General features: G+C 38.1%; 59 protein-coding genes, 1 other RNA gene and 1 riboswitch (1 of these 61 running past the window's edge). Of the genes, 58 read left to right on the top strand and 2 right to left on the bottom strand.

Translation table 11 applies throughout. The features are described from left to right. Window positions 1–18: 18 nt before the first annotated feature. From EO121_RS08825 to EO121_RS00025, 5 genes are all read left to right on the top strand, one after another. Complete coding sequence (locus tag EO121_RS08825; protein ID WP_370447186.1) at window positions 19–162, top strand: DUF739 family protein; 144 nt, start codon at window positions 19–21, stop codon at window positions 160–162. A 59-nt stretch (window positions 163–221) separates the two neighbouring features. After that, window positions 222–422, top strand: coding sequence for a hypothetical protein (locus EO121_RS00010; RefSeq protein ID WP_127165172.1), 201 nt, complete (start codon window positions 222–224; stop codon window positions 420–422). A 95-nt stretch (window positions 423–517) separates the two neighbouring features. Continuing rightward, complete coding sequence (locus EO121_RS00015; RefSeq protein ID WP_127165173.1) at window positions 518–736, top strand: hypothetical protein; 219 nt, start codon at window positions 518–520, stop codon at window positions 734–736. Window positions 737–1,200: 464 nt separating this feature from the next. Beyond that, the gene (locus tag EO121_RS00020) at window positions 1,201–1,401 is read left to right on the top strand and encodes a helix-turn-helix domain-containing protein (RefSeq protein ID WP_127165174.1); all 201 of its coding nucleotides are present in this window, start codon (window positions 1,201–1,203) and stop codon (window positions 1,399–1,401) included. Continuing rightward, window positions 1,394–1,726 (top strand): hypothetical protein, encoded by a 333-nt coding sequence (locus EO121_RS00025; RefSeq protein ID WP_127148179.1) that lies wholly within the window; start codon window positions 1,394–1,396, stop codon window positions 1,724–1,726. The genes EO121_RS00020 and EO121_RS00025 overlap by 8 nt, the downstream gene beginning before the upstream one ends. Window positions 1,727–2,039: 313 nt before the next feature. Here the strand turns inward: EO121_RS00025 and EO121_RS00030 are convergent, their stop codons facing one another. Beyond that, entirely contained in the window at window positions 2,040–2,744 is a 705-nt protein-coding gene (locus tag EO121_RS00030; protein ID WP_127165175.1) for a DUF4145 domain-containing protein, read from the bottom strand. Between the two features lie 48 nt (window positions 2,745–2,792). Here EO121_RS00030 and EO121_RS00035 point away from each other — a divergent pair, with 48 nt between their 5' ends. From EO121_RS00035 to EO121_RS00260, 47 genes are all read left to right on the top strand, one after another. Further along, window positions 2,793–3,170 (top strand): hypothetical protein, encoded by a 378-nt coding sequence (locus EO121_RS00035; protein WP_127060961.1) that lies wholly within the window; start codon window positions 2,793–2,795, stop codon window positions 3,168–3,170. 107 nt (window positions 3,171–3,277) lie between these two features. Then, the gene (locus EO121_RS00040; protein ID WP_127165176.1) at window positions 3,278–3,604 is read left to right on the top strand and encodes a hypothetical protein; all 327 of its coding nucleotides are present in this window, start codon (window positions 3,278–3,280) and stop codon (window positions 3,602–3,604) included. 133 nt (window positions 3,605–3,737) lie between these two features. Then, a complete protein-coding gene (locus tag EO121_RS08595) occupies window positions 3,738–3,959 on the top strand; it encodes an HNH endonuclease (protein ID WP_164725806.1) in 222 nt (73 codons plus the stop codon). A 209-nt stretch (window positions 3,960–4,168) separates the two neighbouring features. Further along, window positions 4,169–4,912, top strand: coding sequence for a hypothetical protein (locus EO121_RS00050; protein ID WP_127165177.1), 744 nt, complete (start codon window positions 4,169–4,171; stop codon window positions 4,910–4,912). Window positions 4,913–4,971: 59 nt separating this feature from the next. Further along, the gene (locus EO121_RS00055) at window positions 4,972–5,340 is read left to right on the top strand and encodes a single-stranded DNA-binding protein (RefSeq protein ID WP_164723731.1); all 369 of its coding nucleotides are present in this window, start codon (window positions 4,972–4,974) and stop codon (window positions 5,338–5,340) included. A gap of 286 nt (window positions 5,341–5,626) precedes the next feature. Further along, the gene (locus EO121_RS00060) at window positions 5,627–6,010 is read left to right on the top strand and encodes a DUF5651 domain-containing protein (protein ID WP_127060951.1); all 384 of its coding nucleotides are present in this window, start codon (window positions 5,627–5,629) and stop codon (window positions 6,008–6,010) included. 80 nt (window positions 6,011–6,090) lie between these two features. Then, window positions 6,091–6,786, top strand: a complete 696-nt coding sequence (gene dut / locus EO121_RS08705) for a dUTP diphosphatase (protein WP_206168533.1) — start codon at window positions 6,091–6,093, stop codon at window positions 6,784–6,786. 74 nt (window positions 6,787–6,860) lie between these two features. After that, a complete protein-coding gene (locus EO121_RS00070) occupies window positions 6,861–7,310 on the top strand; it encodes a hypothetical protein (protein ID WP_127165178.1) in 450 nt (149 codons plus the stop codon). Window positions 7,311–7,610: 300 nt separating this feature from the next. Next, window positions 7,611–7,805 carry a Lar family restriction alleviation protein gene (locus EO121_RS00075; protein ID WP_127060945.1) on the top strand — a complete coding sequence of 65 codons (195 nt, stop codon included), beginning with the start codon at window positions 7,611–7,613 and terminating at the stop codon, window positions 7,803–7,805. 18 nt (window positions 7,806–7,823) lie between these two features. Continuing rightward, the gene (locus EO121_RS00080; protein WP_127165179.1) at window positions 7,824–8,258 is read left to right on the top strand and encodes a hypothetical protein; all 435 of its coding nucleotides are present in this window, start codon (window positions 7,824–7,826) and stop codon (window positions 8,256–8,258) included. A gap of 174 nt (window positions 8,259–8,432) precedes the next feature. After that, window positions 8,433–8,837 (top strand): terminase small subunit, encoded by a 405-nt coding sequence (locus EO121_RS00085; RefSeq protein ID WP_127165180.1) that lies wholly within the window; start codon window positions 8,433–8,435, stop codon window positions 8,835–8,837. Then, window positions 8,824–10,167 (top strand): hypothetical protein, encoded by a 1,344-nt coding sequence (locus EO121_RS00090; protein ID WP_127165181.1) that lies wholly within the window; start codon window positions 8,824–8,826, stop codon window positions 10,165–10,167. The genes EO121_RS00085 and EO121_RS00090 overlap by 14 nt, the downstream gene beginning before the upstream one ends. Window positions 10,168–10,190: 23 nt before the next feature. Then, window positions 10,191–10,400, top strand: coding sequence for a hypothetical protein (locus tag EO121_RS00095; protein WP_127165182.1), 210 nt, complete (start codon window positions 10,191–10,193; stop codon window positions 10,398–10,400). A gap of 9 nt (window positions 10,401–10,409) precedes the next feature. Next, window positions 10,410–12,137 carry a portal protein gene (locus tag EO121_RS00100; protein WP_127165183.1) on the top strand — a complete coding sequence of 576 codons (1,728 nt, stop codon included), beginning with the start codon at window positions 10,410–10,412 and terminating at the stop codon, window positions 12,135–12,137. Next, complete coding sequence (locus EO121_RS00105) at window positions 12,134–12,493, top strand: hypothetical protein (RefSeq protein WP_127165184.1); 360 nt, start codon at window positions 12,134–12,136, stop codon at window positions 12,491–12,493. The genes EO121_RS00100 and EO121_RS00105 overlap by 4 nt, the downstream gene beginning before the upstream one ends. Continuing rightward, complete coding sequence (locus tag EO121_RS00110; protein ID WP_127165185.1) at window positions 12,483–13,106, top strand: hypothetical protein; 624 nt, start codon at window positions 12,483–12,485, stop codon at window positions 13,104–13,106. Before EO121_RS00105 ends, EO121_RS00110 begins: the two co-directional genes overlap by 11 nt. Before the next feature lie 14 nt (window positions 13,107–13,120). Beyond that, the gene (locus EO121_RS00115) at window positions 13,121–14,143 is read left to right on the top strand and encodes a major capsid protein (protein WP_127165186.1); all 1,023 of its coding nucleotides are present in this window, start codon (window positions 13,121–13,123) and stop codon (window positions 14,141–14,143) included. Between the two features lie 17 nt (window positions 14,144–14,160). Continuing rightward, on the top strand, window positions 14,161–14,583 hold the full coding sequence (locus tag EO121_RS00120) for a hypothetical protein (RefSeq protein WP_127165187.1): 423 nt from the start codon (window positions 14,161–14,163) through the stop codon (window positions 14,581–14,583). A gap of 57 nt (window positions 14,584–14,640) precedes the next feature. Further along, window positions 14,641–15,264 (top strand): hypothetical protein, encoded by a 624-nt coding sequence (locus EO121_RS00125; RefSeq protein ID WP_127165188.1) that lies wholly within the window; start codon window positions 14,641–14,643, stop codon window positions 15,262–15,264. Next, on the top strand, window positions 15,261–17,615 hold the full coding sequence (locus tag EO121_RS00130) for a hypothetical protein (protein ID WP_127165189.1): 2,355 nt from the start codon (window positions 15,261–15,263) through the stop codon (window positions 17,613–17,615). The genes EO121_RS00125 and EO121_RS00130 overlap by 4 nt, the downstream gene beginning before the upstream one ends. After that, window positions 17,584–18,087 (top strand): phage protein Gp13 family protein, encoded by a 504-nt coding sequence (locus tag EO121_RS00135; RefSeq protein ID WP_164725807.1) that lies wholly within the window; start codon window positions 17,584–17,586, stop codon window positions 18,085–18,087. Before EO121_RS00130 ends, EO121_RS00135 begins: the two co-directional genes overlap by 32 nt. A 7-nt stretch (window positions 18,088–18,094) precedes the next feature. Beyond that, window positions 18,095–18,808 (top strand): hypothetical protein, encoded by a 714-nt coding sequence (locus EO121_RS00140; RefSeq protein WP_127165191.1) that lies wholly within the window; start codon window positions 18,095–18,097, stop codon window positions 18,806–18,808. Window positions 18,809–18,810: 2 nt separating this feature from the next. Then, window positions 18,811–20,943, top strand: coding sequence for a lytic transglycosylase domain-containing protein (locus EO121_RS00145; RefSeq protein WP_127165192.1), 2,133 nt, complete (start codon window positions 18,811–18,813; stop codon window positions 20,941–20,943). A 29-nt stretch (window positions 20,944–20,972) separates the two neighbouring features. Beyond that, window positions 20,973–28,913, top strand: a complete 7,941-nt coding sequence (locus EO121_RS00150; RefSeq protein ID WP_127165193.1) for a hypothetical protein — start codon at window positions 20,973–20,975, stop codon at window positions 28,911–28,913. 67 nt (window positions 28,914–28,980) lie between these two features. Beyond that, window positions 28,981–30,753 (top strand): hypothetical protein, encoded by a 1,773-nt coding sequence (locus EO121_RS00155; protein ID WP_127165194.1) that lies wholly within the window; start codon window positions 28,981–28,983, stop codon window positions 30,751–30,753. A 135-nt stretch (window positions 30,754–30,888) separates the two neighbouring features. After that, window positions 30,889–31,290 carry a hypothetical protein gene (locus EO121_RS00160; protein WP_127165195.1) on the top strand — a complete coding sequence of 134 codons (402 nt, stop codon included), beginning with the start codon at window positions 30,889–30,891 and terminating at the stop codon, window positions 31,288–31,290. Then, window positions 31,291–31,437, top strand: coding sequence for a hypothetical protein (locus EO121_RS08600; protein WP_164725808.1), 147 nt, complete (start codon window positions 31,291–31,293; stop codon window positions 31,435–31,437). 107 nt (window positions 31,438–31,544) lie between these two features. Beyond that, window positions 31,545–32,069 (top strand): phage holin family protein, encoded by a 525-nt coding sequence (locus tag EO121_RS00165; protein ID WP_240629368.1) that lies wholly within the window; start codon window positions 31,545–31,547, stop codon window positions 32,067–32,069. 12 nt (window positions 32,070–32,081) lie between these two features. Then, complete coding sequence (locus EO121_RS00170; RefSeq protein ID WP_127148208.1) at window positions 32,082–32,465, top strand: D-Ala-D-Ala carboxypeptidase family metallohydrolase; 384 nt, start codon at window positions 32,082–32,084, stop codon at window positions 32,463–32,465. Window positions 32,466–32,474: 9 nt separating this feature from the next. Beyond that, complete coding sequence (locus EO121_RS00175; RefSeq protein ID WP_127165197.1) at window positions 32,475–32,894, top strand: hypothetical protein; 420 nt, start codon at window positions 32,475–32,477, stop codon at window positions 32,892–32,894. Window positions 32,895–33,306: 412 nt separating this feature from the next. Continuing rightward, window positions 33,307–34,224: an Abi family protein gene (locus tag EO121_RS00180; RefSeq protein WP_127165198.1), complete on the top strand. Its 918-nt coding sequence runs from the start codon at window positions 33,307–33,309 to the stop codon at window positions 34,222–34,224. 134 nt (window positions 34,225–34,358) lie between these two features. Beyond that, window positions 34,359–34,467, top strand: a riboswitch (TPP riboswitch). Window positions 34,468–34,544: 77 nt separating this feature from the next. Further along, window positions 34,545–35,849 (top strand): phosphomethylpyrimidine synthase ThiC, encoded by a 1,305-nt coding sequence (gene thiC / locus EO121_RS00185; protein WP_127135238.1) that lies wholly within the window; start codon window positions 34,545–34,547, stop codon window positions 35,847–35,849. A 249-nt stretch (window positions 35,850–36,098) separates the two neighbouring features. Further along, on the top strand, window positions 36,099–36,680 hold the full coding sequence (locus tag EO121_RS00190; RefSeq protein ID WP_127165199.1) for a hypothetical protein: 582 nt from the start codon (window positions 36,099–36,101) through the stop codon (window positions 36,678–36,680). Window positions 36,681–36,724: 44 nt separating this feature from the next. Further along, a complete protein-coding gene (locus tag EO121_RS00195) occupies window positions 36,725–37,447 on the top strand; it encodes a hypothetical protein (protein WP_127165200.1) in 723 nt (240 codons plus the stop codon). Window position 37,448: 1 nt separating this feature from the next. Then, complete coding sequence (locus tag EO121_RS00200; protein WP_127165201.1) at window positions 37,449–38,114, top strand: hypothetical protein; 666 nt, start codon at window positions 37,449–37,451, stop codon at window positions 38,112–38,114. A gap of 155 nt (window positions 38,115–38,269) precedes the next feature. Next, complete coding sequence (gene rpsB, locus EO121_RS00205; RefSeq protein WP_062402636.1) at window positions 38,270–38,995, top strand: 30S ribosomal protein S2; 726 nt, start codon at window positions 38,270–38,272, stop codon at window positions 38,993–38,995. Window positions 38,996–39,116: 121 nt separating this feature from the next. Then, window positions 39,117–39,800, top strand: coding sequence for a translation elongation factor Ts (gene tsf / locus EO121_RS00210; RefSeq protein ID WP_127165202.1), 684 nt, complete (start codon window positions 39,117–39,119; stop codon window positions 39,798–39,800). Window positions 39,801–39,876: 76 nt separating this feature from the next. After that, the gene (gene pyrH, locus EO121_RS00215) at window positions 39,877–40,596 is read left to right on the top strand and encodes a UMP kinase (RefSeq protein WP_009352746.1); all 720 of its coding nucleotides are present in this window, start codon (window positions 39,877–39,879) and stop codon (window positions 40,594–40,596) included. 12 nt (window positions 40,597–40,608) lie between these two features. After that, complete coding sequence (gene frr / locus EO121_RS00220; RefSeq protein ID WP_127165203.1) at window positions 40,609–41,169, top strand: ribosome recycling factor; 561 nt, start codon at window positions 40,609–40,611, stop codon at window positions 41,167–41,169. Next, the gene (locus EO121_RS00225) at window positions 41,169–41,426 is read left to right on the top strand and encodes a hypothetical protein (RefSeq protein WP_009352768.1); all 258 of its coding nucleotides are present in this window, start codon (window positions 41,169–41,171) and stop codon (window positions 41,424–41,426) included. Before frr ends, EO121_RS00225 begins: the two co-directional genes overlap by 1 nt. Beyond that, complete coding sequence (locus EO121_RS00230; protein ID WP_127165204.1) at window positions 41,398–42,165, top strand: isoprenyl transferase; 768 nt, start codon at window positions 41,398–41,400, stop codon at window positions 42,163–42,165. The genes EO121_RS00225 and EO121_RS00230 overlap by 29 nt, the downstream gene beginning before the upstream one ends. A gap of 1 nt (window position 42,166) precedes the next feature. Then, window positions 42,167–42,985, top strand: a complete 819-nt coding sequence (locus tag EO121_RS00235; RefSeq protein WP_127165205.1) for a phosphatidate cytidylyltransferase — start codon at window positions 42,167–42,169, stop codon at window positions 42,983–42,985. A 24-nt stretch (window positions 42,986–43,009) separates the two neighbouring features. Beyond that, window positions 43,010–44,170, top strand: a complete 1,161-nt coding sequence (locus tag EO121_RS00240) for a 1-deoxy-D-xylulose-5-phosphate reductoisomerase (RefSeq protein ID WP_127165206.1) — start codon at window positions 43,010–43,012, stop codon at window positions 44,168–44,170. Beyond that, on the top strand, window positions 44,164–45,183 hold the full coding sequence (rseP, locus tag EO121_RS00245) for an RIP metalloprotease RseP (RefSeq protein ID WP_009352762.1): 1,020 nt from the start codon (window positions 44,164–44,166) through the stop codon (window positions 45,181–45,183). The genes EO121_RS00240 and rseP overlap by 7 nt, the downstream gene beginning before the upstream one ends. 9 nt (window positions 45,184–45,192) lie before the next feature. Further along, window positions 45,193–46,269 carry a flavodoxin-dependent (E)-4-hydroxy-3-methylbut-2-enyl-diphosphate synthase gene (ispG, locus tag EO121_RS00250; RefSeq protein ID WP_127165207.1) on the top strand — a complete coding sequence of 359 codons (1,077 nt, stop codon included), beginning with the start codon at window positions 45,193–45,195 and terminating at the stop codon, window positions 46,267–46,269. Between the two features lie 133 nt (window positions 46,270–46,402). Then, on the top strand, window positions 46,403–48,139 hold the full coding sequence (locus EO121_RS00255) for a proline--tRNA ligase (RefSeq protein ID WP_127165208.1): 1,737 nt from the start codon (window positions 46,403–46,405) through the stop codon (window positions 48,137–48,139). 494 nt (window positions 48,140–48,633) lie between these two features. Next, complete coding sequence (locus tag EO121_RS00260) at window positions 48,634–52,197, top strand: autotransporter outer membrane beta-barrel domain-containing protein (protein ID WP_127165209.1); 3,564 nt, start codon at window positions 48,634–48,636, stop codon at window positions 52,195–52,197. 187 nt (window positions 52,198–52,384) lie between these two features. Here EO121_RS00260 and ssrA read toward each other — a convergent pair. Then, window positions 52,385–52,726: a transfer-messenger RNA gene (gene ssrA / locus EO121_RS00265) on the bottom strand. A 129-nt stretch (window positions 52,727–52,855) separates the two neighbouring features. Between ssrA and sigH the strand changes: the two genes are divergently transcribed. The 6 genes in view from sigH to EO121_RS00295 are tightly spaced (at most 55 nt apart) and all read left to right on the top strand, a layout consistent with a single transcriptional unit that may run on beyond the window. Next, entirely contained in the window at window positions 52,856–53,500 is a 645-nt protein-coding gene (gene sigH, locus EO121_RS00270) for an RNA polymerase sporulation sigma factor SigH (RefSeq protein ID WP_127165210.1), read from the top strand. A gap of 19 nt (window positions 53,501–53,519) precedes the next feature. After that, window positions 53,520–53,756 carry a preprotein translocase subunit SecG gene (gene secG / locus EO121_RS00275; protein WP_126939070.1) on the top strand — a complete coding sequence of 79 codons (237 nt, stop codon included), beginning with the start codon at window positions 53,520–53,522 and terminating at the stop codon, window positions 53,754–53,756. Between the two features lie 55 nt (window positions 53,757–53,811). Next, window positions 53,812–56,184, top strand: coding sequence for a ribonuclease R (gene rnr, locus EO121_RS00280; RefSeq protein WP_127165211.1), 2,373 nt, complete (start codon window positions 53,812–53,814; stop codon window positions 56,182–56,184). Then, a complete protein-coding gene (gene smpB, locus EO121_RS00285) occupies window positions 56,184–56,648 on the top strand; it encodes an SsrA-binding protein SmpB (RefSeq protein ID WP_126939072.1) in 465 nt (154 codons plus the stop codon). The genes rnr and smpB overlap by 1 nt, the downstream gene beginning before the upstream one ends. A gap of 13 nt (window positions 56,649–56,661) precedes the next feature. After that, window positions 56,662–57,489: a PHP domain-containing protein gene (locus tag EO121_RS00290; protein WP_127165212.1), complete on the top strand. Its 828-nt coding sequence runs from the start codon at window positions 56,662–56,664 to the stop codon at window positions 57,487–57,489. A gap of 9 nt (window positions 57,490–57,498) precedes the next feature. Further along, window positions 57,499–57,671, top strand: partial view of a hypothetical protein gene (locus EO121_RS00295; RefSeq protein ID WP_127068553.1) — the 5' end (the start) only. 685 nt of this gene lie beyond the right edge of the window; only the first 173 of its 858 coding nucleotides appear in the window; the start codon lies at window positions 57,499–57,501; its stop codon lies off the right edge, out of view.

Here is a 57,671-nt window from a genome sequence, read left to right on the forward strand (position 1 = left end):
AGAGAGAAGTTTGCTGATATTATAGGCATCAAAAGAACATCTTTATATAAAAGACTAAATTCTGAGTTACAATTCAAACAAGAAGAAATTAACAAAGCTATGTTAGCTTTAGACATTCCACATATTGATGTTTGGGAATATTTTTTTAATAAAAATGTTTAGATAACAAAACAAATTATAGATAGATTAGATGTTTGAAGCGGACTTTCACAGGAGGAACTATGTTACCAGGATTAACAGAAGAACAAAATGAGTGGCTACGAAGCATGCACGTGGCTGCAATGGACGAGTTGCAAATAATAAAAAAGATAGAAAAAACGGATAAATTATTGGCATATAAGTTAGGATTGGCTACTTTTACTCAAGCAAAAATATATTTAGAGTTAGGGAATTTTGAAAGTGATCCAAGATTTCCAAAGTAAGGAGCAGAAATCACAATGTTTCAGTCCCCGTAATGGGGTTGTAGCAGAAAAACATATGTACTATAGATGAGTTGCTGTAGGGAGGTGGAGACTATATGGCAAGAAAAATAATAAGATACCAGACAGATGGAAACTGGATAGGAAGTATTAAATTTAAAAGTCAAACAGAAGAAAAAGAATTTGAATCAACAAGTTTATGCCCTAAAAATATATTGCATAAGGAGAAACTAAAAAAGAACACTCCTCTTCGGTATGAATTGGAGTGTTCAGAAATAGTAAAAGGTCCTATAAAAATCACATTAGAGATTTTCTAGGTTTTGTCTAAGTAAAGCAGTTATTTAGTTAGCAATTTTTGTATTATTTTGGGTTAACAAATGAAAAACAGCCAAGAGCATTAGATACTCTTAGCTGCTTAACCAATATAGTTTTGGTTTTTCGAGTCAAAGCTATATTGCCTTAGGGGTTTGCCTACCTCTTGCATTGCGGTCACCGCATGAAATAGACGATATATACTAGGCGCTGCGATCTATTAAAGCTGTGACAAACAAACGGTTGAAAAGACCGTTGCTATGGGAGTTAATCTTCCTTAGGCCGCTAGGACGACCGCTTTTAAGCCAAAGCGAGCTCGGACATTAAAAGGCACAGGCAATCATCAAAAATTGGCTCATGAGAACCACTTCCTTTCGTATTAGAAAAAAAGTTTTGTGATTAATTTGATTATAGAAGATATGGTTTTGAAAGTCAATGAATATATTCAGCATGAAGAGGTAGGAAAACCATGAAATTATATGAAACTATTAAGGAACTATGTAAGGAAAAAGGAATTAGTATAGCTAAGCTAGAACGAGAGGTGAAGTTATCGGTAGGTAGCATATCACACTGGAGAACCTCAGACCCAAAAGTTAGTAGCGTGAAAGCTGTAGCAGAGTACTTTCAATGTTCAATAGATGATTTGATGAAAGGAGAATACCATGGATGATTTAATGACCAGGTTAAAAGCATTAGACAATGTAATGGATCGTGTAGAGTTATTGCCAGATATTGCCCCATTAGATGTAGCAGCGGTTGCCTTGGGATATACGAAAGCTAGGTTAATGGCTGGTGGCAAATCAGGAGACTTACCCTATGTAGAGGTGATTCATAACCGTGAAACGAACACGCATACATACTCTGTTATTAAGCCACGGTTGTTAGCATACTTACGTGGAGATGACATTGGTCGTGAACGTACGATTGTCCTAGTTACGCCAGATGGAATTATGCCATCACAATCGTATCTAAAACGGTTACTTGGTAATGACTAAGAAACGAAGAAAGGCTATATGTACCATATGCGATGAAAGGAACAAACAAACTAGAGCCTATGTGCATTGTAGCCAGGTGAACAACATTATATGTATGGAACATTGTGAAAGGTGTCAGTATCTCAAGACATCCATGGGGCAATGGAGGTGCACATATGAGAAATCATGAGATATATGCTGATGAAAGTGCTGATTCAAAAACATTTATCAGTGCTGAAAGAGTGACTATAACAAAATTAACCTATGTAGAAAATAATAATCCCCTCTTCCCGAACAGAACTATCGTTGAGTATTGGGAAGAAGGGAGAATGGTTTACAAGGTTGAGCCGTTAGATGACTTACGAGATATCATTTCCTTGGCAGAAAGTATGGAAAGCTCCATTAGCAATAAATAGGTAAGTGCCTCTATAAAAGCTTTTAGGTCTGAAATATCTTTATCAGGCCACTTTATAGAAGTATGAACATGATCATTACCGAGCCAAGTAGAAGCAGTAGCAAGGGATTTAAGGTTTTCATTTGGTATTAAATTAATGTTTTGAGATAAAGTAGAGTTTTTAATTTTTTCAATCTCATTTGGATTAATAATCGATAGGTAATCTTGTAAAAGATATTCCAATGCTTTACGTAATCCCATACCGACTAAATGATGAAGTCCATAATGCTCAGCCATTAGAGACTGCTTATACACCTCTAAAAATCTCTCTGATATATCTGTTAAGCTACTTTCATTAGAAATAGATATTTTAAAAGGTGGTGTATAAGGTCTAGCTACAAATTCGGGTAAATCAACATCATGGATAAAAATAGGGTCTTGTATGTACTCAGTGATGAAGTATTTAGAACAGTTTGGACATTGATGTACAACGATAAACGAATAGATATCTTTAATATACTCTACATCAGAAATAAACAAGTTTTGAGCTTTAATACCATAGTTACAACAAGGACAAATATTGGGATCAGGGGTTATTACATCTAGGGACGAAGAGTCAGGAAACATAACAGTAATTTTAGACATATAATCACACTCCTTTTAATTTAGTATATCACAGAAAGGAAAAGAAAAATGGAAACTATAAAGGCAGTATTGAAATGGATTGGCAAACAGTATCTTTGGTTAGTCGATATACGGGATAACACCTTATTAAAAATCGCATTGTTAATAGCAGGTAGTTGTCCTGTCATCTGTTGGGTGGTTGATCCTCGTAATGAACAGTATATCTATATGTCCTTATTAATGTGGATTGTCATAGCTGTAGCATTGACATACATGCGTATAGCAGAACACTACGAGGAACGAGAAGCTGTACTATTGCAAGGGATTAAGGTTGTTCATGTTGTGGCGGAAGAGATTCGTATCGAAAAACGGTATCCTGTTAAAAATCAATATTACGAAGCTATTACAAAAGAGGTGGCAGAACATGAAGAAAATGAAATGCATTAAGTGCGGTTTAGATATCACCAACAAAGGTGGGTTATATATTCGTGAGGATGGAAAAGTTATTAAAGTATGTAAAGATTGTCATCAAAAACATCTTAAGGAGCGAGCACATGCAAGATTTAATGCAAGAGTTACAGCAATTACGAAGTGAATTGAATACGGCATTAGCCTTATTGAAAGAACGAGGTATCAAGTTAGCAGAAACAGAACGTGCCTATAAGTTGGCCAAGGCGAGAAAAATCGAAGAAGAGCGAGATAAAAAAACAGCCGTTTCATTGATTCGAGAATTAGTCGTTGGGGATGTGTCTGTTAGTCAGTTACGAATGGAACGAGATAAGGCAAGAGTCATGTATCGTTCCGTAGATGAAGCTATCAATATTAAAAAGTTAGAGTTACGCATCGTAGAATCACAGATAGGACGGGAATGGCATGCTTAAACGAACACCACTACAGAGGAAAACACCATTACGAGCAAAGACTGCTTTATCTAGGGGAACATCACAATTAAAAAGAACTCCGTTAAAGGCACGAAGTAAAAAGAGAAATCAATATGAGTATGAATTAAATAAGATGAGAGATTTAGTAAAAGCAAGGGATCATCATAGCTGTATTATCTGTGGAGCACCAGCACAAGAGATTCATCATATAGAACCTCGTTCAAATGGTGGAACGAATGATCTAGATAATTTATGTTGTGTATGTTGGTATTGTCATCATGCAGTAGTGCATGGTCCAGAGTCCAAAGCTATCAAGAAAGTATTAAAGGAAAAAGTAGCGGAGCGAAGTGCATAAAAAAGACCACTTAGCGGGAACTAAGTGGTCTCATATATCCATATGTAGATACAACCTTATTTATAGTATACCACATATGGTAGAAGAAATACAGAGAAATAGTAGATTTTCAAAGAAAAATGATATAGATATTAGGACTAAAATAAAAGGCTGAAAGGCCTTGTATTGACTAGATATGTATATTATTTTTTCGACCATATGAGGTACTGATGAGATATCGAAAAAAAGTATACGGAAAAACAATGTGTGAAGTTACAGATTACCATACAGGAAGAACGTATAAAAAACAAAGTGTACGACAAAAGAAAGAAAAGATTACACCACTGCAAATGGCATTGCAGAATCAAAAGAATGCAGAAGCACAGTTGCGTATGTTAATAGATATCAATTTTCATGAAGAAGATTTTTATATTACTCTCACCTATGAAATAGAACCCACTTTGGAACAAGCAAAAAAAGATATTACATTGTTCATCAAAAAGCTGCGTAGAAGGTATGCAAAGCTAGGACAACCGTTGAAGTATATCTACACTTGCGAAGGAGAACGTAGGATACACTTTCATATTCTGGTGAATCGAATACAAGATATGACGGTGAAAGAATTAAAGGGGTTATGGCCTCACGGATATTCTAAAAAAGAAGCTTATCAAGGTGAGTGGCGTGATGCGGTTCGGATTGCAAGCTATTTTGTTAAGGAAAGTGATCGTAAGTTAGAGGCTACTGGTTTTAAACGTAAATGGGTATCTAGCCAAAACTTGGAGAAACCAAAAGTAAAAAAAGAGCGATTACAAGCAAATACCTGGGCAGAAGTCATCATTCCACCGAAAGGATACTATGTAGAGACAGATAGCATTGTAGAGGGAGTAAGTTTAGCTGGATATCCCTATCGATTTTATCGTCTCATAAAGATTGAGGAACCGAAGAGTAATCAAAAGTGGTGGAAAACAAAATAGTTGAATACACCTAGAAATAAAGTTTATATGGAACGATGTTGTACATAAAGGAGGTTAGTATGGAAAACAATCAAATCGTACTTGTAGGCTATGCAGTGAAAGATGCAGAACTACGGTACACGAAAACAGGTAAGGCAGTGTGTTTATTTTCGATAGCTACGAATAAACGTATTTCAGAGGATAAGGAAATTAGTTCCTTTCATAATGTCGTGGCATGGACCTATGCGGAAGAAGTAGGGATTATACAAAAAGGGCAGCCTGTGATTGTGGTAGGTAGTGTACAAACTAGATCCTATGAAAAAAATGGAGAGAAACGATACATCACAGAAGTAATCGCAGAACGGGTGGGAATACAATTGGTAAAGCAAAAAGATGTAGGCAGCCACTATGATGCTTTTACCAAAAATGATGAGGAAATTCCGTTTTAGAAAGGAGTCAGCATGGGAAGACCCAAGGAGTATAAGAAAGCAAGAACATGTAAGCATGCCAATATCGTTACTAAAACTGGTGGAGTATTTACTACACGTGAATGTCCAGAACGAAATATAAATTTATATATAGAGGGAAAGGGGTACATTGTGAATGCTAATCGGTGCACAAAATGTAAAGCCTATAAAGCAAGAACCTAAGATAAATCCTAATGCAGGCACACTAAGATATTTTAATGCTAAAAACAAGCAGAACTTTACCACCGTAGCATTTATAAGTAGGGTTATGAGAGATATTATAGAGCCACTGCATTTAGAAAAAGAAAACAAAAAAATGGCGAATATGTGTGCCACCCTAGCGCATAAGTTGATGATCAATTTAGTTGATGGATTAGATGAAGATGCAAAACGAGAAATCGTAAGGGCTATAGGGCGGTACGACATAGAAATTGTTCAGAAAGGGACTATTGATGATGCGGAAATCCGAGAGCAAGAGGGATACCTAAGTACCTTAGCAGAACATGCCCTACAAGGTAGTTGCCTATCCTGCACAAAGGAAGGGAACGATATAGAGAATTGTGAACTACGGGTAGCCATGCTTTATGTGGAGGTACCTGTGTTCGATGAGACGTGTCCTAGTGGGCGATGTCCTTATAAAGTAGAGTGCTAAGAGGAGGGGACGCTATGGATACAAGTTAAAGTTACCGTGGTACTTTTAAATTACTATTGTTATGGACAAGGAGATTAATCATGGAATTAGAAAATACAGTGCAACCAGGTGTAGAAGAAAATAAAGTGGAAGAAACCCATACAGAAGAGACACATACAGAAGAACATAAAGCGGAGGAAGTAGGCAATGTACAACCACCGACAGAAGAACCGCCAACAGTAGAACCACCAAAAGCAGAAGAAACCACAACGGTAGAACCGCATACTGCGGAAGCGGATACTCCGTCACAACCTGTGGTAAATACAGAAAATAAAGAAACAGCACCTACAGCTAATGGGATGTTTATGAAGGTAAAACGTGTACATAAGGATGCCATCTTACCTACTTATGGAACTGAAGGAAGCGGCGCATTAGATTTCTATGCAGCAGAAGATGTCACTGTGTGGGAAGAGCGCACGTATAAAATTGGTTTAGGTGTAGCTTTAGAAGTACCAGTAGGATATGTATTACAATTGGTACCACGTAGTTCTATGGGTGTAGATACACCATTGCGTATGCCAAACTCGATGGGGGTTATTGATTCAGATTATCGTGGAGAAGTAGCAGCTATTTATGTTAATGATGAAACAAAAGGCATGATTCCTTACCAAATTAATAAGGGGGATAGAATTGCACAAGGTTATCTGGTACCAACACCAAAAATTAATCTTGTGGAAGTAGAAGAATTATCTGACACAGCTCGAGGAGATAACGGGTTTGGTTCCACTGGGAAATAAATGTAGATAACTACTAGCGCATGAGATTAGGAACAATATCCTGAAATGAACTAAGGTTATGAGGAGGTGATGCAATGCTCATTCGTAAAATAGCTGTAGTTGGTAGCACAAAAACATTTGATTATGTAAAAGAAAATGATGTAGGCGGAAAATCTGTATACTCTATGACGGCACGAGAAGATGGACGAGAGTCATTTTACACCGCCTGGAAAGAATTGGTAAGCATTGTAAATAGTCATATGCGAACAGAACGAGGTGACTATATATTTCTTGGAGTTATGTTGATCATAAAACGGTTAGAAATCAAATATATGGAAGCGGTTGTTGGTGAAAAAATAACTCAAATACCAAGTGAAGTTAGATTTAGTGGAACTGCCATTACAAAAGATGGTAGCTTTAAATACGTTACAGACTGGATAGAACTTGATGAAAAGGAGCTTACACTAGTGAACAAAATGCTCAATGAAACCAAAGCATATATACAGGGAAGAAGAGCACAAGAGCAACTGTTTGAAAGTAAATAATCATTGAATAGCGAAAGGGATATGCTAGGATGATAAAAAGATGTAAGCGATGTGAAAAACTCTTTGATGGCTCTGCAAGACAAATCTATTGCCCAAACTGTGCTAAGACGAATCGTGCAGTGAATGAAAGAGCAAGCAGAGTATCGCAACAAAGGGCGATTGCCTATAACTTGCTAAGTGAGGAGCCTTGTGAGAACGTCTATCATGGGCGTATGTCAGAGGAAGAAAGACTTTGCATGATAGAAAAACAAAAGAAATTTCGTGAAGCAAGGCTTAAGAGTGAATCACCTAGGAGAACCTATGAAGAAAAAGGCAAACTATAAAAATGGGTTGGCACCATGTCCATTTTGTCGGAACCCAGAGGTGCGCACAGTGATTGGCGTAGGCACGGGAGTACGACATAATATGGTGGTATGTGATGTTTGTGGTGCTACTGTATCCTTTGAAGATAAGCCACAGTATTTAGCCGCGGCAAAGGCTTGGAATAGTAGATAACGATAAGGTGGTGATTCAATGCATATAAAACTAAAAAAGCAAGTAGAGTGGTATTTGTATCACTACCAAGATATAAAACGTGCTGTTTTACAAGCTAGGTTAGATCCAGTAAAAAAGAAAGCTGGAGGTGGATGGATACAAGACCCTACTGGACAAGAAGCGGTGTCTAATATAACGCCCCTACGAGAGGTGTATATTGTTGACGGTAAGGCAAGAATACATATTGACTATCCAGAACGATTAGTGGAAGCGGTTGAGTCTTGTGAATGTGAATTAAATGTGGTGCTAAGAGAACTATGTGAACGCAAGTATTATGGGAAACAACGCTCTATTAATTGTATGGTTGCAATGGGTTTAACAAGAGATGTATACTATGCAGCCATTAATGAACTGTTGCAAATTATGTCATTGTACATGGTAGAACATCGAGTTTTAAAAATATCAAAAAAGTAGGCGACAAAATCGAAAAAAAGTGTGATATATTAATAGTATGTGATGGGCATAACCTACATAAGGCGGTCATTACATAATTATAGATACACATCAAATCAGGACTTTTAGCACATAGTCTGTAAAGAATGTGCTTTTTTCATGCCAAAATATTTCAAATCTAGGAGGTGAGGAATTATGTTAACTGAGCAACGGAAACGATTTGTCAAAGAATATATGGCATTAAAATGCAAAAATATGAGACAGGCAGCAATTAATGCTGGTTATAGCGAAAAGTCTGCTCAGCAACAAGCCTCTAATCTTATGAAGGATAATGAAGTGTTGGCATACTTACAAGCCTGTAAGGATGATATGGATAGAGAGTTGCGGGAAGCCTTTGTATTTGAAGCAAAGGAAGCGTTTCGGGTGATGTGTAAAATCCTAAAAGATCCTAAGACGAAACCACGAGAAAGAATTACAGTGGCAAAAGACTTTTTAGACAGAGCTGGGTATAAACCTGTGGATAAAACAGAACTGACAGGAAAAGATGGAGGCGCTTTACAATTAGCCATTGGATGGGAGGAACAAGGTGAAGAGGATTAACATAACGATTCCGTACACACCAAGGCCCTTGTGGAGAGATTTCATACACCCAGCTATAGAAACCCATCGTTTTAATGTGATTGTCGCACACCGTAGGTTTGGAAAAACGGTAGCAACCATTAATCATGTAATAAAAATGGCGATACAAAATAATCTACCATCACCACAATATGCGTATGTGGCGCCATTACGAACGCAAGCTAAGCTAATTGCTTGGTCGTATTTGAAGTTTTATACCAGTGTCATACCAGGTATACGGGTGAATGAAAGTGAGTTATATGTAGAGCTGCCAACCAAACACAGGAGTCGTGCAGGACCGAGAATTTATATCCGAGGGGCAGATAATCCAGATAGTTTACGTGGGTTGTATTTAGATGGTGTAGTACTAGATGAATACGCTCAAATGAAACCTGAAGTGTTCGATGAAATTATTCGTCCAGCCTTATCTGATAGAACAGGGTGGGCTATATTCATAGGAACGCCCAAGGGGCAAAATAGGTTCTATGAACTCTTTTTAAAAGCACAGAAATTACAAGAAGATTCTAATTCAGGTTGGTACACATGTATGTATACAGTTGATGATAGCCAGATCATACCGAAAGAAGAATTACAGGCAATGATGGTCGAGATGACAGAAAATGCCATTCGACAGGAGCTATATTGTGATTTCACAGCCAGTGCAGAAAATGTATTGGTTAGTATTGATGATATTAATATGGCCATGAAGCGGACAGTAGCACCACGAGATATTCAATATAGTCCGCTTGTGTTAGGTGTAGATATTGCACGTTTTGGTGACGATGCAACCACAATTGCAATACGCAAGGGATTAGTTGCCTATAAGCCACTGCGGTATAAGGGACTAGATAACATGCAAATTGCTAATGTTGTGGCTGGGCTTATCCAAGAGAATAAGCCTAGAGCAGTCTTTATAGATGCTGGTCGAGGTGAAGGGGTAATAGACCGTCTACGGCAGATGGGTTACCGTCACATTATCGAAGTACCATTTGGAAGCCAAGCATCGAAATCGGAACGATTTGTTAATAAACGTGCTGAAATGTGGTATGAAATGGCTCAATGGATTAAACAAGGAGGAAGTTTACCAGATGATGGCTCACTGCGAGCCGACCTAGCAACTCCAACCTATAGCTTTGACACCAGGGGACGCATCGTACTAGAGAGTAAGGACAAAATTAAAGAGCGATTAGGGCACTCACCAGATAAAGGGGATGCCTTGGCTCTAACATTTGCATATACAGTTCCCCAAGAAGATATGTATACGCAAGCAGTACCACCAATGGCCAATACAAAATATAATCCATTTGGTTAACAACAAAGAAAGGAGTGGATACTATGTGTGGTGGATTCGTAGGAAAATTATTAGGGGTTAAACAGCCAGAGGTGCCAGAGATTAAACCTCCAGCACCATCACCTACGGTAGAGAATAATGAGGTAGATGATGATACGATGTCGAAAGAAGCGCAACGTAAAAAACGTGGATTCTCCTCAACTCGTACAACAGATACATTATTGTCTAGTGCAGGGCGTAATAAATTAGGATAAGGTGATTCTATGAGCTTATTGGCTAGAGCTCCAACAGGAGCAAGGTTTAAAGACCTAGGCAATACAAAAGAAGTAAGTCAAAAGGTAGAGCATCTATTTGAGGCACAGCAATCACATGTAAAAGTATGGCGTGAAATTAAGAAATATCAGTTACCTTTCATAGGTAAACTGAATGACACAAATGGAAAAGTCATTGATTATGATACGAGTCATCTATTGGATAGCTATGCATCGCATTGTAATGATATTTTTGCTAGTGGTGTCATGAGTGGGTTAACACCACCAAGCAGACAATGGTTCAAACTTACCTTGGCCAATAGTGGATTACAGGCAAATCATGAAATGTCAGCAGTCTTAGATCAACGGCATGAGATTATGCAAGCTATTTTTGGAAAGAGTAACTTTTATATAGGTTGTTACCAAGCGTACCAAGAATTAGCCTATGGGCAAGCTGCTATGGGTATATTTAGAGATACTCGTACAGGTATTCGTGTAGAACAGTTCACAATTGGCACCTATGCCATGAGTGTAGGCGGTAATGGTATCGTAGATACATTTACTGTGAAGCGGGCTATGACCTTAATGCAGATTGCTGAACAGTTTAGCGTGGAATCTATGCCACCTGGAATGCAAGACTTACTTCGTAATCATACATATAGTGCAGATACATACACTGTATATTGGTTAGTAGAACCTAATCGGGACTATGTTAACGGTAAAATCGGTAAACGGCATATGAAATACCGAAGTTACTATTGGCTAGAAGGAGAAGAAACCTTTTTAGAAGTAGGTGGATTCAATACCTTTCCTGTATGTGTAGCAAGGTATCAAGTAGTAGGAAATGAAACCTATGCTGTTGGTGCTGGGTGGTATGCCAATGATGATGTAAAGATGTTACAAACGTTAATGAGTGATAGATTGCGAGCGGTAGAGTTAATGGTAAAACCGCCAATGCAAGTATCCTCTTCACTAGCGTATAATGTGAATCTGATTCCAGGGGGAATTACAACCACAGATAACCCTAATGATGTGGTAAAACCATTGTTCGATGTGAATATGCAATTGGGGCCATTAGGTGAAATTGTCATGGAAACACGTGAGAATATTAAGCGCTGTTATAATGCAGACCTATTCTTGATGTTAGAACAGCTAGATAGTGGTCAAATGACGGCACGAGAGGTCATGGAGCGTACACAGGAAAAGTTACAACAACTAGGACCTGTAGTGGAACGATTGCAATACGAGTTTTTAAATAACGTAATTGAACGTACCTACGCTATTCTATCGGATGCGAAAATATTCCCACCAATACCAGAAGAACTAAAGGAAACGTTATCAGATAAAGAAATTAAAGTAGACTTTACTTCTCCATTAGCACAAGCACAAAAATTGGCAGGTTTAACCACTATCGAACAAGCATTTGGTTTTGCTATGAATATGATGCAAGTATATCCAGAGGTTAAAGCAAAGATTAACCCAATTGGACTTGTCAATGAATACTTCAAGTATTTAGGTGCACCTGCTGCGATGTCCTTTAGCGATGAAGAGACACAAGCTAAGCTAGAGCAAGAACAGCAAGCCATGATGGCACAACAAGAACAAATGCAACAACAACAGATGTTAGAACAAGCCCCTAATCTAGCGAAAGCGACAAAGGATATGGCGGAAGCGGCGAATACTAATCAATCAGCAGTAGGAAATTGGCTAGGTATGCCAGGATTAGGCGGTGAAGAATGATAGAGTATGGTGTAAAGAAGAAAGACGAACTCATTCGAGAGATTCGGCAGATGGAAATTCAGAATCGGGATCGTAAGGGGCTAGAAGCCGTATTAAGCACCGAAGATGGGCGTTGGTTCCTCATGCGTTTACTAGATACATGCTGTATCATGCAGACCACTTTTACAGGCAACTCTCAATCATTCTTTAATGAAGGGAGACGGTCTGTAGGTATAGATGTGGTAAAGAATATTGCTACATTACTTGGTGTGAAAGGTATAGAGCAAAAGCAATTAGCAGAACTGGAATATATTCAACATCAAGAACGTATTAATGAGTTGATTACAAGAAAGGTGGGAGAGTCACATGGAAAATGAAGTAGAAAATACAGTGACACCAGAACCAAATACTGGGGTGGAAGGTACTCATGATAACACAAATAGTACAACGGATACCTCAACACAATCCACAGATACATCAAATCCTGTAGAACCTCAAGGAGGTGTGCCAGAAACGTATGATTTCACTAGTTTATTAAGCGATGGTGAAAGTATTGATGAACAGAGTGCGGAAGCCTTTAGTGAAGTCTTACGAAATAGTGGTGTATCCCAAGAAGGGGCAGAACAAATTGCTAAGTTTGGTATGGGATATCTGCAAACTATGGGAGATGCCTTGCTAAATCATATTGATGGATTACAAGAGGCACAAGCAGAAACTTGGAAAGAAGAAACTGTAAAAGAATTAGGTTCCAACTTTGATGCCACCATTGCTAAAGCAGGGGCGGGTATTGAATACCTAGAAAAGGATATCCCTAATCTACGAGAAGTTCTTATGATGAATGGCATCGGGAATAATGTGGCACTTGTAAAAGCGTTTGCTACAATTGGTGATCTAGTAGCAGAAGATACGGGCCGTTTAAGTGGACAAGGAAGCGGTTCTGGAGTTAATTTTTACGATAATACAAACTTTGATGTATATCGAATGAAGTAAAGGAGTGATGAAATATGCCAACATTTGGTACAGAAGCATTGACGTTAATGGATTTACATAAGCGTTATAAAGGTTCTAAAGATGGAATTGATAGCATTATTGAGGTGTTAAATCAAGCTAATCCTATCATGCAAGATTTACGTTTTAAAGAGGGAAATTTGCCTACAGGTAACTTGACAACGCAACGCACAGCATTGCCAAATCCTCATGTACGTGCGATTAACCGTGGTGTACCGAATACCAAGTCTAGCACTAGACAAGTAACGGATACGGCTGCCATGCTTGAAGACCGTTCTAGTGTAGATGTGAAGTTGCTTATGTTATCTAATGACCCAATGCGTTTTCGACAAACAGAAGATGCAGCACATATTGAAGGTTTTGGTCAAACCGTGGCAAGTATGTTGTTCTATGGTGATACAGATGTTAATGTAGGCGAGTTTAATGGCTTAGCTAAACGATATAATGTGTTATCTACAGATAAAACGCACTATGGATACCAAAATGTTAATATGGGTGGCACTGTGGCTGGTAAGTGTGGATCCATTTGGATTGTATGTCATGGTGATGATGGTGTCATGGGGATTTATCCTAGAGGATCTAAAGCAGGATTAACTAAAAAAGACTTAGGTGAGACTGATGCGGTTGACTTTGAAGGAAATAAATTCCGAGTAGTAGAAACGTTATTTAGTTGGGATGTAGGGCTTACGGTAGCAGACCCACGCCGTGTAGCGGCTATCCGTAATATTGATGTTAGTCAATTGGCTAGTGCTACAGCATCTCAACGTCAAAAATTTATTGAATCCTTTATTTATGCGAAGGGTCGTCTTCGTAATTTAGACAGTGGACGTATTAAACCAGTGGCATATGTACCACAGGAGATTAAAACAGCATTAGAAATAGCATTAACGGATAAAAACAATATTCATGTAACACGTCAAGAGGTTATGGGTGAAATGCCAAAACTTTATGTAGCAGGTATTGAAGTAAAATCTTGTGATGTACTTCGTACAGATGAAGATCCAATCGCCAATGTATAGGTCAAGGAGGTATTACAATGATTACAGATTTTGAAAACACATTTTTCCCTGGTGAAGAAAACTATAACTCAACGGGAACTACCATTTATTCTGATGTAGTAGATACTGTGAAAACAGGTGATGCCTACAATCAGTTATATTTGGCAATGAATAATTTAAAGGGTACCTCTGGGCAATTGACGGTTGAATTACAAACGAGTGATTCTGCATCATCTACGTTGTTAAAGAAACGTGTGGCAGGTCAACAACCGCCGAATGTAACGATTACAAGCCCAACAGTATTAGGAACGTATAAATTAGATGCCAAAAAGGGTTCTAAGTTGACGGTCTTATTACCATACGGATTGAAGCGGTATGTACAATTAAAGGTAACAGCTAGTGCAAGTATCAATTCCAATGTATTATTTGCTGCTTTAACACCAGATATTGATTTACGATAAGATGAACTACAGGGCTACCTTCGGGTAGTCCTTTTCATATATAGAAAGAGGTACAATATGACGGAAACAGACCTCTGTAATATGGCTCTTTCACATATAGGAGAGGGCCTCATTACGAGTTTAGATGATGACAATGAAACAGCACGTATCTGCAATCAATACTATCATCATGCTAGAAGATTAGTGTTATCTCAATATATGTGGGGATTTGCAAGACGTGTGGAGCCATTAGCAAATATACAGGTAGAAACTTATACAGGTGGATATAGACACACATATTTATATCCAGAGCACGCTTTACGAATTTATCGAATTATACAAGATACTGAAATACGGAATGGACTGTATACGAGTTACAGTGTAAAAGATATACCTAACTACGAAGTGTTTAACCTAGATACTAGTACAAAGGTGATTGGAACTAATATGACAAGAGCCTATGTAGATTATGTGGTTGATGTGAGTGATCCTGATATATTCCCACCTATTTTCGTTGAAGCTCTTACAAGATTCTTGGCAGCAAGTTTAGCACAATCTCTTGTTGGTAATATGGAAATGTATAGATCGCAGTTCCAAATTTATCAAGGAGCCTTGCTAGAAGCTAAGAACATAGTTGCATCTGAACGTCAATTTGATTTAGAACTGCCAGTAGGATATATCGAGTCAAGGAGAGCAACATGAGTACAGGCAATATGTATGTAGTACAGCACTCTTTTACAACAGGAGAAATATCACCAGAGATAGAAAATCGAAGTGATTTAGATAAATATAGAAGTGCTGTACTGATGGCAAAAAACTGCATCATACGTCCTTACGGGAGCATTTGCAAGCGGAATGGAACAAGGTTTATTGGAGAAACAAAGTATCCGAATCGCAAAGTAAGACTCATACGGTTTGTATATCCTGAGCCTATCTTTTTAGAAGTGGGCCACTTGTATATTCGAATATGGAAACATGATAGATATACGGGCATAGAATTAACAACACCTTATGAAGAATCGATATTGAATGAGTTAGATTTTAATCAGTCAGCAGATACATTCTTTATTTGCAGTGGTTTGCATCCTATTCATATGTTGCAAAAAAATGGTAGTCAATGGGAATTTAAGCTATTTGATTTGGTGGCACCACCATTTGATGATATGAATACGGATAGAACTCATAAAATAAAATATATACGTTCTAGTAATAAGGTCATATCTGCTAAGTCTATGTTTAAAGAAGGCATGGTAGGACAAGTTATTAAGCTTAAGCATAGAATGCCAGCTGAAATTCAAAAAATGACGGGAAGAACTGAGTATGTTAGTGAACGTGGTGTCTTTGGAAGACGTGTTTATGAAGAACCTGGATATGAATCTATGGACATCGGCAGTTATGCAGACGATACAGATAAAGAGTGGAAAATAGTAACTCATGGCACCTGGTACGGAACTATTAAGATACAGAAGAAGGATAGCACGGAGACAACAGAATGGGAAAACTATCGTCAATATAGTTCCAACGGTGATTACAATGTTACTGAAACGAGTAGCTTTAATAGAGGCACACAATTACGCATAAAAAGTGAAATTACTAGTGGCGATGTTTCTATTGATTTCACAATAAAACCTTACGACCAATATGGTATGATAGTTATTAGTCGATTCATTTCACCTACAGAAGTTGAGGCGAAAGTATTAAAACCTGTAGGGAAAGAAACGGAAACATCAGAATGGCAGCTTTCATCTTGGGGAAAAGAAGTAGGCTATCCTAGAATGAGCACTTTTTTCCAAGATAGACTAGTATTGGGCGGTTCGAAATCAAATCCCTATAAACTATGGTTTAGTCGTACAGGTGATTACCCTAATTTTGAAGTGGAAAAAGCAGATGGAAATGTAACAGATGATAGTGCTATTACATTAGGACTTATAAGTCGTGCTGCTTTCAATATTGTACATATGATATCAGCACAAGATTTAATCGTACTAACCGATGGTAACGAATGGATTATCAGTGGTTCAGAAGCCATTAAACCATCCAAGGTAGTACCACGTTCACAGACTCAACATGGGGCATCAAACTGTGACCCACAATATATAGGGAATCGTCTAATTTATGTGCAAAAGAGGTCTTCTTCTGTACGTGATATGGGATATTCCTATGAATCGGATAACTATAATGGAATTGATTTAATATTATTAGCCAAACATTTGGTAAATCAACATAGTTTAATAGATAGTACGTTTGCACAACAACCAGATAGCATTTTGTATTATGTACGTGACGATGGCAAGCTAATTGCGTTGACCATTATTCGTGAACAAGATGTCACTGGATGGGCTCACCATGAAACGAAAGATGGAGTATTTGAAACGATTTGTTCTGTAGCAAATGGTAATGAAGATAGTGTGTATGCAGTAGTAAAACGAACCGTATTAGGGCAAGAAAGACGATATATTGAACGATTAGATAGTCCAGTAGATAGTAAGGATGTATCTAGTTATACTACGTTAGATTGCTCTATTGCTATTACGAACAACACTCAAACCAGTATACGAATAGAACACCTCAAAGGAATGGATGTAGTGCTATTACTCAATCATTCTGATGTACACCAGGTGCAAGTAGGTCAAGATGGAACAGTAACACTGCCTTACGTAGCCAAAGATATTGTTATCGGTATTCCGATCGAATGTAAAATTGTATTACCACAGGTGTATATGGACATGAAAGACGGAACACTCCAATCTCGGACAGTACGAAATAATAGTATGATATTACGACTTCGAAATAGCCGAGGTGGGAAAGTAGGCGTTACTTTTAATAGAGGAATGGATTTAATCGGTGATGCCAGTCTTATACAAAATGGTAGCACTATGTATACGGGAGATGTAAATATTAATATCCCAACACAGGGGAAAGGATATGCTACAGATGCGAGCGTATGTATATTACACGATGATCCATTTCCATTTAACCTATTATCTGTAGTACGAGATGTTTCTATCGGAGGAGGTACGATTGCAAGGTACAATAATAAAACGCAGTGGTAAGGCGAATGATAAGCGACTCTTAGGAGACTTGGTAGAGTTAGCGAAACGTCTACGAACAATTGATGTTATAGAATGCATGGCTATGGGAGCAGATGATGCTACCCATGGCCTTTTATTATCCACAGCATGCAGTGCACAATGGTGGATAGAATATGAATGTATAGATGGAGTAGAGTCGCCTATATGGGCCTATGGGATAGGAGACGAATACCATACAGGGTTAGGATACTGCATATGGTTTTTAGGGAGCCATCGATTACAGGAAAGTAAATATTGCCAACGCTATTTCTTAGAGGAAAGTAAACGAATTATTAATGAATGGCAACAGCAAGGATCCTTATGGAATTGTATATCCAAAGATAATAAAGAGTCTATACGTTGGTTACAGTGGCTAGGTGCTACCTTCAAAGAGGGAGTCAATTTGCCAGAAGGGTTTTTATTGTTTACATTGCCAAAGAAAGGAAGTGAATGATATGTGCATGCATCCATTAGCAATGCTGGGGATACAAGCGATTAGTGGTATGATGGGGGCTAAGGCAGAAACAAAAGCACAAGTAGCTATGTATAATAACCAGGCAAATTTAGCAGATTATAATGCTAGGATGAGTGAACGAAAAGCAGAACAAATAGCAGATAATGCGGGACGTGAACAAAAGAAATTAAGCGATAAAATGCGCTTAGCATTGGGACAAAATAGAAATGAAGCGGGTGCATCTAGTCTTATGGCTACGGGATCTGTACAGGATGTGATGGATAGTAGCCATGATTCGTATGTAGCGGATAGTTTACAACTTTTACAGAACCAAAGAAACGATGTAGATTCACAAGCATTACAAACATGGAATTATAGAAATCAAGCTGCTAATGCGTACGCTGGAATACAAAGTGCAAAGCAAGCAGGAAGAATGAAAATGCTAGGCACCTTATTGAGTACAGCTGCCTCAGTACAATCGTATTTAGGCGATTATGGAAAGGTTGCAAACCCAATAAGTACGTCCTATTTGAGCCCTACAAGAACATTTAGCCCAGGGGCAAGTGGTAATGCAAATCCTTATGGTTTTACATCGGCTGATAGTATGTTTAGTAACTTTACTACACCAAAAGGAATTATAAGCAATAAGGCGGTAGGTATGGGAGCAGTTAAGCCTAATTACTTAGAACATATCTCAAGTGTTAAGAATTGGTGGAAATAGCTATGAGATTAGAATCATATAATGAACAAGTTAAACCGAATACAGGTCCTAGTGGTGGACTGCAAGGAAGTGGAAGTATAGAGGCTTATGGTGGGCAAATTGCTAGTGGGCTACAAGCCTTTCAAAAAGGAGTGAACGACCTTTATAATGTGCAGTTAAAAAAGATAGATACTGAAATGAAACTGCAACAAATGAATGCGGAAACCGACTATAACAACCGCATTGCTGACCTTATGTACAACGACAAAACAGGACTTACTTATACGACATTACAAGATGCGTCTAATTCCGCTGAGAGATTTCGCCAAGAAGAAGCGAAGATACGTGAGGATATATCTTCGAAGTTACAGTATAAACGTTCACAGCAAGGGTTTTTACAACATGCAGACCAATCGTGGTTACAGAATAATACAAAAATGGAGAGTCATGAGCGTGAACAAGGTGATAAGTATAGAGATGTATCTGTAGCAAACTTTATTACAAGTTCAGCAAAAGTGGCACAGTTAGGATATACCAAGATGGATATTGTTAAAAGCCAATTAGATAACGTTTATAAAAAGATTGATGAGATATATGGTTATGAAGGTGAAGAAGCTGTTCGTGCTAGAAAAGACAAAGCTACGGAAGAGTTGTTACAAGGCGTATTACATGTAGCAGGCACTGAAAAGAATAATAAAGCGATCGATGACATTATTGATGTAGCAAAAGATGCGGGAATGATGCCAGAAAAGTATAAAAAGTTTGAAGAAGCAGCGAAAGAGTTTAAGGTCAATGCTGTATTAGAAGATGAAGTTAAGCTAAGAGATGTTCTTGCAAAAAATGGCAATGATCCCAAAAAAGCAGCTTTGTATATGCTTGAAAAAGAAAATCCATTAAGAACAGGTAATATGAGTTTAGAGTCATTTTTAAATGCGGTACAAGGTCAAGAAAGTGGAGGAGACCCCACAGCAGTTAATAAGAAATCAGGTGCATATGGATTATTCCAAATTATGCCAGAGAATTGGCCTGAATGGTCAAAACAAGCAGGAGTTGGAGATAAACCAATTACAGACCAAGATGCCTATATGAAAGTGGTACGTCATGTACTAGGTGGATATTTTAATAAATATGGTGCTGAAGGTGCATTGGTGGCGTGGTTCGCAGGAGAGCAGAATGCCATACGATGGGTAAATGGAGAACCAGATGCCATCGATGGCAATGGAAATCATTACTCTTGGGATAAAGAGGATAATGGCGGCGGTACATCAATTCGAAATTACGTAAAATCTACGATATCTAGAATTACAAATAGTCACACCATGACAGACGGTGAAAAAGCGGAGTTTCTTGCAAAAGCAGAGCAAAGATTTACACAAATACAAGCTAAAATAAAACGAGAACATGATGAAGCGGTACGAAAACAAGTAAGAGATATTACATTAATGGCAGATCATATGGAAAAAAATGGAGCATCTCCAGGGGAGATTGCAGAGGCAGTTAGTAGTGCTGCATCTGATGATCCAGATGTAAAAGCAGCTGTAATAGGAATGGAAAAAAGTTATAGACGACAACAAGAAACATTAAATGCAAGAGCGATGCAGGCAGGGCCAGCTAATGAGGCTATGATAATGGAGGCAATATATAGAGGTGAAAGTTCTGAATATGTTATGAATTTAATGGCAAACTCAGGGATATCTTTTAGCAATGCTTTTTATAATAAAGTGTATTCTTTATTAGAAGATCGTTCGAAAGGTACTGGAAGATTTAGTGCAGCCGTAGGACAATATAAGTCCGTAGTTCAAGATAAGCTAAGGTATTCAAATAAAGATATGAATGCTCTATGGGTGGGAGCTGATGAAGAAGCAGCCGCATATAGAACTCAATATTATTCTGAACACGGAGAATATCCATCAGACTCGGATATGGTCAACTTTTTAGTAGAGGCTGTACGAAAAAAAGAATATACATATGTAAGAAACTGGGCACCAGATGTTCATGCCAATGTTAGTAGAACTCAAGTAAGAGCCTATGGTGGTGATGATCATGAAGTAGTGCCAGGTGATGATGGTGGATATTATGTAAACATATATAAAGATGGAGAAATTATTCGATCTATTGATGTTGATACATGGAATCGAGAACATGATGTCAGTTAAGAATCTAATAGCTATGAGGGAGACGAATAATGGCAGATAACAAACGTATAACAGCAGAAGATGTCAGAAGAGGTGGGTTCAAAATATATGATAACCCTAAATATGTAAAAGACTTTGGTCATGTAGATGATGCAAAAGAAAGGAATATGTCTTTTGGGGACCGTTTAGATAGTTTATTTGAAAACTCTAATAGCACATTATCTAAGGCATATAGAAAGATAGCCTATAATGATGCGGACTGGTCACAAGATGCCATAGAGATAGGTAAGACGTTAGATATTTCCCCTAACGTTCTTATCAATGGTGGACATGATGTCATTGAAAGAGCTCGGGAGATGAGTATTAGAAAAAACACGTTACAAGATATGGAAGCGTTTAAAGCTGAGTATCCAGAGTTTTCTAATATTCAATACAGCAGTGAAGCGGAAGCCATAGAACTATTAAAGAATACAGAAAATGTTCGCCAAACACGAGGCATATGGGATTCTATCCAACAAGGCATATGGAGTGGTAATGACCAATTATTACTAGCCAAACAAGGTAGAGATTTGGCTTACGAAACGGACCCTAATAAGATTGTAGAAATTAATCATGAGATCGAGCGTTTGCAAAATAACCTTAGTCAATATAGAACAGAAGGAAGTAATTGGATAGAATCCATTGCAGGTGCTACATCGCAACAAGGCGTAATTATGGGACGACAAATTGCCTCTGCTGCTATGATAGAAGGGGCTGCAGGTGCTACATTAGGAGCTACTGCGGGTGCTATGGCTGGTGGAGTCGGTGCCATACCAGGTGCTATTGGTGGATTTGGCACTGGGATTAAGCTGGGTATGGCAAATGAAGTGCAAAAGATGTCATTTGGTCAAAAATATTTAGATTTAATAGATAAAAAAGATGCCAATGGTAATCGAATCTATAGCAATGAGGAAGCTAAGAATCGTGCCTTGGCATTTTCTATTCCTGATGCAGCGATTGAAATGGTAGGACTAGGATTGGCTGTAAAAGCAATCAAAGCAGTTAAGCCTGGTGTATCTGTATTGACTAAGATGATAGAAAATCAAAGTAAAACTGCCATTATGAAAGAGGGTGCCATCTCTACGGCTAAAGAATCTTTCAAAGCTGGTTTAAAATCTAGTGGTAGTGAGTTACTAGAAGAAGGCTTACAGGATATCAATGATAAGGTACAGACCAATCTGTGGGGCAAACAAGGGGATGTACATTATAGTTTAGCAGATATCGGTATAGGGTCTATTAATGCCATGATAGATGCAGTGCCAGCCGTTGTTGGGCTTGGTGTATTAGGTGGCCTAGGTGGTACAGCACACACCATACATCAGTTTAGAGCCTTTCATAGGTTGAGTCCTGAGCAACAAGACATGGTCGTACAGTCTGATATTAATCAGAGAGGCAATCAAGTAGTTAGTGCGCTAATTAAAGAAAGTCAAGTGAACCCATTGGCACAAAAGAACCCTGAGTTATTTGCTAAAACTATTCAAGCCACAGCAGATAGGCAAGGCATTGGTACTGTATATATTAATGCTCATGAATTAGTAGACACCCAACAGGGGCAAGAAGCGATTCAAAGTTTAATTAACTCTGGCATTGTGACACGAGAGGAAGCTACAAAAGCTATTGAACATGAAGCAGCTTTACCCGTGCCTATTAGTCAATTTGCACAGCTTAACACAGAAATAACAGAGGATACTGTTAAAGCGTTGGAAAAGGCTACTTTTTATACGGAAGGTGGCATGTCTGTAGCAAGTATAGAGCAAGCGGTCAAAGGGGCGAAAGCCTATCAAGAACATTTTGCAGGAGAGCATGCTAAAAAGATGGACGCCGTAAAGGAAGATATCATGAAGGAGTTCTCAAACCATAGTGATAGAGAAAGAACCCTAGCTGAAATGGTTGTATCGAGTGATCCGTATCATATTAAACAGGCCTTTAATGATATGTATAACCAAATGGAAGAAACCTATCGAGAGACCTATCACGATGAGCACAAGGCATTGGAGTATGATAAGGAAGGTCCTAAACCTCAGTGGTATGATGACCATGTAGCTATGCACCATCGAGCACCCAGCTATAAGGACCGTAGACGGATTGCCTTTGAGCATGGTAAGAAACAACTATCCCAAGAGTATGCTGAAGTTATGAGTGATAGCGCTATGGAAACTGCAATGAATCGCTATAACGAAATGGAAGAAGCATTACAAGACCTAGAAGCTATGGATAGTATTAAGAATACTTTGTTCCAAATTGCAGATAGTGATGTCCATGTACGTTCGAACTTATCTGACGAAGGATACCAAATCTATAAAGGTTTAGTAGGAGAATTAAAAAAAGGCAACCCTGCTGTTGCTAGTCAAGCAAAAGAGGGTGCCTTAGTGATGGCAATGCATGCAGATGTCATGGCCAATATTATGAAGAAAGCTGGATATGGTCATTTCACAGCAAAAGATTATATGGAACATGTTCAAATAGAAGCTAATGCTAAAGAAGTGGCAGGACGTGGATACGCACAACCTATGAATAAGGATGTGGATGTAGACACTCCAATTAGAATTATCGATGTTACTCCACTCTTTAATAAGAATAATTTGAACCTCGATAAAAAGAGTATCATAGAGCAACTAAAGAATACGTTTAAAGAGGGAAAATTAAGTGCAGATAATAAAGCTGTATTAGGGATCCCTAATAGTCTCAAACGTCGCCATTTAGTGTGGAATCAAATAAAAGGAAATCAAATGAAAAAAGCATTTGATATAAGTCTACTCACACTAGATGAACTCGTAAAGAGCAGTATTCTGATAGAATCTGTTAAGAATCAGAAAAAGGATAAAAATATAGAAAAAGGTAAGGTAGAAAATTATCATTATTTTTATGTGCCTATGAGGGTTGGTAATTATGTATATACCATGAAAATTGTTGGGGAAGAACAACAAAATGAAATTACACTTAATCCTACTAAGATAGATTTATATTCGATTATACCAACAAAAAAAGAGAGCACCCCTCACTTGCACGATGGCAAGATAAATGGAGCGAGCTCTCTTTTTAATACATTTACTATACGAGATATGCTAAAAGATGTCAAGGATTATGAAGGGAATAACTATATTGATGAGGAAGGTAATCCTAACTACTATGCACAAAAGGCAGATGATACTATGGGTGCTCTTAAGGATAGCCGACCTGAATGGGAAGTAAAACTAGAGCAAGATAGTATTGCCTGGAACTCCGTAATGGATCGCTATAAGGATGGGAATATACCAAACAGAGACGTTAGGCTCATGAGTACACCGATTGTGTTACAAATGTTAGGCTTTTCAGCGCATGATATAGAAATAACACCTTCTGTATTAGCGAAGGTGTTAAAAGGGAAGCATGCAGATTCTATTGATACGGAAGTGTTAAAAGATTTACCTAGAGCCATTGCTAATCCTGTGGCAATTTTTAGAAACTATGATGGAGAAAAACGAGAATACATTGATAATCAAGTTGTTATTGTAGTTACATTAGAAGATAAAAAAGGGAATAGTATTCAAATTCCATTAATCTTTGACACCTATAAAAATAAGAATAAAGTTCATAGAATCAAATCTATTTTTGGTAGAGAATCTATTGATTGGTACGTAACAAATCTAAGAAAGAATGCTCTATTATATTATGATAAAAAAAGACCAACTTATCGGGCAACGGGGCAATATGGGGCCCCAACCAGGACAAGTTGGTCTATTTATGACTCAAGTGTACAACAGGATACAGAAAATAGCAAGGGAAATTTTGAAGATTATGAACAAAAAAAGACCAATCTATCGGACAACGGGGCAAGATACGCCCCAATCTCGTTAGATTGGTCTAATATAGTCCTTATTATAGAACAACATTTACAAAAAAGCAATGAAAAAGTGTTGACTAGTGAAGATTTAGATAAGGCACGTGCAGCGCAACAAGATAGATATTATCAAGCTGAGGAAAGTTCGAAATACAGAGGATTAACCACAGTGTATCCAGAAGAACTTGGTAGTAAAAGGCTCATACAATTATTCGATGCCGCTAATTTTTCTACCTTTATTCATGAAAGTGGTCATCTCTTTTTAGAAGACTTGCGTATGCTTGCCACAATGGATGGTGCTCCTAAACAAGTGGTAGAGGATTGGAATACCATTAAAGAGTGGAGTGGATGGTCAGATACAGAAGGCGCTAATAATACAGAAGCACATGAGAAATTCGCTACAGGTTTTGAGGCCTATGTTCGTGAAGGAAAAGCACCAACAAAAGTATTGGAACGTATATTCCGTCGTTTTAAAGAATGGCTCAGTGCTTTATATAAAAGTGTAACACTCCTGGGCGGATTACCACCTAAAGAGGTGCAAGATGTCATGGCACGAATGCTTGCGACGGAAGAGGATATCAATTCCTATGTCACACAACAGGGATTAGATAGCTTTGAAAGAACAGGGCTATATCAATCTTTCACAGAAGAAAAGCAAGTAGAATGGCAAGAAAAACTCGATCGCATTCGAGAAAAAGCAAAAGAAAAAGTGCTGACTACGTATATGAAAGAATTGTCCAATACAAAATTAGAAGAGTTTGAAGTATCTATTCCAGAACTAGAAGAAATGTTACAGAGACAATTAGTAGAACAATATCCAGTGTATCAAGCAAGAGTACGTTTTGATGCCTTTGGTGTAGCTGGACTAGAAGGGACACCGTACCATAGCGAACAGGCTCTTATAGAGGGGGAAGTTAACGATGGTATAGGATCTATGAAGGAAGTGGTGGCCAAGGAGATACAATCTAAGCGTGATGAAGTAGAGGGATTTACACATGATTATGAAGCGGTTAAAAGGATGGCAGAAGAGTATTTGCTTACCACAGAGGGAATGCAACGAATTACTACCTATGAAGCGGAAGCCATTCGTAAAGATACGAATAAAGCAGTAGCAAAACATTTTGAGCTTATTAGCGCTTTAGGAGATATCGATGTCAATGATCCATCATCTATTGAACGTGTAGCATCTGCTATAGAAGATGATAAAGTACAAAAGAAAGTTCGGAAATTACAAGAAAAAGATTCAGCACAGCAGAGTGAAGAAATAAAAAAACTGCAAGAAGAATTACAAACAGGGATTAGTAATATGCGAGCTTTGCGAGGGTTATCCTTATGGAGTACAGAAGATATGATGGAGAAAGCCCATAATGCCTTGCGAACTATGACAATCCCACAGGCTACTTCATTTAAAACGTATCAAAATAAAAGTGCTAGCTCCGCAAGAAAGGCAGATATTGCTATTTCAAAGGGGCAAATGGATGAAGCCTTTCATCATAAGCAACAGCAGTTATATTATCAAGCTATGGCACGTGCAGCCTATGATAATTTACGTGAAGTGGAAACGTTAGAAAGGGATTTAAAGAAAAAGTACCAAAGTATTTCACGACCTAAATCACCGAAACGGATTCACTCTTCTGCTAGATACTTTATTCAACATATGATGTATCAATTAAATTTAGTCAATCGTGATGGCATAGAACCATCTAAAGGGTTTACTATTGGAGACGTGCTATTGTTACTAGATCCTGATGCAGAGTTCCAGGATAAAGCAGAAACCAAGATGACATTAGACCCATGGATTATGGAGCTATTCGAAAAGCCAAAATCATGGAAACAGTTAACGTTTGACCAACTATTAGATATGGGGCAATTACTAAAAGCAGTTTACACACAAGGGGCACAACAGTATGAAGGTGTAAGCATCCTAAATGAACAAGGCGAAAGTATCTCGTTTGAAGATGCAGGCGCAGAGCTTATCATTGAAGGCAGTAAGCGATTACAATCCAATACTAAGGATTTACTAACCCAAGCCAATCAACAAGGATTTTTTGGACGGTTACAAGATACATTCTCTGGATATATGTTAAGCCTAGTAAAAGTAGAAACTATACTTCGTCGGTACGATGATGATAAGGCTGGTGTATGGAATCGATATATCTATGAACCAATTAATAGAGCCACTGTAAAAGGTAAGGAAATGCTAGAAGAGGCCACTCGGAATCTACAACAAGTAATGAAGGTGTACGAGAAAAAAGAACTATTTCATATTAGAACAGAACGTATATATAACATTGGTACCGTGTATAGCATGACCAAAGAGCAGGTATTAGCCCTGGCTTTAAACTGGGGGACAAAAAATAATCGGCAACGTGTCATTGAAACGGTAGGTTTAAGTGACCAGGAGGAAGCAGAAGTTCTAATAGATAAAGCATTCAGTGAGTTCTTGGAGGATAAAGACTGGGATTTTGTGGAGAAAACATGGGAACTTATTAACTCTTATTATGCAGAACGTAGCGCCGTTCAAGAGCGATTATATGGTTCACCTATGCACAAAGAAAGAGGAGTGACTTTCACTATTAATGGACGCAAGATTCGTGGACAATATTATCCTATCGTATATGATCCCACTGTAGATGGTGCTGCTAAGGATTATGAAGTAGAAGATATTATAAAGTCACAGATGTCATCTAGTGCTGTATGGGGTATGGGTATGAGTGCCACCAAAAGCCGTGTACAGCTAGTGAAGGGGAAAAAGCTACTACTATCCTTTGATGTGATTCCTCGTGCTATTGATGAAGCGATTAACCATATTAGCATGCGTGAAGCGGCTACGGATGTGAATCGTCTATTAAATAATCGGGCACTCAGTGACTATATTGTTCGTACTACAGGTGTAGAAACATTACAAATGTTGAAGACCTGGGTACGAGATAATTGGCAGAGTGAGATTAGTAAATCTTCACGGTTAGATAGAGTATTGCAAGATTTAAGACGAAATACATCTATGGCTATTATGTCCTATAGGACGAGTACAGCCTTACTTAATGTATTGAATGTGATTCCGATGACAAAAGAAATTGGCTTACTAAATACAGTCCGAGCGATTACAGAGTTTATGGGATACCCTTTATCCGATAGGTATGTATCAAACCGAAAATTCGTTATGGAACGAAGTATCTTTTTACGTGAGCGTATACATACGCTAGATCATGATTTACATGAAGGGTTAAGCATTGGCGGTAAAGGTATGACCTTCTTTCCTAATAGCGATATTGGACGGAGCATATCTGAAACCAAGTACATGACAAAAGAGGTACGAGATACGATTAGTCGGTATGGATATGTATTTATCACGGAAACAGATTTAATGTTGTCTATGCCGTTATGGAAGTTTGCATATGAGCAGAAAGTAGCAGAGCTATTGCCTAAGGGGTTAGATCAAGAATATATTGAAGCGGAAGCTATTTCAGCAGCGGATAGACAGGTTCGTAGAGTGTTTGGTTCAGGGGATACGAAAGACTCTGTAGAGTTACAACGAAAGAAAAACAGTCTAGTAGCTTTATTTACACCATTTTATACGTATGCTAATACAGTTTTGAATGCATTGGTAGAAGGTGGTTATGCAGCTGTGGACAAACAAGACTATATGAAACTGTTTAACCATATCTTATTTTGGGTAGTATTACAGAATATGTCGGAGGCTTTGTTACGGTCTACCTGGTCTGGTGATGACGATGATGCAGAAAGCCTTTTAAAAAAAATGTTATCGTCTGTTGTGACTGGATCATTTGTAGGTTTTCCAATACTTAGAGATGGCGTTTCCTTAGCTATGGATATGGCTATGGGTAAACCTAGTATGAGTAAAGGAAATGAAACTGTTGCACTTAGTCTAATGCCAAAATTATTAGAGTTGTATAGAAATGTGAAAAGCAGTAAAAAATCATGGATTGATGTGATGCGGTCAACAAGCCAGGTGAGCAATCGTCTCACAGGGTTTAGTGATACCTTTACCGATGGTTTTTGGACACTAGCAAAATGGTCATTTTCTAATACAGAGGCTACACTAAGGGATTTAATCACTGCTATTGCATTTGATAAGAATCTTCGAAGTCGTGAGGAAAAAAGAAAATAGTAGTTAGGAGCTATCTAACGTGGGTAGCTCCTTTTATATGTAAAGATACAGTAGAAAGGAGACACACATGGTTAATGATGAAAGAGTGAGTATCATGTACGAAGGGGATGGTCAGAACAAAACCTTTGCATACCCCTATTCATTCACAAGAAAGGAGGACATTGTAGGTTATGTCATCAGTAATGGAAAAACAAAACGAATTTCTACAAATTTTGAGTTTAATCCTACTAGTAAGCAATATATGTATCCAAAGAATGGTACTCCACTTGCAAGGAATGAAAGTTTATTGCTTACTAGGGAAACTCCACGGAATAATACATTACAGTTACCTAATGAACCAATTTATACTGCATTACAAGGGCAATTAGATAAGATTGTTCGTATGATACAGGAATTAGGAAGTCATCATAAAGGGATTCCATTACAGGTGTTATCGGAACAGTTTGATACCGTGATTCCCACACAAATAGGAAATGCCTATTTACGGATCAACCGTGAAAGAAATGCGATTGAGCTTGTAGAAAATCCATTTGGAGGAGTGGAACGTATTACAAGCGAAATGACTACTACCAAAGCTAATATTGATAGAATTAAAGTGCAAATAGATGGAATCCATACAGAATCACTGACGATGTATGGCGAAATCAAAGAAAAGCTAAGTCGTGTAGATAGAGATACTGAAACATTGAAGGAAAGAGCGAAGCAAGAAATACGATCTACACAGCAGACCGTATTACAAAGCTTAGAGCAAGTAGAAAGTGATATTACAAGGCGATTCAAAGATACTGCAACAGCAGAGGTAGAGAAGGCGAAAGAGTGGGCGATGAAAGCCGGAGTGGCAAAGACTGGTAATTGGGTGAGTAAAGAAGAACTAAAAGCCATTCAAAAGGATATGGAAAAAGATATTGGACGTGAATTAATTGCTCCATTACAAACGGTTATTGAAGAAGAGAAAGAGAAGATTGGTGGAATTGAGAGTTCTTGCCTATCAAAAATTGATGAACACAATATCTCAACCACAGCACACAACCTAAACAAATACATGAGCATGAAGCCTATGCCTACTGGTATCAATGATTGGAATAATCTCACAGATACTGGAATGTATGAAGCAACAGCAAGCATGTGGGGGTGGAGAAATGCACCGAGCACTGCACGTGTTTATTACTATGGTGTAGTCCAAGTTATTAAAAGTGATACTAATAAAATTACACAGGTATTCTACTCATATGGTGCTAATAATAAACCTTGTAATATTTGCTATCGAACATTCTATAATGCCTGGGGTGCATGGCATTATCATGGTGATTATGACGTAACCATTACGGATATAACAAAACATAATGAAGGGTTATACATTACAAAAGGTGATGTAACAACCGTTTTAAAGCTATTAACAACAAATAAATCAGATACAAATACAAGCCTTGCTCCTACACTAGCAGTAGTAAAAGAACTGTTAGGGAGTGTAAATATTGATATTACGGAAGTGTTAAAAAGTAAAGGTGTTAGATATGATTTTTCTAATGCGGATGCATGGTACCTATGTTTAGGACAAGCATTCGGAAATTTAATTATCCAAGGGGGAAATCTTACATCTACTTATGAGAATATTAATATAAACAAAAAATATCCATTTACATTACCTATCGCATTTACTAAAAAATGCTTATTTGCTGTAGGTATGGCACGAACTCAATTAAAAACTGGATGGACATTCGCAAGCATAAATATGGATACTGCCCAATCAACACTTGCAACACTTATCTTTAATATATGGTATACATATGAGTGGAGTTCTGTAGGCTGTCAAATAGGGATAATTGCTATCGGTGTTTGAACTTATATTCTAAACACAATATACATAACACTCATTTGTAAATGTAATGGGAAAGGATGTTAAGGTATCTTTATTTTTCCGTGTTTGATAAACTTCTCCTTGGATAATCAAGGAAATTATTAGAAAGGAATCAAAATGAACAACGATTATATTTTTGTCTTAGACACAAAGGGGTTACGAGTAACCTCTTTTTTAATTGGATTACATGCTGATACCGAGGAATCGTGCGTGGAATTAGCAAAAATGCTATACCCTAATCATACGTACTTAGTAGGTACACAAGAAATGCAAAACGAGTTCGTAGCAAATAATAAATGTTACATCAATGGTAATTTTATCGACTATGTACCCGAACCCGTAGCCCCTACTAAGGCAGAACGTATTGCAGAAATTAAAGCCTACTATGACAAACGTTTTGAAACGTTAGAACAAACACTAGCAAGACGTACATTGAGCGGTACTAGTGTAGTAGATTTACAAGAACAATATAAGAAACTCACACAAGAAATGATTGCAAAGATTAAGGAGGTAAAGTAAATGGATAACTACGAAGTACACTCAGATATTCCCGTTATGCATTTTTGCGAATGGTGTTATGCAACACTCAATCAAGATGGTACTTGTCCTACTGAGGGATGTATCCACAATGATTTAATGAATATGGAAGGCAAAAAAGAGGAATAGTATTATTCAAGAGAGATGCTAGGAGTGATTATGAACAGAGCTAGAGATAAACCAGATCTGATGAATTTTATAGTTTAGGCGTATTAAAAGGTAAAATGGTATACGATATGGGATTTTTAGAATCTTTACGAGATATTATAGTAGAGTCGTGGATTATAAAAGTGGGGCTATCATTCATAGGTAGTGCAGCTATATGGCTAATGAATTTAAAACACGTTCAAGTGCTGGGCGTGTTTATTTTATTAGTCTTATTTGATTTACTGACTAGATGGGGAGCAATCGCCTATCAGATGTTGGTAGAAGCGGGAGCAGATAAAGAAAGTATATCTGCTTGGGATAAGTATGTAGCAATCATTCCTGCTTTTGAAAAGGGGTTAATTTCATCAAAACATATGAGAAAGCCCTTTGTGACAAAGGTAATGACTTATGTATTTGCCACAGCCATAGGTTGGTGCTTTGATTTTATGGCAGGGAAAGAAGCCTTTGTAGTTAATTTAGTTTGGTTATATTTAGCCTCAGCAGAATTTTTAAGTGTACTAGAAAATATGCGTGATGGTGGAAATGTAATGATGGGAAAGTTTTTAGATACCATCAGAGACATGATTGAAAGTAAGTTCAAATTTAAGTTATAAGGAGATATATATATGAAAATTGGAAATTATTTTGAGGATTATGAATTTGCCTGTAAATGTCATCGACATAATGTAGTAGATGGGAAAAATGTATTGGATCATGTTATTGACAAACGATTAGTAGATGTATTGGATAAAATTCGAGAACGTGTAGGACGTCCAGTATATATTGAAAGTGGATACCGTTGTGAAGACCACAATCGTGAAGTAGGTGGAGTGCCTAACTCTCAACATGTATTAGGCACGGCCGCTGACATTACCGTAGACGATATTAGTATTGATGAATTAGCTGATATTGCAAAAGAGTGTGGTGCAGACGGTGTTGGCAGATATTATGGACTACAATTTGTACACATTGATGTCCGAGGTTATGATGCGGAATGGGAGCAATATTAGGAGGTTGAAATGTATGGAACTATTCTTTCATGGATTAAGAAACACACGATTATGCTTGCTGTTGGCTTTGGTACTATTATCTGTGCCATGCTTTACATTTGCGGAACAGGGAGTGACATTAACACAAAGCGAATACAAGATGCTCAGCAAGAACTTAGACGAGCTCAATACAATCAACAAGAAGCAAGAAAACTCAATCGAGAGGTTAGAGATGCAGTTGAACATAGCGAAGTTATCAACGAACGAATCGAAAGTAGCATTACTAGAAGCGAAGCAGCTATTAGAAGAACAGAGGGAGCAGTTGAGAGCATCCAAGGAGAAATTAAATCTACAAGAGCAGAAATTGACAGAGCAGCAAATCTCATTGGAGAAAGCCAATCTATACTTAGAAGAGCAGAAAGAAGAAATAAAGAAGTACAAGAAAAATAGTCAAAAGCACCGATTCATTGAGGTGCTTTTATTAGGTGGATTAGCCTATAAAATGTTTCGATAACGTATAAAAAATAATTTATAACATTATCAATAAAAACTGTTTTTGGGAACGGTTGCACAACCGTTGCACAACCTTTTTTGCAAGAATAGCTTAATATCAATGGTTGTTGGCAATATGTGCGTTGTGTGTATCATAATGCCATCATGGATGTGGAAGAATAAATAGCATGAAAAAAGCACTCCCTAGATGGGGAGTGCTTTGTATGTCATTCATAAGTGGTTGCGATTAATAAATTTGGAATTGACAACAATAAAAGTAATGCCTTATAATAAGTTTAACGACAAACCCCCCACATCCGTATGGACAGACAAGTTCTGACGTGGGGCTTTTTTTATTATGGAGAGAATTATGGGGACACCTAAATCTTTAAGTTGTAATGAACTATTGCATTTATTTTCTTCTAGAGGTATGAGAATTGATGGAGTAGATAATCATAAGATTCAACATATTAATTATTATAAGCTGAAAGAATTTGCAGAACCATTTGCTACTTATTCGGAAGATGGAATGATTAATTATAATTGTATACATTTTTCGACAGTATTAAAGAGATACTATCAAGATAAAAATCTACGAGTGTCACTAATTCATGCTATTGAAAAAATTGAAATATCAATAAAAACGAACTTAGCTAGAATATTAGGTGAAAGATATGGGGCTTTTGGATATTTAAATTTTGCGCAGTGGGCTAATCGGTCGAAGGCCACTAGATATACTATAGAAAAGAAACAGTATAGAATAAAGGAAGAGTTACAAAACTCTTTGAAACGTTCGGATTATATATCCTCTCAATCTAAGGATAATTTTGATGTAGATAATTTTCCAAGCATCTGGCTTGCAATAGATTTATTGACATTTGACTCTGTTTTAAAAATGATAGAAATTTTAAGTGAAAAAAATCTAACGCAATTAGCGAGTACATATAATTGCTCAAATTTGGAATTAGTTTCGTGGCTAAAATGTTTACATTTCATCCGTAATATATGTGCACATAACTCCAATTTAATAGATATAAAGTTAAAGACGAAACCTAAAATACGAAGTGTATGGAAAGAACAACTCTTTTACGATGAAAAAGGTGGACAAGAAAAGCCAACTAATGGAGCCTCCATTGTAATTCTTATTGTTATGGAATTGGTGAAAATGATAAATTCAAAGTATAATTGGAGCCGCATTCAAAACGTTATTAGTAGCATATGCAGTAATGATGAAGAAGCACAGCTGTTTGGGTTTAAAAATAAAAAAAGTGTAGATTTATTAAGTTAGATAACTTTTTAAAGAGGATAAACATAAAATAGCTAAGTATTAATTAAGATGGTTTATACTGCTTTGGAAATTAAACACAATGATTCTCTATAAAATTCCATCATTTCATGCTATACTATAAGCAAGTAAATATTTTAGATTTGCAAGGGAGCCTATGTAATAGGCTGAGAAAGGACTATGAAGTACCTGACCTTTTGACCTGATCGGGATTATGCCCGCGTAGGAAGCACGCTGACATATGTGGGTATCGATGTAATGTTGATACCTTTTTGTGTATAGAGCACCCCAAATAGGCTCCTTTGTAATGAAAGGAGCTTTTTATGTTTTACACACAAATGCAAGCAGCCCAAAAAGGCATTGTTACCGACGCGATGAAAGTGGTAGCAGAAAAAGAAAACATGGATGTTGAAGTATTACGAGAGTTAGTGGCAAAAGGACATGTAACAATTCCTTGCAACAAGCATCATACATCTTTACAACCAGAAGGAATCGGGCAGAAGTTGCGCACAAAAATTAATGTGAACTTAGGAACATCTAAAGATTGTACAGACTACGAAGAAGAAATGAAAAAAGTTCATCATGCAGTGGCATTAGGTGCTGAATCTATTATGGACTTGTCTACACATGGTGATACAAAGGTGTTCCGCCGTTTGTTGACAAAAGAATGCCCTGTTATGATTGGCACCGTGCCAATCTATGATAGCGTTATTCATCATCAGAAGGATTTAGGTGAATTGACTGCAGAAGACTTTATTTCTACGATCCGTCTCCATGCAGAAGATGGGGTAGACTTTGTCACATTACATTGTGGGATTACGCAACATACGGTGGAGCAAATTAAACGACATAAACGTAAATTAAATATCGTGAGCCGTGGCGGTAGTTTAGTTTTCGCTTGGATGTCCATGACTGGTCAAGAAAATCCTTTCTATGAATACTATGATGAAATTCTAGACATTTGTGCAGAATATGACATGACCATTTCCCTTGGCGATGCTTGCCGTCCTGGTTGCTTGGCGGATGCCACAGATATCTGCCAAATTGAAGAACTTGTTCGACTTGGGGAGTTAACAAAACGAGCTCGTGAACGTGGTGTACAAGTATTGGTAGAAGGTCCTGGTCATGTGCCATTGAATCAAGTACAAGCCAACATGGAAGTGCAACAAACGATCTGCGATGGGGCCCCGTTCTATGTATTAGGACCATTGGTAACAGACATTGCACCAGGTTATGACCATATTACAGCGGCCATCGGTGGTGCCGTGGCAGCCATGCATGGGGCAGCATTCCTTTGCTATGTAACACCAGCGGAACACTTAGCCTTACCTGACGAAAACGATGTGAAAGAAGGCATTATGGCTTTCAAAATTGCTGCGCATGCCGCAGACATTGCAAAAGGGATTCCGAATGCACGAGATCGCGATGACCGCATGGCAGAGGCGCGCCAAAAACTCGATTGGGAAGCACAATATGCAGTAGCACTAGACCCTGAAAAAGCACGTCGCATCCGTGAAAGTCGTGCCCCAGAAGAAGGACACAAAGAAGCTTGTAGTATGTGCGGAAAATTCTGCGCCGTACGGAGCATCAACAAAGCCTTAGAGGGAGAGAAAATCGATATATTATAAAAGAGAAACAAAGCAACCAACTCAGTATAGGAGTTGGTTGTTTTTGTTGCATAAATGGCAACACAAGTTAGATGCATAAAAATATTTCCTACATATATTATCACAATGTATTTCGTATACTTCTGATTTTAGGTAAGAAATATCAAAAATATGTCCTAAATATCATGTAAAATAGTTGATTACTAGAGATATTATGATGTATGATAGTAATAACATATATGTATTTTTGTTATTTATATGAGGTGTGCTATGAAAAAAAGAACAGCAGTCGCTCTTGTATTAGCAAGTGTATTTGCAGTGAATGCGGGTACTGCTACAGTAGAAGCTAGTTGGTTAAGTAAAACGTTAAAGAAATTAGATAACGCTTTGGGGGTTCCAGATAGTAATACACAGGTGACACAACAATCGGATGGATATTTGCATTTACCACAAGCCGGAGAGCGGTGGATTCTAGTAGCTGAAAATAAATACTATAAAACATATTTGGATAGAACTAAAGTGCTTGCAAGAGGAGAAGCTCAGGATCGTGTGGTAGAAGGCGTATTTAAACGTGAATTTACTCCTTTAGGATCCCAATGGTTAGGCGGATTTGGGGAAGTAAAACCTGATGTCGTAACTGTAGAATATTATTCAAATAGATATTATGTAAATTCAGTGTCTTGGCATAATGTTGGAATGTATTCTATACCAACCTCCTATTATGATGTTCATGGTAATTTAATTTACAAAGATAGTAGTATAGAAAGTAAATATCGTGGTAACTACATTCCAGACTCTGAAGACGAACACATCAAAGACCGGCTCTTCCATATGTTCGGCTGGGATTATTAATCCATAAAACAGTTTTATACTTATCGTAACAAGGGGGATGTATTGTGAAAAGATGGAAACTATTAGGGATAGCTTGCTCGTTATTTGTGTTGGCGGGTTGTGCGAGTCTGGACTCGAATATTGAAGTGGATAATGATTTTAGTGGTAAATGGGAGTCACAACTACAAATTCCTGAGCCAATGAGTAAAGTGGAATTAGAGTCGGCACTTCAAGATTCTTTACAAAAAGAAGCAAAAGGTTCCGTGCCTGTAGGAAAATTAGATGATAAGGAAACTAAAGAAAAAATTCAAAAAGACCAGCAAGCACTAAAAGAGTTTGCTGATAAGCACATTAAACTAGAAGCTGTAGATCCAACAGGTAAAGAAATTAATGATAAAGATGGTACCGTAAAATCTGGCAATTGGAAGATTACAGCAAAATTTGATGATGACAAGGAATTAACAAAAACATACAGAATCATTTATGGTGCATTAGGTAGCACTCCTGCGGAAAATGTTATTTTCCCATATGGTGATGAAAGTAATGAATACATGTTCTATATGGGTAAATCCTTTGGTACTACAAAAATTACAGTTGATGGGGATATTAAAAAAGAATTTGAAACAGATGGTGTAGTGAAAGACGATACAATCACATTTGTGAAAGATAAAGAAATTCGTTTTGTATTTACAACCGCCTCTCATTTCTTCAGAAATACAATTATTGCGATTATTGTTATAGGTGGTGCAATCGGTGGATTTATTGTATGGAAACGAAGAGGTGTGTAAAATGAACGTAAAACAAGCTTTTGTAAAAGGTTTTGCTTTAGTAGCTATAGTTGCCTCTTTGGCAGGTTGCGGATCAGTATCTTCATTAGGGGGCAGTCCGGATTTATCAGGGACGTGGTATCAATATCAACCGGGTTCAACCGATGGATCTGGCTATAGAAGTGGTACAATATACAAAATAACACTTGAAAAAGTTAGTGACCATACATATAAAATGGTGGAATCTAAGTATTATCAAAAAGGATTTAAAGAAGAGCACAAATTCTTAAATAAAGAAGAATACTTTAAGGATTATGAAGGATATCCTATGTGGGGAATACAAAAAGGTGTTAATAAGGCTGGTGTAGTTCCGCAATATGATGAAATACAAGAATGGGTAGGAAAAGTTGACAAGTTTAAAAAATATGAAGAAATTCTTACTGTAAGAGATGGTTTTGTGTATTCGGCATCGAATGGAGCATCACATAGTATTAAAGAAGATGGTGGAAAGCTAATACTTGTTAGTGATGGTGAAAAGATGCTGTATAAAGGAGATGACTCATTTTTTGAAGAAGCCTTTAAACAAGAGGAAGAGTTAATTAGAAAATCTATAAAAGAAGATAATGAAAAAAATCCTAAGCTTAAATATGAAATTAGAAATATTTCATTTACTAAGAAAGATTTATAGATGCAATTAAGGCATTCCCTCTTGCGTTCACCCCACATTTTATGCTATACTAACCAAGTATGAATACACACGCAACTAGACTATCAGTTCTGTGCGCAATTTCGCGTTTGCTGAGGGATGAGAGTTGCGGAGGTTTTTTAACAGGAGGTGCCAACATGGCAGTAGTATCACTTAAACAATTATTAGAAGCTGGTGTTCACTTTGGACATCAAACAAGAAGATGGAATCCTAAAATGGCTAAATTCATCTTCACTGAACGTAATGGTATTTATATCATTGACCTTCAAAAAACTGTAAAAAAAGTAGAAGAAGCGTATGATTTCTTACGTGAAGTAGCTCAAGAAGGTAAAACAATCCTTTTCGTAGGTACTAAAAAACAAGCTCAAGAAGCTGTTAAAGAAGAAGCTCTTCGTGCTAATATGTACTTCGTTAACGAACGTTGGTTGGGCGGTATGTTGACTAACTTCAAAACTATCGAAGCTCGTATTAAACGTTTAAAACAATTAGAAAAAATGGCTGAAGATGGAACATTCGAAGTTCTTCCTAAAAAAGAAGTAATTCGTCTTCGTCATGAATGGGAAAAATTGGAAAAATATCTTGGCGGTATCAAAGATATGCCAGAAATGCCAGGTGCACTTTTCGTAATCGACCCTAAAAAAGAAAAAATCGCTATCGCAGAAGCTAAAAAATTAGGTATTCCTGTAGTAGCTACTGTGGACACTAACTGTGATCCAGACGAAGTTGATTTCCCTATCCCAGCAAATGATGACGCTATTCGCGCAGTTAAATTATTAGCTGGTAAAATGGCTGACGCTATTTTAGAAGGTCGTCAAGGTGAACAAGACGCTTTCGGTACAGAAACTGCTTCTGAAGAAGCTTAAGAATCTGTAAGATTATTTAACAATATATACAGACATAGTCTTAATTGATAAATAAGTAATAACGATGTAAAATTAAGGTAAGGCTAAGGTCTTACCTTAATTATTTATAGGAGGAAAAATCATGGCTCAAATTACAGCAGCTTTAGTAAAAGAATTACGCGACATGACTGGCGCAGGTATGATGGATGCTAAAAAAGCATTGGTAGAAGTTGAAGGCGATATCCAAAAAGCAGTTGACTTTCTTCGTGAAAAAGGCTTAGCTGCGGCAGCTAAAAAAGCTGGTCGTATTGCAGCTGAAGGTGTAGTAGCATCTTACATTCATGGTGGTGGACGTATCGGCGTATTGGTAGAAATCAACTGTGAAACAGACTTTGTTGCTAAAACTGATGATTTCCAAGCTCTTTGCAAAGATGTAGCAATGCAAATCGCTGCTGCTAACCCAACATACTTAAAACGTGAAGATGTTCCAGCTGATGTAATCGAACACGAAAAAGCTGTATTGATGGAACAAGCTAAAGTAGAAGCTGAAGAAGACGTTAAAGCTGGCCGTAAACCAAAACCAGAAGCAGTACTTGAAAAAATGGTAGCTGGCCGCGTTGAAAAATTCTATAAAGAAAACTGCCTATTAGAACAAGTTTTCATTAAAGACGGTGAAAAAACTGTACAAGCTATGATCAATGAAGCAATCGCTAAAATCGGTGAAAACATTAACGTACGTCGTTATGTTCGCTATGCATTAGGCGAAGGTATCGAAAAGAAACAAGACGATTTCGTTGCAGAAGTTATGGCTACTGTAGGTAAATAAGTACGGAGATAAGAGAACACCGCAAGTGTTCTCTTATTTTTGAATTATTTGTTAGAAACGTCATAAGGAGAAGGACATGAGTGAACGTAAATTTAAACGTATCGTATTAAAACTTAGCGGTGAGGCCTTAGCAGGTGATCAAGGATTTGGTATTAATCCTCAAGTGGTAGAACCATTAGCGCAAGAAATTGCAGCACTTTCCAAAGAAAGTGGTATTGAAATTGCTATCGTTGTAGGCGGTGGAAATATTTGGCGTGGACTATCCGGTAGTGCTAAAGGTATGGATCGTGCATCTGCTGATTATATGGGTATGATTGCGACAGTGATGAATGCTATCGCATTACAAGATGCTCTTGAAAATGCAGGCGTAGCAACTCGTGTTCAAACAGCGATTGAAATGCAAGAGGTAGCAGAACCTTACATTCGTCGTCGTGCCATTCGTCACTTAGAAAAAGGTCGTATTGTTATCTTTGCAGCAGGTACGGGTAATCCATACTTCTCTACAGATACAACAGCTGCTTTGCGTGCTGCTGAAATCGAAGCAGATGCTATTTTAATGGCGAAAAAATTTGCTGATGGCGTATACGATTCCGACCCTAAAACAAATCCAAATGCTGTAAAATTCGATGAATTGACATATATGGATGTAATTAGCAAAGAATTGAAAGTAATGGATGCTACATCAACTACATTATGTAAAGATAATCATATTCCTATCGTTGTATTTAGCATGGATATTCCTGGTAACATTACTCGTGCTGCTAAGGGAGAAGCCATCGGTACTATCGTAAAATAAAAGGTGAACACTATGGAAATTAAAGAAATTATTAGCCGCGAAGAAGCGCGCATGGACAAAACAATTGAATCCTTAAAACATGAATTTGCTAATGTACGCACAGGTCGTGCGCATACATCTTTGTTGGATTCCGTTATGGTAGATTACTATGGTGCACCAACACCCGTTAATCAAGTGGCAAATGTATCTGCTCCAGATCCTCGCATGATTTTAATCGCTCCATGGGATAAAACTATGATTGGTGCTATTGAAAAAGCTATCTTAACATCCGATTTAGGATTAAACCCTAATAACGATGGTGAGTCTATTCGTTTGGCTATACCTCAATTGACAGAAGAACGCCGTAAAGAATTAGTAAAAGTAGTAAGCAAAAAAGCAGAAGATGCTAAAGTTGCAGTCCGCAACATTCGTCGTGATGCTAATGATGCAATTAAAAAAGAAGAAAAAGCGAAAACAATTACTGAAGATGTGTCAAAGGATGGGCAAGAACAAGTTCAAAAATTGACTGATAAAAAAATCAAACTAATTGATGAACTTCGCGATACAAAAGAAAAGGATGTTATGTCTGTCTAATGGAACATACATCTATTTTGGGATTTCCATGGCAGCTTGCACAGTCTCTTTTGCAGGCTGCCTCTATCCCTTTTACTACAAAAATAGAAAAGAACTATAATCGGTTCTTTTCCATTTCTTCCGAAGAATGTTATGTAGGCCGTGTCATAGTAAAAGAAGGTGCATGGGAGATAGTTCTCTTTCATCCTATGGTAGCCAGTCATGTGGCACAGTCGAATGAGGTACAGTATGCTAAAAAACTTATGGAAGAAAAGTAAACAACAAGAGAGACCGACTGTAGATCCTACTAATATTCCAGAACATATTGCCATTATCATGGATGGTAATGGAAGATGGGCAAAGCGGAAAGGTATGCCACGTAGTATGGGGCATCGCGCAGGTGCGGAAGTATTAAAGGACATTGTGAAAGCTGCCCAAGGATTTGGTGTGAAAGCACTGACTGTATATGGTTTTTCCACAGAAAATTGGAAACGCCCAGAAGAAGAAGTCAGCCTGTTAATGGGTCTTATTAAAGAGTATTTACTTTCAAATGTAAAACGAATGCATGCGGAAGGCGTGCGTATTCGTTTTGTGGGAGATATTACTAAGCTATCTGAAGAGTTACAAAAAATCATCAAAGAATCTGAGGATTTGACACAAGAAAATACAGGAATCACTTTGCAATTAGCGATTAACTATGGGGGACGCGACGAACTCACTCGAGCTACACAACGGATTGTCCAGGATGTGGCAAGCGGTATCATCTCTGAAGAGGATATTACAGAAACATTGATTTCTTCCTATTTAGATACACAAGAATTTGACCGTGTAGATTTACTGATTCGACCAAGCAATGATGCACGTATCAGCAATTTTTTACTATGGCAAATTGCCTATGCAGAGTTCTGGTTTACCCCTTTACATTGGCCAGATTTTACACCACAAGTGTTGGAAGAAGCCATTTTGGCATACCAACAACGTGAACGTAGATTTGGTGGTTTAAAAGAGGAGAAATAATATGTTAAAAACCCGTCTCATCACAGCTTTGATTGGCGTTGTCTTGTTGGCGGTTGCCATCACCTATGGGGGTCAATTTTTTAATCTTGTGATGTCCGTGTTGGCTTTCGTTGGTTGGGTAGAGTGTGTCAGCTTATTTCGTCATATGAAACGCCGTTTGTTACCATTATGGGGACTAATTTATATTGTTCTTGTATGCGGTTCCTTAGTGTTTGGTAACTATCCATTAGCAATATTTCTAGGCGTTTTGGTGATGTTGGCTATGGTCATTGAATATACCTTCTGCAACGGAAAAATAACGCTTCCAGCAGTACAATCTACCATCAGTAGCTTGTTGTATGTCACAAGTGGCTTTATAGCACTGATGGTGTTACGTGATAATAAAATCTATGAAAATACGAGCTATTACGCTGATCAAGATGGGTTCGGTATGGCTGTCATCTGGCTTGTGCTAATCTCTATTTGGGCCAGTGATACATTTGCCTATTTTGTGGGTCGCTCCATTGGTAAACGAAACATCGTACCTAGCATTAGCCCTAATAAAACCTTAGAAGGTTTCATTGGTGGTTTTATTGGCTGTGTCTTGACAGGATGGATTGGCTCTATTTGCTTAGGATTACCAATAAATTTTGGTGTTGGAATAGGTATAATTGTCGGCATATTAGCACCGCTAGGAGATTTATTTGAATCTAAATTAAAACGTGAAGCAAATAAAAAAGATTCCGGTACATTATTGCCTGGTCATGGTGGTGTATTAGATCGTTTTGATAGTCTACTATTTGCGGCACCATTAGTATTAGCATATATTCTTATGCTGTAAAGATTTAATCTTAAGGAGACCTTTATGAAAGCTATAAGTATTTTAGGCTCCACCGGGTCTATAGGAACACAAACGTTAGATGTCATTCGTCAACATCCAGATCAATTTCAAGCAGTGGCACTAGTAACACATAGCAACATTGATTTGCTAGAACAACAAATTACAGAATTTAATCCGATTATGGTGGGCGTTGTAGATGAGCGTGCTTATTCTATACTGAAAAATCGTTATCAAGGACCTACAGAGATTGTAAGTGGCAAGGAAGCCTTGATTGCGGCAGCTATCTTGCCAGAAGCGACAATGGTGGTTACTGCCGTAGTTGGTGCTGCAGGTATTGAACCAACAATGGCTGCGATTCGAGCTAAGAAAATAATTGGTCTTGCTAATAAAGAAACCTTAGTGGCTTGTGGCTCTTTGATTACAAAGGCAGCACAAGACTATGGCGTGTCGATTTTACCCATTGATAGTGAACATAGTGCAATTTTTCAGTGTTTGGAAGGGCAAGATAAAAGTAATGTTGAGAAGTTAATTATTACAGCTTCAGGTGGTGCCTTACGTCATTGGAAGTCAGAAGATTTATATACAGCGACCGCAAAGGATTGCTTGGCACATCCCACATGGAATATGGGAAATAAAATTACCATTGACTCAGCTACATTATTCAATAAGGGATTAGAAGTGATTGAAGCACATTGGTTGTTTGATTTTGATTACGATCATATTGATGTAGTAGTACATCCGCAAAGTATTGTACACTCTATGATTCAAATGAAAGATGGAGCTATTTTGGCACAATTAGGGAATCCAGATATGCGTGAGCCTATCCAATACGCGATGACCTATCCAAAACGATATCCATTACAAATGGAACATTTAGATTTTACTAAGGGTTTAGATCTTCAGTTTATGGCACCTAGGTGGGATGATTTTCCTGCCTTACGGCTCGCTTTCACAGTGGGAAAAGAAGGTGGTTATGCACCTGCTGTATTCAATGCAGCCAATGAAATGGCGGTCTATGCCTTACTGGATGAACGAATTACTTATGGACATATATATGAAGTAGTTTCAACCGTTATTGAACGCATGAACAATGGTGTACCTACATCTATTGATGATGTACTGGCCATGGATGCGTGGGCTAGACAAGAAGCTACTAAAGAAATACAAAGGAGAAGTGCATGTTAATTACAATTTTAGGAGCTGTCTTTGTATTCGGTGTGATTGTTATGATTCACGAATTAGGACATTTTCTAACGGCGAAAGCCTGCGGCATGCGTGTTGATGAATTTGCTATCGGCATTGGCCCTAATGTTATACAAAAACAAAAAGGAGAAACACTTTACTCTTTACGTCTTTTGCCATTAGGTGGATTCAACAAAATTGCTGGTATGGATCCTTCTGAAGATGCAGGTGACCGTGGGTTCAACAGCAAACCTGTATGGCAACGATTTATCGTGATCGCTGCAGGTGCTACATTTAATTTTTTGTTGGCTATTGTGATATACTTTTTTGTATTCGCCTTTCATGGCACCACAATTCCATCTCATGAACCAATTATCGGAGATACCTTAGCAGGAAATCCAGCAGCTACAGCTGGTATCCAAAAAGGAGATAAAATTGTATCCATCAATGGTCAACCCATTACAGAATGGAAAGATATTACAGAGTCTCTGAAAGGCCATAGTAATCATGTAGTATCTGTTACATTAGATAGAAATGGTGAGAGTATATCTACCACTGTCATTCCTCGTGAATCTGGTGATAGAGCCGTTATCGGAATCAATCCAGTATTAGAAGTAAAAGAGTACGGTATTGGTGAATCTGCAGTGCAAGCATTAATACACACTGGATCTACTCTTGCTGATATGGTACAAGGTTTATGGAATATTGTAACAGGGCACAGTAAAGGCGATGTAGCTGGACCTATCGGTGTAGCACAAATGGCAGGGCAAGTAGCACAACATGGTTTTATCAGTTTGCTGTTATTCACTGCCTTATTGAGTTTAAATCTTGGCGTAATCAATTTATTGCCAATTCCTGTACTAGATGGTGGACATTTGGTGTTGTTGATTCTGGAAGGTATTACGGGTCGTAAGCTGCCAGAAAAGGCATTGCAATACATCCAAATGACTGGGGTAGGCCTATTATTGTTAGTGTTTGTATATTCTACATTCCAAGATATTCTAAGACTATTTTAGAGGTATACTATGATAGAACGTAAACCGACAAAAGGTATTCAAGTGGGTACCGTCCATATTGGGAATCACGCACCTGTCAGTATCCAATCCATGATTACTACAAATCCTGTAAAAGTTGAGCAATCTATTGAAGAAATTAATCGCTTGGCTACCGCTGGTTGTGAACTAGTTCGTTTAGCTGTTCCTGATATGGCAGCCGCAAAAGCAATAAAAGATATTAAAGAACGTGCTATGATTCCATTAATTGCTGATATTCATTTTGACTACCGCTTAGCACTACAAGCTATTGATAGTGGTATCGATGGGCTTCGCATTAATCCAGGAAATATTGGTAGTATCGATAATGTGGTAAAAGTTGTGGAAAAAGCGAAACCTAAATTGATTCCTATTCGTATAGGCGTCAATGCTGGTTCTTTACCACAACATGTATTAGATGCCCATGGTGGACATCCTACAGCGGATGGTATGGTGGATACTGCCTTAGAACATATTCGTATCTTAGAATCTTTAGAATATGACCAAATGAAAGTTTCTATTAAAGCTACAGATGTACCTTTAATGATTGAAGCATACCGCAAATTATCCAGTAAAATACCATATCCATTGCATTTAGGCGTCACAGAAGCAGGCACCATCAAACAAGGAACGATTAAATCTGCTATCGGTATTGGAACACTATTAGCAGATGGTATTGGTGATACGATTCGTGTGTCTCTAACGGGAGATCCTATCCATGAGGTAGAAGTAGCAAAAACTATTTTAAGCTCCTTGGTACTTCGTACCTTTGGAGCGACTATGATTTCTTGCCCTACCTGTGGCAGATGCCAAGTCAATTTATTCAATATGGCAGACATTGTTGAAGAAAGATTGAAATCTATAAAAGCACCAATCCGTGTAGCTGTTATGGGCTGTGTTGTAAACGGACCTGGGGAAGCACGAGAAGCTGATTTTGGCATTGCAGGAGGTAAAGGACAGGGTATTATTTTCCGCAAAGGAAAGGTTTTGAAAACGGTGCCGGAACAAGAGTTAGTGGATACCTTATTTGCTGAAATAGATCAATATCTGTTGACACTAGAAGACAAATAAGGAGAGGAAAATTTTGTTTTCTAAAATGAAATACTATCCCTTACTATTAGAATACATGGTATAGTAAATCCATAGTATATAGTTAAGATATTTCCAATACGTATGAATCATATAGAATATAAAGGAGTAAGTTATGTTAGCAAGTTGCTTATATGCACCAACATTACGGGAAATGCCATCCGATGCTGATGTAATTAGCCAACAATTAATGTTGCGCGCTGGCTTTGTTCGCAAAGTAGCTGGTGGTTTATACACCTATTTACCATTAGCGTGGCGCAGTATCCATAAAATTAATGCTATTATCCGTGAAGAAATGGAAGCCATTCACAGCCAAGAAATTATGATGCCTATTCTTCAACCTAGTGAATTATGGGAAGAATCTGGTCGTTGGGCTGCGTACGGTGCAGAAATGATGCGTATTTCTGACCGTCATGGTCGTGAATATTGTTTAGGACCAACTCATGAAGAAATGGTAACTAATTTAGTGCGAGGAGAAGTAAACTCCTATCGTCAATTGCCATTGAGTTTATATCAAATTCAAAATAAATATCGCGATGAACGTCGTCCACGCTACGGATTAATGCGTAGCCGTGAGTTCATTATGAAAGATGCCTATTCCTTTGACATCGACGAAGAGGGTATGAGCAAATCTTTCTGGGATATGTATGAAGCATATAGCAAGATCTTCAAACGTTGTGGCTTAACATGTAAACCAGTAGAAGCAGATAATGGCGCTATTGGCGGTTCTGGTAGTTTTGAGTTCATGGCATTGGCGGAATCTGGAGAAGCAGATGTCATCCACTGTACGAAATGTGATTATGCAGCGAATATTGAAATTGGCCAACCAAAAGCATTGGAAGTGGATGCAGAAGAACCAAAAGCAATGGAAACTGTATCTACACCAGATGCAAAAACAATTCAAGCTGTAGCAGAGATGTTGGAATTACCATTGGAAAAAACAATCAAAGCGGTCGTATACAACATTGAAGGTAAAGTGATTCTTGCCATTGTTCGCGGTGACCATGAAGTGAATGAAATCGCTGTACAACGTGCTGTAGAAGGCGGTATTGAGCCAGAAATGGCTACTCCAGAAGATTTATCTCGTGTAGGATTAACAGCTGGATTCATTAGCCCTGTGGGACTTTCACAATCAGAAGAGTTCGCCATTGTAGTGGATGAAACAGTGATGAATTTACACAATGTATGTGGTGGCGCTAATACAGCAGATGCACATTATATCAATATCAATCCTCACCGTGATTTCAATGTAGACGACATCATCGTGGCACCAATTCGTTTGATTACCTTAGACGATCCATGCCCTAAGTGTGGTGGTCAACTTCGCATCGACAAAGGTATTGAAGTAGGTCAAGTATTCAAATTGGGTACAAAATACTCTGAATCTATGAATGCTACCGTATTGAACCAAGGTGGTCGCCCAACTCCATTCCAAATGGGTTGCTATGGTATCGGTGTAGGACGTACATTGGCAGCTGCTATTGAACAAAGTTATGATGAAAATGGCATCATTTGGCCAGTAGCAATTGCTCCATTTGAGGTTGTCATTGTTCCTATTAATGCAAAAGATGAAGCTTTGATGGAAGTGAGCGAACGCTTGTACAAAGAAATGCAACAGGCAGGTGTGGATGTACTATTGGATGATCGAAAAGACCGCGCTGGTGTGAAATTTAAAGATGCCGACCTTATCGGCTATCCTGTACGTATTACGGTAAGTAAAAATACTATCGAATCTGGGGAAGTAGAATTGCGTGTTCGTAAAGATGGATCCATAAGCACAGTAAAAATCGATGAAGTAACGACTTCTGTACAAGGATTACTTCGCTTGCTAAAAGATGGATATAGTATGTAATGACTCAAATTTAATTGCATAGAGATAGAAAGAACGAACGACTCATTGAGGATTCCTTAATGAGTCGTTTTGTCATAGATAAAAGAGAAAAGAATGCGTATTTTATAGAATCAAATATACTCAAAAGCGTAACTATACGTATACTATTTAGTCATAGTGCATGAAAACTGTATATTACAACTAGATAAAGTGATATAAAAAGAGTAGAATAAAAGTAACTGATTCATACTTTTATTTACAGGTAGTTTATTTCAAGCTTTATGTATCATATATCAATATGAAACGAAGCAAGTTATGGTTAGGCTTAATTACCACGTCTATTGTCTCTATTGTGTGGGGAGCGGAGGGGTTCATTGAAGAAACACCACTGTATACTTTTGCCTATGCAGGAAAGCATCAGGTGAATACACCTATAATGACTTATAAAATGTTACAATCTCTGCAATTTAAGCTAGGTTGGACACATAGATTCAAAAAAAGAGAGGAGAATACGTGTGAAACATAAACATTTAGCATTACTAGTATTGGCGGCGATTCCATTATTAGCTAGAGGGGAAGGCTTTACTGTAGACACGGTAACTCGAAATGATTGGAAAACGGTAGATACGATTTCCCTAGGTGAGAAGTTAGCTAGGAATGGGGGCACTATTACTGAAAATAGTGCTACAAAAATTAAGTATGAGTATAAGTATGCTGATGGCACTATCTTAGGGACGAAAACCAAGTATATAGATGGCGGTAATACGGTTAATGAAATTATCACAAATCGAAATATGACGGCTCCGAATGACATTCGGACGAAACCAACTACGGAAACGACATTAGCGTCGAAAGGGACGATTCATTTCATTCATGTAGATGATGGCACCTCTATTGATTGGCAAGATGGGGTATATGTGTATAACTCCAATAGTAAGCTGGTTGATCGGTCAGAAACGATTCTTAATTTTGATGCGAATACAAATTTTAATGTTACAACCCATAAAACATATCATGGAAAATTTTATCCTATGTTTAATGTGGTAAAAGTAGTCGGAGAAGGTTCGGGTGATGTGACGAAGCCAGTGTCTACGGTGAACTTTTTAAAGAAAGTGACTATGGATACCCACGTGCAAACGATTAATCCTGGAAATTTAAAGTCCTATGAAAAGCGTGTGAATGGATTCTTTCAACAAACGAATCAAGGGGGAGAATCCCATGTGCATTTTCATGATGATTTGACCATGAATATGGAGTCTACTACAAATAATTTGGAAGTGGCTGCGTTCCGCCTAGAAAACAATGGGGAAAATCGGTATCGCACTGTGTCTACTAAGGATACGATTGAAGCCGAAAAAGGTGGATCTAGTCTTATCTTTGATGGAAATGTGACAAGTACTATCTCAGGCAATACGGATACTGAGATGCGATTTTTATCTAATGTGAACTATCATGGCGGTGTTCATGTGACATCAAAAGAAGGAAAGAACTTTGTATCTACCATCACTAACGAATCAGCGAATAACACAAAGAATACATTACATGTCAATACGGATACGGAAAATCATGGTTTCTCCGAGATTACTTTAAAGGCGAATACGGATTTCATCACGAAGAGCGCTGGTGGTACTGTTTGGGGCATGTATGTCAATGCTGAATCCCACGGTGAAAATCGAATCACCCTTGCAGGTGCTAAGAATAATATTTCTACAACCGGTAAAGATGAAGTATATGGCATTGAAGTATCTTCTAGTTTGAATGATACAACTGGGACAACCGATGCTAATGAAAAGCCTAGTAAAAACTCGGTAGACCTACAGAATACAACGGTTACCACAGATTCTACATCCATAGGGAAACCGTGGGTCTACGGTGTGAGAATGAGCGCTGAGAATGGTGAGAATACAGTGAAGATAACCCATAGTGATGTGAAAACAGCATCCAACTACGTGGCTAGAAGTATTGATATAGGATCTGAGAATCAAGGCACAAATACAGTTACCTTAGATACTACGAATATCACTACAAAAGGTGCCTATGCCTATGGCTTGAATCTGGTGAGTGCGAGAAAAGCCGGTGCTGGGAGTAACTCCATTCATTGGAAAGGTAAGAACAGCATTGCCACTGAGGCGATAGCGAATGGATATGGCATACGAGTTGAAAAAGATAAAGCGAATTCGGGAGCTGGTACAACCATAACCTCTGATGCAGATTCGTCGTTAGCGATTAAGGTAGATACAGAAGGATCAGGAACTGGCATCTCACAAATACATAGTAATACGAATAATATAACGAATACTACTTTCAACGGTGATGTATCGATTGTTATGCGTGGTACTGGAAAAGCAAAAGTAGGTGTACTGGCGAGAACTGATGCAGATAGTGATACGAACGCGAATACCATAACTTTCAATAAAAAGTTAAACATTGATGGTAATCCAATAGACCCTGCCTTAGTGGCAGGTGGCAAGAATACAACTATTACTGTATCCGGTAAGGATACGACAACCATAGTAGGTAATGTATTTGCTGCAAATGGAGGCACAGTTGATGTTAACCTATTAACGAAGGACTCCTATCTCATTGGCAAAGCGGACAATGCAGGTACTGGTAACATACATGTGAAAGTAGATGGTGGCAATTATTGGGAAATGACTGATAACTCTAAGATTAATCGATTGGACCTATCTAATGCAGGAGAAGTTCGATTTGGTGATACAGAGGTTCCTCTATCCTTAACTGTAGATACCCTAGCAGGAACGGGTGGTGTACTCCATATGGCTGGCAATGTGGGATCAGGTCATACAGACAAACTCACCATTAAGTCCAGTAGTGAAGGGGAACATGGGATTCATTTCCAAAATATGGCAGATTCCAAATCTACGGGCACAGAAGTGTTGCAATTAGTGGAAAGTTTAGGTAAACCAGAGGATCATAAGGCAGTATTTTCATTACTTAATAAAGATAATCATGTAGCAGTTCCTACAGATGATAAAAAGCCTAGGCTTCCTAAAACTGTCATTGAAAAAGGGGCCTACCTATATACATTAGGCAGACCTACGGATTCAAAAGTTATTTCTATTAATGATGCAAATGTAAATAACTGGTATCTATTCCCTTATGAGGATAATGGTAAGGGTAAATTGACACCAGGGGCACACTCGACCATTCAATTCGATAATTTATTGTATAATTTACACTTAGGCAATATAGAAACATTGGTTCAGCGGTTAGGAGAAATCCATCTTCATAAAGATGTGGAACGGTCTAATACGGTATGGGCTAATTATACGAATGGCAAGTTTGACTCTTCCCATCATGGTGGTTACCAACAACGATACTGGGGACTTAAAGGTGGCTATAATTGGATACATCCACGGGATACGTGGATTCACTATAGTGGTTTTACCGTAGGTATGATGCAATCGACAGCTACTCTTGATGAATACCAAGGCCATGCAAAGTTATCAGGTACTGAGCTTGGTTTCTACTCCACTCGATTGTACAAGGATACTAATGTATATGTAGATCTAGTAGGTAAAGTGAGACGCTCTCATGGTGATTTCAACTTAGTTAACTATTCTAATGAGGCCTTGCGATCAACCACTATGCACACGAACTCATTCTTGGCATCTGTGGAACTGGGAAAACGTAAGTACCGCTCCGGCAAAGATGGAGAAGGTTTATTTATACAACCAGAAGCACAACTGACTTACGAAGCGAGCAAAGGATATAGCATGGATATATCCAATGGATTACATAGCCAGTTAGGATCTATGCACAGCCTAGTAGGTCGCATTGGCGTACGGGCAGGAGTAGATAAGTCATCTGGCACTGCATGGAATCCGTATGTGAAAGTGATGTATGAAAAAGAATTCCTCGGCAATCGAACACTGACATTTAATGAAAGCACTACGCAGCAACTTTCTTACAAAGGTCATTGGTTTACCTACGGCTTAGGCTTCTCCTATATGAATCGAGCTAAGACAGAACAGGTGTACCTTGAGGCGCAACGATCTACCCGTGATCGAGTACGACAAAACTGGCAATTGAAAGTCGGAGTTCGCCATACATTCTAGGAAATTATAAGAAGCCCGTCACGCACTTTGTGAATTTTGAATGGGCAAAAAATGGGCAAAATCACCTAAACTATACGAACACTTACGAACATTTAAAATAGTGTAGAATACTAAAAAACCGCTTATTCATCGTATTCGTGAACACTTACGAACACTTATGAATAAGCGGTTATCTTATTTGGTATTGTGGTGGAGACGAGGGGAGTCGAACCCCTGTCCAAACATGTTGCCCCCTAGACCTCTCCGAGCGCAGTTGATGTTTTAAACTTCGGATAGTGTTTGGACACCAACAACCTAAGCTATCCTAGCTCATAAGATTTAACTAGATCTAATTGAGCAGATAGAACTAGCTAGCCCGTAGTTTGACGCCACATCCCTCTCCACGGGCGAGAGAAGGTGTGACGTAGCTTATGCAGCTAATGCAAAATTTTCTTCTGCGTTTAATTTAAGGTTCACTGATTTATGGTCGAGTGAGACACCAGCTCGCTTTCTAAGATACATCCATACCTGTCGAAACCTTTACGTCCCCATATGTTATTATTGTCTTATAATTATATAGATATATGTTGTGAAAGTCAAATGTAAATATGTACTTTTTTATATAGATAGTGTATACTATTAAATATCATTCCTAGTACAGAGTCACAGGAGGAATCCTATGTCATATGAAACAGAAACAGTAGCTGAGTTTGAACGTTTTTCTTCATTAACTGATGAAGAAATTGTTACTATCTATCAACGTGAGAATAATCATTATGCTACTGATTATATTGTGCAACGATATAAAAATTTTGTTCGATCTAAAGCTAGGTCTTATTTTTTAATGGGTGCTGATAAAGAAGATATTATACAAGAAGGTATGATTGGTTTATATAAAGCAACGCGCGATTTTAATAAAGACCATGAGGTTAGCTTTAAAGCATTTGCTGAATTATGTATTACACGTCAAATCATTTCTGCCATCAAAGGGGCGAGTCGCCAGAAACATATTCCTTTGAACTCATATATCTCTTTAAGTAAGCCGGCCTATGATGACTCAGAACGAACGCTCATTGAAGTGTTAGAAACAGAAAAGAATCTTGATCCTCAAGAAGTAGTCATCAATAGAGAGCAATATGCTCTGATTAAGGAAGTGATGGAGGCTGTTCTTAGTCCTCTAGAGTGGGATGTATTACGTGGATATATGGATGCCAAGTCGTATCAAGAAATGGCAGAAGAACATCATCGTTCTGTAAAATCCATTGATAATGCATTGCAGCGAGTTAAGAAAAAAATGGAAGTTTACTTCGGTCATAACCGTTAATACAGAAAGGAAGAGATTCATGAGAGATTTTTTAATGGTTGTTGAAATTATTATTTCTATTCTTTTAATTGTGGTAGTAGTAGCACAAACTGGTAAAAGTGCTGGTATGGGCGGTGCTGTTTCCGGCGCAGCAGATTCCGTATTTGGTGGTAAAGAGCGTGGCGTAGATGGATTTTTATCACGTTGTACGGTGATTCTTGCTACTTTGTTCGTATTAGTTAGTCTAGCTTTAGATTTAGTGTTAAGTTCTTATTAATACATAAAAAACCCTACCCTATGGTAGGTTTTTTTTATAGAAATACTGAGGTACTATGAGAGAAGAAATATTAGGATTTTTTAGAGATATATGGCCTGAATCCTATCATATCGAAGATGTTCCTTTCATCTTAGGTTATAAAGGCGAAGAGATTCAGGCTTATTTTTCTGTATTACATGAGTTAGAAGAAGAAGGATGCATTCGTATCAAAGACGGTGAATATGGGTCCTATCAAAAAACAGAAGATACGAAATTGATTGGTATCTATAAAGCCAGTAAAAAAGGATTTGGATTTGTTATACCTTCGGAAGGTAATTTGCCAGATGTATTCATTCCCAATGGTTGTGCAGGGACAGCTATGCATGATGATGAAGTAGAATATATTATCAAGCGAAAAGGTACGAGTGAACGAAATGCAGAAGGTATCATCCGTCGTGTTGTGACTCGAAATACAACTCGTGTAGTAGGTATATTTGAACGACTTCCTAAAAGTGGCTTTGTGACACCTCATAATGAACGATTAGGTGAGGATATTTATATTCCTTTAGAATGTACTATGGATGCACGAAGTGGTGCCACCGTAGTAGTTGAATTGACAGCTTGGCCAGAGGAACATCGCAAAGCAGAAGGCAAAATTGTGGAAATTGTAGGGGATAGTTCTACACCGGATTTAGATGTATTGTCCGTGATGGCTACCTTTGATTTGCCAAAAGAGTTTCCAAAAGATGTGCAAGAAGAGGCCCGGAAGATTTCTTTCACAGTTACTGACGAATCAGACCGACTAGATTTACGACATATAGAAATGATCACCATCGATGGTGAAGATGCGAAGGATTTAGATGATGCTGTGCATGCGAAAGTATTGGATAATGGCAATATTGAATTGGGGGTTCATATTGCAGACGTCAGCCACTACGTGCCAGCTGGGTCAATCATTGACCAAGAGGCATACCGCCGTGGCACCAGTGTATATTTGGTGGACCGTGTCATCCCTATGTTACCGGTGGAGCTATCAAACGGTATTTGCTCGTTGCAAGCTAAAGAAGATCGCTATGCTATGTCCTGTATTATGGAAGTAAGTCCTCAAGGTAAAGTGTTGCACTATTCTATAAAGCCATCCATTATTCATATCACTCGTCGTTGTAGCTACAAGGAGATTTACTTAGCCTTAGAAGAGAACATTATTCCTGATGATTTGGCACCTCTCATGGATATGGTACGAACTTTGGAAACATTGGCATACCAATTGATAAAGATGCGCCAACAAGCTGGGGCCATAAGTTTTGAGCTTCCAGAGTATAAAGTTCTCTTAGATGCTACGGGCATTCCTCAACGAATCATACGAAAAGATAGAACCATTGCAGAAAAATTAATTGAACAATGCATGCTGTTGGCCAATGAAACGGTGGCAACTTTCCTTAGTGAACGTTTGGACACATCCATATATCGTATTCACGAAGATCCAAAGGATGCTAAGTTAGAGCAACTTATTACTGTCCTACATCATTCTGGATATCCTGTGAAATTACCAAGCAAGGTTGAGCCTAAGCATATTGAAGAATTATTGCAATCTATCAGCGGTACAGAGATTGAACCGGTGGTACAGATCATGGTACTTCGTTCCATGCAACAAGCGAAATACAGCTCGGAACATATTGGGCATTTTGGGTTAGCATCTGACACATATACCCATTTTACATCACCCATCCGTCGCTATCCAGACTTGATGATTCATCGACTCTTGCGCTATGTATTGGGTGGCAAGCCAAAACGACTTGCATCTATCGCTGATGAAGCATACTTAACACATGGAGCCACTCATTGCTCAGAGCGTGAACAAATCGCCACAGAAGCAGAACGTGAAACCTTGGACATGAAAAAGGTCCAGTATATGGCACAATATGTAGGTGAAAGTTTCGAAGGACATGTAAGTTCCATTACTGCCTTTGGTTTATTCATTGAACTTGACAATGGCGTGGATGGTTTAGTTCCATATAATTTGATGGATGATGACCATTATGTCTTTGATGAACCGCATTATATGGCTTATGGAAGAAGAAGCGGTAAAGAGTATCATTTAGGAACCCCTGTTACTGTGACTCTTATTAAGGCTGATATAGAACTTAGACAAATTGATTTTGTCATTGGAGAGGTAGAATACATCGATGGCTACTTACGGAGAGGTCAAGAAAGGAAACAATCCCTTTCTAGACCACAAAGGAAAAATAGATCACCGTATAAAAAGAAAAAAGATGAGAAACGAAATAATCGAGATAGACAAACTCATGATATAATAGAAACGACAGGTACCACGAAAGCGGTAGAGCAAATGCTACGCAAGCTGGATACAAAAAAGAAAACAGCGTTTTATGAAACGATACATAAAAAAAGTCATCGTAAACAAGGAAAGAAACAGAGGAAACGGTAATGGCGAAAGATAACAATGCATTAATTGTAGATAATCGCAAAGCTAGACATGACTTTCACATTCATGAAACCTATGAAGCAGGGATTGCCCTTACGGGAACGGAAGTGAAATCCATTCGAGCTGGTCGCATCAATTTAAAAGATAGTTTTTGTCGCATTGAAAATGGTGAACTTTTCTTATACCAAGTACATATCAGTAAATACGAGCAAGGCAATCAATTTAATCATGAGCCAGAACGGACACGTAAATTGCTTATGCATAAACGGGAGATTCATAAATTATTAGGGCAAGTAAAAGAAAAAGGTTACTCTTTGATTCCCTTGAACTTTCACTATAGTCATGGATATGTTAAAGTCACTATTGGCCTTGTAACAGGTAAGAAAAATTACGATAAACGACAAGATATGGCGGAGCGAGATGCAAAACGAGATATTCAGCGTCGTATGAAAGAACAAAATCGTTAGGAAAGGAGGGTCTATGTTAGTCGATTTCCACATGCATACGAATGTATCAGACGGTACGTATATGCCAAGAGATTTAGTGGCATTAGCAAAAGAAAAACAAATACAAGCAATGTCTATTACGGATCATGATGAAGTTGGTGCCTACGGGCAATTAACAAATGAGGATAGAACAGGGATTCAAATCTATCATGGTTGTGAGTTTAGCACCTATTATCATGAAAAAGAAGTGCACGTATTGGGATATCAATTTTCCTTAGACCATCCGGAACTACAGGATTATATTTCTCACTTTAAAGAAGTGCGTCGTTCTAGAATCCATAAAATGGTGGATAAATGTGCCGAGGCAGGCTATGACATTTCCTATGAGGAATTGGTGAATACCTTTACTGATGCTGTGTCCTTTGGCCGCCCTCATATTGCGCAATTACTCATTGCTCACGGCTATGTGAAAACTGTAGGGGAAGCCTTTGATACCATGTTAAACCCCAATGGTCCTTGCTTTGTGCCGAAGGAAAAGTATGCGCCCCAACAGGCTATCGATTTGATTCATCGTGCTGGTGGCATCGCTGTATTAGCGCATCCTAAATTAGTGGAAAATGACACCTATGTACATGAATTATTAGAATTGCCTTTTGATGGTGTGGAGGTCTATCATTCTAGCCATTCTGCCGAGGATAGTGCTAAATACCATCAATTTGCCACTGATAAGGGATTGTTAATCTCCGGTGGATCTGACTTTCACGGCATACAAGATCGATTTCCTGAAAGTATCGGCCTTGGAGAATATGAAATACAAAGTGAGTGGGTATCAGAGTTTATAAAAGCCTTACAAGGCGCATAGAGGTGTAGTATGGATGTAATCGCATTTATTGGCCCTAGCGGAACAGGTAAAAGTCATAGAGCATTGGTGGTGGCCCATGAACACCACGCATCTTGTATTATCGATGACGGCATTTTAATTCATAATAATCGCATTGTGGGCGGTTTTTCTGCTAAAAAAGAAGAAAATCGTATTAAAGCTGT

The organism is Veillonella sp. CHU732 (assembly GCF_003992085.1).
Lineage (GTDB): Bacteria > Bacillota > Negativicutes > Veillonellales > Veillonellaceae > F0422.

What these genes read in the sequence shown, in the direction of transcription:
- EO121_RS00070 (WP_127165178.1), top strand. Translation starts at nt 6,861, where the DNA reads ATGCTCATTCGTAAAATAGCTGTAGTTGGTAGCACAAAAACATTTGAT.
- EO121_RS00200 (WP_127165201.1), top strand. Translation starts at nt 37,449, where the DNA reads ATGAACGTAAAACAAGCTTTTGTAAAAGGTTTTGCTTTAGTAGCTATA.
- EO121_RS00115 (WP_127165186.1), top strand. Translation starts at nt 13,121, where the DNA reads ATGCCAACATTTGGTACAGAAGCATTGACGTTAATGGATTTACATAAG.
- EO121_RS00165 (WP_240629368.1), top strand. Translation starts at nt 31,545, where the DNA reads ATGGGATTTTTAGAATCTTTACGAGATATTATAGTAGAGTCGTGGATT.
- frr (WP_127165203.1), top strand. Translation starts at nt 40,609, where the DNA reads ATGGAAATTAAAGAAATTATTAGCCGCGAAGAAGCGCGCATGGACAAA.
- EO121_RS00170 (WP_127148208.1), top strand. Translation starts at nt 32,082, where the DNA reads ATGAAAATTGGAAATTATTTTGAGGATTATGAATTTGCCTGTAAATGT.
- pyrH (WP_009352746.1), top strand. Translation starts at nt 39,877, where the DNA reads ATGAGTGAACGTAAATTTAAACGTATCGTATTAAAACTTAGCGGTGAG.
- EO121_RS00055 (WP_164723731.1), top strand. Translation starts at nt 4,972, where the DNA reads ATGGAAAACAATCAAATCGTACTTGTAGGCTATGCAGTGAAAGATGCA.
- EO121_RS00075 (WP_127060945.1), top strand. Translation starts at nt 7,611, where the DNA reads ATGAAGAAAAAGGCAAACTATAAAAATGGGTTGGCACCATGTCCATTT.
- EO121_RS00235 (WP_127165205.1), top strand. Translation starts at nt 42,167, where the DNA reads ATGTTAAAAACCCGTCTCATCACAGCTTTGATTGGCGTTGTCTTGTTG.
- EO121_RS00145 (WP_127165192.1), top strand. Translation starts at nt 18,811, where the DNA reads ATGAGATTAGAATCATATAATGAACAAGTTAAACCGAATACAGGTCCT.
- EO121_RS00155 (WP_127165194.1), top strand. Translation starts at nt 28,981, where the DNA reads ATGGTTAATGATGAAAGAGTGAGTATCATGTACGAAGGGGATGGTCAG.
- EO121_RS00160 (WP_127165195.1), top strand. Translation starts at nt 30,889, where the DNA reads ATGAACAACGATTATATTTTTGTCTTAGACACAAAGGGGTTACGAGTA.
- sigH (WP_127165210.1), top strand. Translation starts at nt 52,856, where the DNA reads ATGTCATATGAAACAGAAACAGTAGCTGAGTTTGAACGTTTTTCTTCA.
- EO121_RS00105 (WP_127165184.1), top strand. Translation starts at nt 12,134, where the DNA reads ATGATAGAGTATGGTGTAAAGAAGAAAGACGAACTCATTCGAGAGATT.
- EO121_RS00150 (WP_127165193.1), top strand. Translation starts at nt 20,973, where the DNA reads ATGGCAGATAACAAACGTATAACAGCAGAAGATGTCAGAAGAGGTGGG.
- secG (WP_126939070.1), top strand. Translation starts at nt 53,520, where the DNA reads ATGAGAGATTTTTTAATGGTTGTTGAAATTATTATTTCTATTCTTTTA.
- rnr (WP_127165211.1), top strand. Translation starts at nt 53,812, where the DNA reads ATGAGAGAAGAAATATTAGGATTTTTTAGAGATATATGGCCTGAATCC.
- EO121_RS00035 (WP_127060961.1), top strand. Translation starts at nt 2,793, where the DNA reads ATGGAAACTATAAAGGCAGTATTGAAATGGATTGGCAAACAGTATCTT.
- EO121_RS00230 (WP_127165204.1), top strand. Translation starts at nt 41,398, where the DNA reads ATGCTAAAAAACTTATGGAAGAAAAGTAAACAACAAGAGAGACCGACT.
- thiC (WP_127135238.1), top strand. Translation starts at nt 34,545, where the DNA reads ATGTTTTACACACAAATGCAAGCAGCCCAAAAAGGCATTGTTACCGAC.
- EO121_RS00010 (WP_127165172.1), top strand. Translation starts at nt 222, where the DNA reads ATGTTACCAGGATTAACAGAAGAACAAAATGAGTGGCTACGAAGCATG.
- tsf (WP_127165202.1), top strand. Translation starts at nt 39,117, where the DNA reads ATGGCTCAAATTACAGCAGCTTTAGTAAAAGAATTACGCGACATGACT.
- EO121_RS00040 (WP_127165176.1), top strand. Translation starts at nt 3,278, where the DNA reads ATGCAAGATTTAATGCAAGAGTTACAGCAATTACGAAGTGAATTGAAT.
- EO121_RS08595 (WP_164725806.1), top strand. Translation starts at nt 3,738, where the DNA reads ATGAGAGATTTAGTAAAAGCAAGGGATCATCATAGCTGTATTATCTGT.
- EO121_RS00020 (WP_127165174.1), top strand. Translation starts at nt 1,201, where the DNA reads ATGAAATTATATGAAACTATTAAGGAACTATGTAAGGAAAAAGGAATT.
- rseP (WP_009352762.1), top strand. Translation starts at nt 44,164, where the DNA reads ATGTTAATTACAATTTTAGGAGCTGTCTTTGTATTCGGTGTGATTGTT.
- EO121_RS00095 (WP_127165182.1), top strand. Translation starts at nt 10,191, where the DNA reads ATGTGTGGTGGATTCGTAGGAAAATTATTAGGGGTTAAACAGCCAGAG.
- EO121_RS00190 (WP_127165199.1), top strand. Translation starts at nt 36,099, where the DNA reads ATGAAAAAAAGAACAGCAGTCGCTCTTGTATTAGCAAGTGTATTTGCA.
- EO121_RS00140 (WP_127165191.1), top strand. Translation starts at nt 18,095, where the DNA reads ATGCATCCATTAGCAATGCTGGGGATACAAGCGATTAGTGGTATGATG.
- EO121_RS00050 (WP_127165177.1), top strand. Translation starts at nt 4,169, where the DNA reads ATGAGATATCGAAAAAAAGTATACGGAAAAACAATGTGTGAAGTTACA.
- EO121_RS00015 (WP_127165173.1), top strand. Translation starts at nt 518, where the DNA reads ATGGCAAGAAAAATAATAAGATACCAGACAGATGGAAACTGGATAGGA.
- smpB (WP_126939072.1), top strand. Translation starts at nt 56,184, where the DNA reads ATGGCGAAAGATAACAATGCATTAATTGTAGATAATCGCAAAGCTAGA.
- EO121_RS00180 (WP_127165198.1), top strand. Translation starts at nt 33,307, where the DNA reads ATGGGGACACCTAAATCTTTAAGTTGTAATGAACTATTGCATTTATTT.
- EO121_RS00240 (WP_127165206.1), top strand. Translation starts at nt 43,010, where the DNA reads ATGAAAGCTATAAGTATTTTAGGCTCCACCGGGTCTATAGGAACACAA.
- EO121_RS08600 (WP_164725808.1), top strand. Translation starts at nt 31,291, where the DNA reads ATGGATAACTACGAAGTACACTCAGATATTCCCGTTATGCATTTTTGC.
- dut (WP_206168533.1), top strand. Translation starts at nt 6,091, where the DNA reads ATGGAATTAGAAAATACAGTGCAACCAGGTGTAGAAGAAAATAAAGTG.
- EO121_RS00080 (WP_127165179.1), top strand. Translation starts at nt 7,824, where the DNA reads ATGCATATAAAACTAAAAAAGCAAGTAGAGTGGTATTTGTATCACTAC.
- EO121_RS00025 (WP_127148179.1), top strand. Translation starts at nt 1,394, where the DNA reads ATGGATGATTTAATGACCAGGTTAAAAGCATTAGACAATGTAATGGAT.
- EO121_RS00130 (WP_127165189.1), top strand. Translation starts at nt 15,261, where the DNA reads ATGAGTACAGGCAATATGTATGTAGTACAGCACTCTTTTACAACAGGA.
- ispG (WP_127165207.1), top strand. Translation starts at nt 45,193, where the DNA reads ATGATAGAACGTAAACCGACAAAAGGTATTCAAGTGGGTACCGTCCAT.
- EO121_RS00290 (WP_127165212.1), top strand. Translation starts at nt 56,662, where the DNA reads ATGTTAGTCGATTTCCACATGCATACGAATGTATCAGACGGTACGTAT.
- EO121_RS00100 (WP_127165183.1), top strand. Translation starts at nt 10,410, where the DNA reads ATGAGCTTATTGGCTAGAGCTCCAACAGGAGCAAGGTTTAAAGACCTA.
- EO121_RS00085 (WP_127165180.1), top strand. Translation starts at nt 8,433, where the DNA reads ATGTTAACTGAGCAACGGAAACGATTTGTCAAAGAATATATGGCATTA.
- EO121_RS00030 (WP_127165175.1), bottom strand. Translation starts at nt 2,744, where the DNA reads ATGTCTAAAATTACTGTTATGTTTCCTGACTCTTCGTCCCTAGATGTA.
- EO121_RS00175 (WP_127165197.1), top strand. Translation starts at nt 32,475, where the DNA reads ATGTATGGAACTATTCTTTCATGGATTAAGAAACACACGATTATGCTT.
- EO121_RS00060 (WP_127060951.1), top strand. Translation starts at nt 5,627, where the DNA reads ATGAGAGATATTATAGAGCCACTGCATTTAGAAAAAGAAAACAAAAAA.
- EO121_RS00225 (WP_009352768.1), top strand. Translation starts at nt 41,169, where the DNA reads ATGGAACATACATCTATTTTGGGATTTCCATGGCAGCTTGCACAGTCT.
- rpsB (WP_062402636.1), top strand. Translation starts at nt 38,270, where the DNA reads ATGGCAGTAGTATCACTTAAACAATTATTAGAAGCTGGTGTTCACTTT.
- EO121_RS00255 (WP_127165208.1), top strand. Translation starts at nt 46,403, where the DNA reads ATGTTAGCAAGTTGCTTATATGCACCAACATTACGGGAAATGCCATCC.
- EO121_RS00125 (WP_127165188.1), top strand. Translation starts at nt 14,641, where the DNA reads ATGACGGAAACAGACCTCTGTAATATGGCTCTTTCACATATAGGAGAG.
- EO121_RS00120 (WP_127165187.1), top strand. Translation starts at nt 14,161, where the DNA reads ATGATTACAGATTTTGAAAACACATTTTTCCCTGGTGAAGAAAACTAT.
- EO121_RS00110 (WP_127165185.1), top strand. Translation starts at nt 12,483, where the DNA reads ATGGAAAATGAAGTAGAAAATACAGTGACACCAGAACCAAATACTGGG.